This window comes from Paenibacillus sp. FSL H8-0332 (assembly GCF_037963835.1).
GTDB lineage: Bacteria > Bacillota > Bacilli > Paenibacillales > Paenibacillaceae > Paenibacillus_AQ > Paenibacillus_AQ rhizoplanae.
Map to the genome: position 1 here is coordinate 1,498,148 of NZ_CP150145.1, position 57,671 is coordinate 1,555,818.

41 protein-coding genes and 1 tRNA gene (2 of these 42 running past the window's edge) are annotated in these 57,671 nt (G+C 51.8%); 32 read left to right on the plus strand and 10 right to left on the minus strand.

Annotated features, from left to right (window positions below; genetic code table 11):
• From NST43_RS06535 to NST43_RS06550, 4 genes are all read left to right on the plus strand, one after another.
• Positions 1–2,406, plus strand: the 3' portion of a protein-coding gene (locus NST43_RS06535; RefSeq protein WP_339223230.1) for a hypothetical protein. The gene continues 492 nt to the left of window position 1, outside the view; 2,406 of the gene's 2,898 nt are visible here — the last part of the coding sequence; its start codon lies beyond the left edge, outside the window; the stop codon is at positions 2,404–2,406.
• A complete protein-coding gene (locus NST43_RS06540; RefSeq protein ID WP_339223231.1) occupies positions 2,403–3,098 on the plus strand; it encodes a DUF1961 family protein in 696 nt (231 codons plus the stop codon). The genes NST43_RS06535 and NST43_RS06540 overlap by 4 nt, the downstream gene beginning before the upstream one ends.
• 314 nt (positions 3,099–3,412) lie before the next feature.
• A complete protein-coding gene (locus NST43_RS06545; RefSeq protein ID WP_339225354.1) occupies positions 3,413–4,609 on the plus strand; it encodes an FG-GAP-like repeat-containing protein in 1,197 nt (398 codons plus the stop codon).
• Positions 4,609–6,993 (plus strand): glycoside hydrolase family 88 protein, encoded by a 2,385-nt coding sequence (locus NST43_RS06550; protein WP_339223233.1) that lies wholly within the window; start codon positions 4,609–4,611, stop codon positions 6,991–6,993. The genes NST43_RS06545 and NST43_RS06550 overlap by 1 nt, the downstream gene beginning before the upstream one ends.
• Positions 6,994–7,626: 633 nt before the next feature.
• Here the strand turns inward: NST43_RS06550 and NST43_RS06555 are convergent.
• Positions 7,627–7,806: a hypothetical protein gene (locus tag NST43_RS06555; RefSeq protein ID WP_209994152.1), complete on the minus strand. Its 180-nt coding sequence runs from the start codon at positions 7,804–7,806 to the stop codon at positions 7,627–7,629.
• A gap of 202 nt (positions 7,807–8,008) precedes the next feature.
• Between NST43_RS06555 and NST43_RS06560 the strand changes: the two genes are divergently transcribed.
• Together NST43_RS06560 and NST43_RS06565 are read left to right on the plus strand one after the other, a co-directional pair.
• Positions 8,009–9,394, plus strand: a complete 1,386-nt coding sequence (locus NST43_RS06560; protein WP_339223236.1) for an MATE family efflux transporter — start codon at positions 8,009–8,011, stop codon at positions 9,392–9,394.
• Between the two features lie 649 nt (positions 9,395–10,043).
• Entirely contained in the window at positions 10,044–14,024 is a 3,981-nt protein-coding gene (locus NST43_RS06565) for an endo-1,4-beta-xylanase (protein ID WP_339223237.1), read from the plus strand.
• 377 nt (positions 14,025–14,401) lie between these two features.
• On the opposite strand, the gene NST43_RS06570 is transcribed toward NST43_RS06565, so the two are convergent.
• On the minus strand, positions 14,402–14,968 hold the full coding sequence (locus NST43_RS06570; RefSeq protein WP_339223239.1) for a TetR/AcrR family transcriptional regulator: 567 nt from the start codon (positions 14,966–14,968) through the stop codon (positions 14,402–14,404).
• 143 nt (positions 14,969–15,111) lie between these two features.
• On the opposite strand from NST43_RS06570, the gene NST43_RS06575 reads away from it, so the two are divergent.
• A complete protein-coding gene (locus NST43_RS06575; RefSeq protein ID WP_339223241.1) occupies positions 15,112–16,530 on the plus strand; it encodes an MDR family MFS transporter in 1,419 nt (472 codons plus the stop codon).
• Positions 16,531–16,562: 32 nt separating this feature from the next.
• Positions 16,563–16,883 carry a hypothetical protein gene (locus tag NST43_RS06580; protein ID WP_209994156.1) on the plus strand — a complete coding sequence of 107 codons (321 nt, stop codon included), beginning with the start codon at positions 16,563–16,565 and terminating at the stop codon, positions 16,881–16,883.
• Between the two features lie 81 nt (positions 16,884–16,964).
• On the opposite strand, the gene NST43_RS06585 is transcribed toward NST43_RS06580, so the two are convergent.
• Positions 16,965–17,041, minus strand: a tRNA-Pro gene (locus NST43_RS06585).
• A 284-nt stretch (positions 17,042–17,325) separates the two neighbouring features.
• Between NST43_RS06585 and NST43_RS06590 the strand changes: the two genes are divergently transcribed.
• Entirely contained in the window at positions 17,326–19,773 is a 2,448-nt protein-coding gene (locus NST43_RS06590; protein WP_339223243.1) for a hypothetical protein, read from the plus strand.
• Between the two features lie 7 nt (positions 19,774–19,780).
• On the opposite strand, the gene NST43_RS06595 is transcribed toward NST43_RS06590, so the two are convergent.
• Positions 19,781–20,839: an ATP-grasp domain-containing protein gene (locus NST43_RS06595; protein WP_339223244.1), complete on the minus strand. Its 1,059-nt coding sequence runs from the start codon at positions 20,837–20,839 to the stop codon at positions 19,781–19,783.
• Positions 20,840–20,884: 45 nt separating this feature from the next.
• Positions 20,885–21,823 carry a tyrosine-type recombinase/integrase gene (locus NST43_RS06600; protein ID WP_339223245.1) on the minus strand — a complete coding sequence of 313 codons (939 nt, stop codon included), beginning with the start codon at positions 21,821–21,823 and terminating at the stop codon, positions 20,885–20,887.
• Between the two features lie 185 nt (positions 21,824–22,008).
• Between NST43_RS06600 and NST43_RS06605 the strand changes: the two genes are divergently transcribed.
• From NST43_RS06605 to NST43_RS06665, 13 genes are all read left to right on the plus strand, one after another.
• Positions 22,009–22,212 (plus strand): hypothetical protein, encoded by a 204-nt coding sequence (locus tag NST43_RS06605; RefSeq protein WP_339223246.1) that lies wholly within the window; start codon positions 22,009–22,011, stop codon positions 22,210–22,212.
• A 117-nt stretch (positions 22,213–22,329) separates the two neighbouring features.
• Positions 22,330–24,963: an alanine--tRNA ligase gene (gene alaS, locus NST43_RS06610; RefSeq protein WP_339225355.1), complete on the plus strand. Its 2,634-nt coding sequence runs from the start codon at positions 22,330–22,332 to the stop codon at positions 24,961–24,963.
• A gap of 337 nt (positions 24,964–25,300) precedes the next feature.
• Positions 25,301–25,576 carry an IreB family regulatory phosphoprotein gene (locus NST43_RS06615; RefSeq protein ID WP_339223248.1) on the plus strand — a complete coding sequence of 92 codons (276 nt, stop codon included), beginning with the start codon at positions 25,301–25,303 and terminating at the stop codon, positions 25,574–25,576.
• Positions 25,576–25,992, plus strand: a complete 417-nt coding sequence (gene ruvX / locus NST43_RS06620) for a Holliday junction resolvase RuvX (RefSeq protein WP_209994187.1) — start codon at positions 25,576–25,578, stop codon at positions 25,990–25,992. Before NST43_RS06615 ends, ruvX begins: the two co-directional genes overlap by 1 nt.
• Before the next feature lie 13 nt (positions 25,993–26,005).
• Complete coding sequence (locus tag NST43_RS06625; protein WP_036696606.1) at positions 26,006–26,314, plus strand: DUF1292 domain-containing protein; 309 nt, start codon at positions 26,006–26,008, stop codon at positions 26,312–26,314.
• Positions 26,307–26,612, plus strand: coding sequence for a DUF1292 domain-containing protein (locus NST43_RS06630; RefSeq protein ID WP_209994160.1), 306 nt, complete (start codon positions 26,307–26,309; stop codon positions 26,610–26,612). Before NST43_RS06625 ends, NST43_RS06630 begins: the two co-directional genes overlap by 8 nt.
• A 182-nt stretch (positions 26,613–26,794) precedes the next feature.
• Complete coding sequence (mltG, locus tag NST43_RS06635) at positions 26,795–27,841, plus strand: endolytic transglycosylase MltG (protein WP_339223250.1); 1,047 nt, start codon at positions 26,795–26,797, stop codon at positions 27,839–27,841.
• A gap of 47 nt (positions 27,842–27,888) precedes the next feature.
• Positions 27,889–28,821 carry a peptidase U32 family protein gene (locus NST43_RS06640; RefSeq protein WP_339223252.1) on the plus strand — a complete coding sequence of 311 codons (933 nt, stop codon included), beginning with the start codon at positions 27,889–27,891 and terminating at the stop codon, positions 28,819–28,821.
• Positions 28,822–29,075: 254 nt separating this feature from the next.
• Complete coding sequence (locus NST43_RS06645) at positions 29,076–30,398, plus strand: peptidase U32 family protein (protein ID WP_209994163.1); 1,323 nt, start codon at positions 29,076–29,078, stop codon at positions 30,396–30,398.
• Positions 30,399–30,737: 339 nt separating this feature from the next.
• Positions 30,738–32,855, plus strand: a complete 2,118-nt coding sequence (locus NST43_RS06650) for a methyl-accepting chemotaxis protein (protein WP_339223254.1) — start codon at positions 30,738–30,740, stop codon at positions 32,853–32,855.
• Positions 32,856–33,461: 606 nt separating this feature from the next.
• A complete protein-coding gene (locus NST43_RS06655) occupies positions 33,462–35,348 on the plus strand; it encodes a sensor histidine kinase (protein ID WP_339223256.1) in 1,887 nt (628 codons plus the stop codon).
• A 21-nt stretch (positions 35,349–35,369) separates the two neighbouring features.
• The gene (locus tag NST43_RS06660) at positions 35,370–36,659 is read left to right on the plus strand and encodes an extracellular solute-binding protein (RefSeq protein WP_339225356.1); all 1,290 of its coding nucleotides are present in this window, start codon (positions 35,370–35,372) and stop codon (positions 36,657–36,659) included.
• Between the two features lie 48 nt (positions 36,660–36,707).
• Entirely contained in the window at positions 36,708–37,769 is a 1,062-nt protein-coding gene (locus tag NST43_RS06665; protein ID WP_209994167.1) for a LacI family DNA-binding transcriptional regulator, read from the plus strand.
• A 241-nt stretch (positions 37,770–38,010) separates the two neighbouring features.
• Here NST43_RS06665 and NST43_RS06670 read toward each other — a convergent pair whose 3' ends face one another.
• Both NST43_RS06670 and NST43_RS06675 read right to left on the minus strand, forming a co-directional pair.
• Entirely contained in the window at positions 38,011–39,186 is a 1,176-nt protein-coding gene (locus tag NST43_RS06670) for a glycosidase (protein WP_339223258.1), read from the minus strand.
• Positions 39,183–40,415: an AGE family epimerase/isomerase gene (locus NST43_RS06675; RefSeq protein WP_339223259.1), complete on the minus strand. Its 1,233-nt coding sequence runs from the start codon at positions 40,413–40,415 to the stop codon at positions 39,183–39,185. The genes NST43_RS06670 and NST43_RS06675 overlap by 4 nt, the downstream gene beginning before the upstream one ends.
• A gap of 257 nt (positions 40,416–40,672) precedes the next feature.
• Here NST43_RS06675 and NST43_RS06680 point away from each other — a divergent pair, with 257 nt between their 5' ends.
• The 7 genes from NST43_RS06680 (at position 40,673) to NST43_RS06710 (ending at position 50,349) form a co-directional block, all read left to right on the plus strand.
• The gene (locus tag NST43_RS06680; protein WP_339223260.1) at positions 40,673–41,437 is read left to right on the plus strand and encodes a response regulator; all 765 of its coding nucleotides are present in this window, start codon (positions 40,673–40,675) and stop codon (positions 41,435–41,437) included.
• Positions 41,438–41,863: 426 nt separating this feature from the next.
• A complete protein-coding gene (locus NST43_RS06685) occupies positions 41,864–43,240 on the plus strand; it encodes an extracellular solute-binding protein (protein ID WP_339225357.1) in 1,377 nt (458 codons plus the stop codon).
• 106 nt (positions 43,241–43,346) lie between these two features.
• The gene (locus tag NST43_RS06690; protein WP_339223262.1) at positions 43,347–44,228 is read left to right on the plus strand and encodes a sugar ABC transporter permease; all 882 of its coding nucleotides are present in this window, start codon (positions 43,347–43,349) and stop codon (positions 44,226–44,228) included.
• Positions 44,229–44,232: 4 nt separating this feature from the next.
• Positions 44,233–45,066 carry a carbohydrate ABC transporter permease gene (locus NST43_RS06695; RefSeq protein ID WP_209994171.1) on the plus strand — a complete coding sequence of 278 codons (834 nt, stop codon included), beginning with the start codon at positions 44,233–44,235 and terminating at the stop codon, positions 45,064–45,066.
• A 67-nt stretch (positions 45,067–45,133) separates the two neighbouring features.
• Entirely contained in the window at positions 45,134–46,159 is a 1,026-nt protein-coding gene (locus NST43_RS06700; RefSeq protein ID WP_339223264.1) for a glycoside hydrolase family 130 protein, read from the plus strand.
• Positions 46,160–46,379: 220 nt separating this feature from the next.
• A complete protein-coding gene (locus NST43_RS06705) occupies positions 46,380–48,350 on the plus strand; it encodes a methyl-accepting chemotaxis protein (RefSeq protein WP_339223266.1) in 1,971 nt (656 codons plus the stop codon).
• 181 nt (positions 48,351–48,531) lie between these two features.
• Positions 48,532–50,349: a penicillin-binding transpeptidase domain-containing protein gene (locus NST43_RS06710; RefSeq protein ID WP_339223268.1), complete on the plus strand. Its 1,818-nt coding sequence runs from the start codon at positions 48,532–48,534 to the stop codon at positions 50,347–50,349.
• Here NST43_RS06710 and NST43_RS06715 read toward each other — a convergent pair.
• Entirely contained in the window at positions 50,298–51,539 is a 1,242-nt protein-coding gene (locus NST43_RS06715; protein WP_339223269.1) for an AI-2E family transporter, read from the minus strand. The two genes, NST43_RS06710 and NST43_RS06715, sit on opposite strands and share 52 nt — an antisense overlap.
• Positions 51,540–51,764: 225 nt before the next feature.
• Between NST43_RS06715 and NST43_RS06720 the strand changes: the two genes are divergently transcribed.
• On the plus strand, positions 51,765–53,135 hold the full coding sequence (locus tag NST43_RS06720; protein WP_339223271.1) for a polysaccharide deacetylase family protein: 1,371 nt from the start codon (positions 51,765–51,767) through the stop codon (positions 53,133–53,135).
• Between the two features lie 370 nt (positions 53,136–53,505).
• Here the strand turns inward: NST43_RS06720 and ilvD are convergent, their stop codons facing one another.
• Together ilvD and NST43_RS06730 are read right to left on the minus strand one after the other, a co-directional pair.
• On the minus strand, positions 53,506–55,191 hold the full coding sequence (ilvD, locus tag NST43_RS06725) for a dihydroxy-acid dehydratase (RefSeq protein ID WP_339223273.1): 1,686 nt from the start codon (positions 55,189–55,191) through the stop codon (positions 53,506–53,508).
• A 260-nt stretch (positions 55,192–55,451) separates the two neighbouring features.
• On the minus strand, positions 55,452–56,492 hold the full coding sequence (locus NST43_RS06730; protein ID WP_339223274.1) for a fucose 4-O-acetylase: 1,041 nt from the start codon (positions 56,490–56,492) through the stop codon (positions 55,452–55,454).
• Between the two features lie 211 nt (positions 56,493–56,703).
• On the opposite strand from NST43_RS06730, the gene NST43_RS06735 reads away from it, so the two are divergent.
• Together NST43_RS06735 and NST43_RS06740 are read left to right on the plus strand one after the other, a co-directional pair.
• Positions 56,704–57,453, plus strand: coding sequence for an alpha/beta hydrolase (locus NST43_RS06735; RefSeq protein WP_339223275.1), 750 nt, complete (start codon positions 56,704–56,706; stop codon positions 57,451–57,453).
• A 47-nt stretch (positions 57,454–57,500) separates the two neighbouring features.
• Positions 57,501–57,671, plus strand: partial view of an HAD family hydrolase gene (locus NST43_RS06740; RefSeq protein WP_339223276.1) — the beginning only. It continues 600 nt past the right edge of the window; 171 of the gene's 771 nt are visible here — the first part of the coding sequence; the start codon lies at positions 57,501–57,503; the stop codon falls past the right edge of the window.

The following is a 57,671-nucleotide window of genomic DNA, read 5'->3' on the forward strand; positions in this document are numbered from 1 at the left end:
GTGAGTGCAGATGCTGATGTGGGTGCAGATACTGATGTGGGTGCAGATACTGATGTGAGTGCAGATACTGATGTGAGTACAGATGCGAGTGCAGGTATGAGTACAGTTACGGATGCAGGTGCAGATTCAGAGGGTGGCGCTACAGACATAGCGCCACAGTCCTGCACGGCAGAGCTGCTTGTGTGCAGCGGAAGCGAGCTGGTCTGTCTCCGCGAGCAGCGGGACATCCTCAGCGGGGAGCTGACGCTGCGGCAGGAACGGTTCACCGGAGTAACGCTGAAGGCCAGTCTGGAGGAAGCTGGTCCGGTGCGTGCCGTGATCCGGCTGGACGGGCGGCATAGAAGTACAAGGGGAGCCCGGGAATGGCTTCCTTATACTTTAAGGCTCTATTTCTATGCCGGGCTTGCGTCCATCCGGCTGGTGCATACCTTCCATTATGACGGCAACCCGCAGCAGGATTTCATCAAGGGGCTGGGCCTGTTGTTCAAGGTGCCGCTTAGCGGTCCGCTGTATAACCGCCATGTCCGGCTGGCGGGCAGCGGGGGAATCTTCAGCGAATCCCCCAAGACACTCCAGACCCGCAGAACCCGGGGCAAATATGCCGATATGTTTGCCGGACAGCTTGAGGGGCAGAGCCAGCACTTTGATCCGGTGGAGGATGCCTATTTCACCAGCCTGCTCCAGGATTCTGCGGTCTGGGACAGCTTCCGGCTGGTGCAGGACTCCCCCGAACATTATGCCGTGCATAAGCGGACCGGACCAGAGTGCACCTGGATTAAGGGCGCTGAAGGCCGGAGAGCCGGAGGGCTGGGCTATATCGGCTGTGACGGCGGGGGGCTGGCTGCCGGAGTGAAGGATTTCTGGCGCAAGCACCCGTCCGGGCTGGAGATCAGCGGCACCTCCGGCGCGGAAGCGGCGTTAACCGTCTGGTTCTGGACGCCGGAGGCGCAGGCGATGGACCTGCGCCACTATGATACGAAGACGCATGTCGAGTCCTCCTATGAAGGCGCAGAGGAACTCCGGGCAACCCCTTACGGCATCGCCAATACGAACGAGTTGACCTTGTGGTGTACCTTGCGAACGCCGGATTCCGGGCAGCTTCGGCAGATGCAGCAGCAGGCAGATGAACCGCCGCTGCTGGTCTGTGAGCCCGAGTACTACCACCGCAGCCGGGCGTTTGGACTATGGAGTCTGCCGGACCGGAGCACGCCGGCCAAGACGTACCTGGAGGAGCGGCTGGACGGGATCATCAGCTTTTACCAGAAGGAGATTGAACAGCGGAAGTGGTATGGCCTGTGGGATTACGGCGATTTCATGCACAGCTATGATCCGGTCCGCCATGTCTGGAATTATGATCTGGGCGGCTGTGCCTGGCAGAATGCCGAGCTGGTGCCGAATATGTGGCTGTGGGTGAGCTTCCTGCGGACCGGACGCGCGGATATTTACCGGATGGCTGAAGCGATGACCCGGCATACCAGCGAGGTGGATGTGTATCATTTCGGGGAATATGCGGGTCTGGGCTCCCGGCATAATGTCGTGCATTGGGGCTGCGGCTGCAAGGAAGCACGGATTGCTATGGCGGGACTGCACCGCTATTTCTATTATCTCACCGGGGATGAGCGGACGGGCGACATCATGGACAGTGTGAAGGATGCGGATTATTCCACGGTGACGCTGGACCCGATGCGGGCTTATTTTCCGCAGGACGAATTCAAGACGCATGTGCGGGTGGGGCCGGACTGGGCCGCGTTCAGCTCGGGCTGGATGACCCGCTGGGAACGCTATGAGGATACAGCCTACCGCGACAAAATCATAACAGGCATCGACTGCATCAAAGCAGCCAACCTGCGGCTGATCTCCGGCCCAACCTATGGATACGATCCCGCAACAGGTATTCTCAGTCCCATGGGCGATGACAACTGGGGACGGCACTTGGCGATCTGCATGGGTGGGCCGCAGGTGTGGTTCGAGCTGGCGATGATGCTGGAGGACCCGGAGTGGGAGGACATGCTTGCTGAGTTCGGTGTCTTCTATAACTTGCCGGAGGAAGAGCAGCTGCTTAGATCCGGAGGTGCGATTACAGGCAAGCTGCGCTTCGAGCATCCGGTGCTGAGTGTGGCAATTGCCGCCTACGGCGCTTGGGTCAAGGTTGACCGGGCGACGGCGGAGCGCTGTTGGAGCATTCTGCTTGAGAACCCGTTCGGCATCGTCAATCTGCAAGCGGAGCAGAAGCAGGTGACTTATACGGAAGCACTGGATGAGGTGGATTGGATGAATACGAACGAAGCCTCGCAGTGGTCGCTGAATACGATCATTGCGCTGGAGCTGATTGCCGAGTCTCTGCCTGCACGGGAAGGTGTGTCGGGAGCGGGTGCTGGTAACGGAAAAGGAGAGGTGGATCAATGACTACGCAACAGGCTGATGCAGACATTCCTGATGGCTGGCGTGAGATCTACCGCAATACGCTGGAGGGTCCCGCTCAGGTGGAAGGCTTCCGCATGGAAGGCGATGGCGCAGTTACTTTTCCGCAGGGGCGGTTAAGGCTGGAGAGCACCCGGGGGGCTGAGGAAGGACAGAAGGCGAATGTGGTTTTCTGGTGCCCTGAGGTTTTTCCGGCGGAGCTTGCCATCTCCTGGAGGTACCGCCCGCTGCGCGAGCCGGGGCTGGCCATTCTGTTCTTCGCGGCTGCGGGTGCCGGGGGCAAGGATCTGTTCGACCCGTCCCTGCCGGTCCGCACGGGCGAATATGACCAGTACCACCATGGGGAGATGGATGCCTATCATATCTCGTATTTTCGCCGGATGTGGGAGGAGGAGCGGGCTTTTCACACCTGTAATCTGCGCAAAAGCTACGGCTTCCACCTTGTCGCCCAAGGGGCTGATCCGCTCCCGGATACCGCCGATATGACGGAGGCCTACCGGCTGCTGCTGGTGAAGCGGGGTGCTGCTGTGACTTTTGCCATCAATGGATTGCCGGTGCTGCATTGGGTGGATGATGGCTCGTTCTTCGGTCCGCTGCTCGGTGCAGGCAGACTTGGCTTCCGGCAAATGGCTCCGCTGATAGCGGAGTATAGCGACCTGGTCGTCTATGCTCCCTGAAGCTTGGACAGCTGGATGAATGGATGAACGTCTGGTCGGCCTGTTCAATCGGTAAGGGATCAAGGGCTTGCTGCCGCATCTGGACATTGAATATGCCCGCACAGTGTAGTCTACCGGCGGGTTCGCCCTCCCGGAGGACTGGCTGGAGGTTGGCGGTGCGGTAGTCGAGGTGCCCGGGGGACAGACTGTGGAGCTAGGCTGATACAGAACAGGGATAGAGTGAAGGAGGATGTATTGTGAATCATACGGATCATAGTCAAAAGCTGCACCGGCTGGCCGGGCTGGATATCTCTGCCGCCGGTCCAAGATGTAAAATGCTGCTCGGCGATCTGGACGGGGACGGCCGGACTGAACTGCTGCTGGTGCAGCCGGATAACCGCCAGGATGTCCGTTATATTCCGCATCAGGTGCAGTGCCTGACAGCTTATAATCTGGATGGCCGTCTGCTGTGGCAGACGGGGAAGCCGGACCCGGACGCAGGCAGCCAAGGCTCCGATTATCCGGCGCAGATTGCCGATATCGATGGTGACGGGGCGCTGGAGGTACTGTGTGTGATGAATGACCAGCTGCATATTCTGGAGGGGGCGACGGGCAAGGTCAAAGCGGTTCATCCGCTGCCGGCGAAGGAGGCACATGACTGTATCATTATTGCCAACCTGTCAGGCGGCGACTTCCCTTCCGACATCATTCTCAAAGACCGCTACCATCAGTTATGGGCACTGGACCGGGACTTCCGGCTGCTCTGGACCCACCAGGGCAATGTGGGGCATTATCCCTGGGTGTTCGATCTGGACGGTGACGGGCGCGATGAGATCATGGCCGGATATGATCTGCTCAGCGCGGAGGGCAAGCTGCTATGGAGCTGCAAGGATCTGGAGGATCACGCGGACTGCCTGTGGGTCGGCGATGTGAACGGAGACGGGGTACCGGAGCTGGTGATCGGCGGCAGTGTGACGGTGATGTATGACCGTACCGGGCGCGAGCTATGGCGATACGAAGGCTCCGTCGAGTCGCAGCATCTGGCGCTCGGGCGGTTCCGCCCGGACCTGCCCGGCCTGCAGATTGCGGGCCTTGACCGTCTGGTCCGCGAGGATGACGGCAAGGGTCTCCGGGGCAAGGATGCCATGTTCCTGCTGGACCAGTCCGGCCGGGAGCTGTGGAAGGAAGAACGTACCACTGACGGATGGCTGACCATTGTCGAAGCCGTCAGCCGGTTCTGGCCGGATGCACCGGACTATATTCTGGCGTACCGCCGGGGCGAAGCTGTGCTTCCCGCTCTCTATGACGGCTATATGAATATCGTTGCCGAGTTCGCTGAGCAGGGCTACGCTGTGCATGGAGATCTGCTGGGCAGCGGAACGGAGCAGGTTATTATTTATACGGATGAACTGGCCGCCGTCTATGCCGGTGAAGCACTGCCGCTGCAAGCAGTCCACCCCGGGCAGCAGCTGCCCCAGCCCAAACGGCTGTACAGCTCCACCCTGTACCCCGGTGGTGAGGTGGCGTTGTGATGGGGGGCTACTTTCATCCGCGCCATTCCATCGTCCGCACAGTTGGAGAGCATACGGAAACGATGCTTGCCATCATAGCGAACCGCTATATTGGTGCGAATCCGCCGCAGCCCCCGGTCTATCGCGTTCATCTGGAGAACAGCTTCCCGCGGCTGGCGGATTGCCGGTATGAGATGAACCTGAAAGAACGGCTGCCTGAGCTGCGGGACGGGGAATTTGTCTATGCCTGGGGGAAGCTGTGGAGCGATACGGACAGCGATATTCCGCTCGCTCTCAGCTGCTTCGGTCCGGTAACGGTCTATGTTAACGGCGTTGCCGTGTTCGCGTCCAATCTCAACGATGATGTGTTCCCGGACCGCAAGGCGTTCTTTCGTACCGGGCTGAAGGCAGGCTGGAATCACTTCCTGCTGGAATGTATCGCCGTCGGCACCGGCTGCGGCGGGATTTTTGGCACCGGGAGCGTGAAGGGGGCTCCGCTGCATTTTCTGGCCCCGACTGCGGAGCGGAGCGGCTGTGAGGGCTGGATCTACAGCGCGCCGCAGCAGAGCAGATGGGCGCTGCAGCCGGAGGGCGGCGGCGCTCCTGCGGGAGAGGCTGCGGCGCACCGCGCGGAGCCTTCGCAGCGCGTCCGCTGCGGCGAAGCCGTAGAGGCCGCCGAAGCTGCGCTGGCGGCCCGCTGTGCCTGGTATCCGGCGGCCGGATGGCCGGATGGCAAGGCACAGCGCGGGAACCTCGCGCGCGTGCTCGGCGCGGTGCCCGGCGCGAAGGCGCTGGCCTGGAGCAGGCTGGCGGTTACAGCGCCCGGCGGAACTGACGCCCGGCTGGTCCTCCGCAGCCGGGATGTAGCGGCACTCAAGGTCTATGTGGATGGCAGGCTTGCTGCCATCCAGGCCGAAGCGAGTGCCGGCCTTGAGTGTGTGCTGCCGCTGAGCTTCGGCAGCCATGACCTGCTGGTCGAGGCCGTGTGCGGCGGCCCCGGGTGGGGCTTCCGCCTGGAAGCGGCGGAGGCTGGGAACACATCAGAGGTCCAGGTGGAAGCGGAGTGTAGCGCGGCTCTTGCGGAAGCTTCACCCTGCTGCTCTCCGCAGGGAACCTTGAATAAGGGAGCTGGCGCCAGTGGAGTCCACGGCACACTAAAGCTGGTGAGTCCTTACCCGGTGGAAGGGCAGACCGGTCCATGGCTGTACCTGGGCCCGTTTCTGCAATCGGCGGTACCGCAGCCTATGGAGGCGGCTTCTATGAATGCTCCCTTCGGTGAAGGGGCGGAGGCATGCTTTTGGCGGGTGGACCGTCCTGGCGGCGCAGTCAGGCCCTATCTGGAGAGTGCGCTGTACGGCCGCTGGAATTATCCGCTCGGGGTAACCCTATATGGTCTGCTGCGTACCGGTCAGGCTCTGGGCGATTCTCATTATTCTGCTTATACCAGAGGACATATTGAGCAATGTACCCGGCTTCATACTTATTCGCTCTGGGACAGCAGCCGCTATGGTGCTCCGGGTATCAACCAGCAGCTGGCGCTCATAGACTCACTGGATGACTGCGGCTCATTCGGTGCGACGATGCTCGCCGCTCATGCCGAGCAGCCGCTGCATGGAGCGCCCGAAACAGCGGCGTATATCGCCCGGTATATTCAAGATACGCAGTCCCGCGATGAGGATGGGGCGCTCTACCGTACACGGGGCACCACCGATTTCATGCAGGGAACGATGTGGTGCGATGATCTATATATGAGCACTCCGTTCCTGAGCCGTTATTATCAGCTGACGGGAGATATCGATTATTTGGATGATGCAGTGTCGCAATTTCTCCATTATCGTGATCGCCTGTTCCAGCCGGAGCTTGGCATTATGCATCATGTATATGACTATAAATTCGGCAAGCCGAACGGTGTAGCCTGGGGCAGAGGCAACGGCTGGGTGCTGTTCTCGCTGACTGAGCTGCTGGAGGTAATGCCAGAGCAGCATCCGCAGCGGGAAGAACTGCTGGATTATTACCGGCTGCTGTGCGAAGGATATTTAAGGCTGCAGGACGCCGCAGGATTATGGCATCAGGTCCTGACCGATCCCGAATCTTATGCGGAGGCATCCTGTTCCTCGATGTTCGTGTATGCTTTTGCACGCGGTGTGCGTAGAGGTTGGTTGACAGAGCCGTATCCATATGCCGATGCAGCGTTACGCGGCTGGATGGCGCTGGCCGAATACTGCATCGATCATCAGGGCAACGTCTATGGCGTCTGCCGGGGATCGGGCTATTCCTTCAACAAACTATATTACATGGAACAGCTGACCTGGCAGCTCAATGATACTCACGGAATCGGAATAGTGCTGCTGGCCGGTATTGAAGCGCTTGAGCTTAGACGGAAGCTGGAGGCGCAGCGCATATAAGTTGTAGTGTAATAGAGGATGCTGAAAAAAGTAATTTATCAATCAGAGGCTGTTGCTACTTATGCAGAGTTATCTTCATCTGCTTGAGTGCGACAGCCTCTTCTTCATGCAGCCGTACAGCCGTAGAACCCGTGAATCGCGCGCACACAGCATACAGGATCGTTGATCGATAACGCTGCTGCATCGGCCGTCCGGGGCGTACAGACCAAGTGTGACAACATCCCTGATTACTGAAACGATAAGGACAGGCGACAAAAGCGCTAAAATTCAGAATCTGCCAAACGTAGGTGAAAGGAGCAATAGTGAGAAAAGTAAATTTGATTTTACTGGGTGCGAACGTAAGGAGGATGGGGGCCGTGTGTAGGGTGGTTGGCCGAAATGAAGGGGATAAATCCCTCTGAGCCGTCAGAAGGAGGAGCACAAATGCCCCTGAATTCGCCGTAGCCACGCAAAAACCCCGCAGGCGGAAATTCGCTTCCTGCGGTTTTTTTGCAAATATAAGAAATTATATGTTTCACACGATAACTTATCCTTCTATTTCTCGCTGAAACGGTACCGTCCTTTAAAAGGACGGCAAAGCCGTTTCCACTTGGCGGAGTGCCTCACGGGTATGTAGCACAGGCAGCTGTGCGGTTAATCCTTATCGATCAGCTCCAGCTTTTCAAGGATCTTAAGGGTGGTAACGGCGGACAATTGTACGGCTAATTGAATGCTGGCCTGGCTGTTTCCGCTTTGCTCCAGGGCAGCTTGGTTCTCGGATAACACATCTTCCGTCACCTGCTGGATCAGACTTTTGACGATCTCGTTATTCATAATAGGCTCCTCCTTCCGTAAGTAAATACTCTCATTCTATATTTCGGCAGGACCCAGGAATTTACTTAGGGAGCAGGGAATGTTATCCGGTAATCTGAACGAAATCCACACTTAACACAGACTTGGAGCGGAATCTGTAGTAAACTGGAAGGAATGTATTGTATGCCTGCAATTATTCTACAGAAAAGAATGTGATCAATGTATGCAGCTTCAAGCTCGTCAACCGGCCAAGAAATGGCTGGAAAAATATCTGTCCGGAGACAGCATGGATTACCGGCAAATTATCGCCCTGTTTCTGCCTATTCTCATTGACCAGGCCTTCATTATCGGGCTAAATCTGGTCAATACTGCGATGATCAGCTCGTCAGGGATGGCGGCGGTCAGCGCGGTGAATATGGTGGATTCCCTGAATATTTTTCTGATCAATGTATTTGTGGCGATTGCGACCGGGGGGACGGTGGTGGTTGCGCAGTATAAAGGAAGCGGGAATGACCGCATGGTCTCCCAGGCTACGGCCGGTTCGGTTACCTCGGTCTCGCTGCTTGCAGTGGGAATCGGTCTGCTGCTGATGTCCTTCCATACGCCAATTCTGAATTTGCTGTTCGGGACGGCCTCCGCCGATGTGCTGGACAATGCGCGGGTCTATATGATCGGCAGCAGCATCTCATATCTGGGGATTGCCGTGGTTCAGGCCGTATGCGGTGCACTGCGGGGCGTGGGCCGGACGCGGGCTTCGCTGATGCTGTCGCTGATTATGAACGTGCTGTACGTTATCCTCAACGTTGTCTTTATTAACCTGCTGGACATGGGTGTGCTGGGCATGACACTTGCGGTCAATATTGCGCGTTATGTGGGGATGGCCTGTGCTTTGATCTATCTGTTCAAGTTCGATTCGGTGCTGCGTGTGCAGCTCCGCGACCTGTTCCATGTTCCGCTTACGATGCTGCGCAAAATCATGTTCATCGGCGTACCCTTCGCCGCAGAGCAGATGTTCTTCAACGGCGGCAAGCTGCTGACGCAGATCTTCATTGTCAGTCTGGGCACATATGCCATCGCCACTAATGCGATTGCCGGATCACTGGCGATGGTCTTTCAAATTCCGGCCAGTGCACTGTCGCTGACGATTGTGACCGTGGTTGGCCAGTGTATCGGACGGGGGGATGTGGCGGATGCCCGAAAATTCATCAAATCCTTCCTGTGGATCGGTTCCGCCTCTTACGCCTTGGTGGCCTTGATCCTGATGCCGCTGTTCCATCCGCTGGTGTCGATTTTCTCCCCGCCGCCGGAGATTATCGATGATCTGTTCGTGGTGCTGCTGGTGAATGCGATTGCCCAGATTCCGCTCTGGGCCTTCAGCTTCATTCTGCCGTCTGCCCTGCGGGCAGCGGGAGATTCCCGTTTCACCTCAATTGCTTCAATGCTGACCATGTGGCTGTTCCGGGTGATTTTTGGTTATATTCTCGGGATTGTACTGGGCTACGGGGTGCTGGGGGTATGGCTGGCGATGAACTGCGAGTGGGCCGTCCGCGGAGCTGTGTTCCTGTGGCGTTTCAGGGGCAAGAAGTGGTATGCGCACAAGCTGATCTGATAGCTGCTGGTGATAAGGCTGTCCTCTGCTGGCGGATCACCCATATATGAAATAGTCTTGTTTAAGAGAAAACGATAACAGAGCAGCATTTCTCGCGTTACTGAGAAGTGCTGTTTTGCTTTTTTTGCATCTTCGTGCAGACTCCCTGCACGTGGTGTAATGAAGGCTGGCACGATACGATGCCGAGCTACGTCAGGCGGTCCAAGTGTTCTCCGGTAGGAGCGGCTTGTCCCGGTCAGCAATTGGATAAACGTAGCTTAATTCGTCAACTTCCCAGCAATCTGCTGAAGCAAGTGGAAAAACAGCATCTAACACGTCTGGTTTTCACTACTTAGGATGAAATGAGATGATTTAAGTGCTGTTTGTCCAACTGCTGATTAAGCACGGGGGATTCGCTCACCAGCAAGTGTTGAAAATCCAACTATTTCCTTCCTCTATAGCATCTGGCTTGTAGAGTGGGCGATAGGTGTTGCTTAAATTGTGACACTCCAGTGAAATGAACTATAAAAAGCACGGTACAACCTTTAGTTTCGGGTAAGACGCATTTTTGTCCTTGTGCTACGATTTGGGTGATGAAAGGAGAGGCTTTCGTTTGCCTTGGAAGCGCTTAACTTAATGAAACCCAAATTCATACAGAGGAGTGCAACGCATGAAGAGAATAATCAAGCAAGTCTCCCTGGTGCTGCTGGCAGCCCTTCTGCTTCTTCCGGCAGGCGGGTATCTTCCGGCTGCTCAGGCAGCCGAGGCACAGACCACGGTATATCACGAGACGTTTGCGAATGGTGCAGGCAAGACTAGCCAGTCTGGGGGAGCCAGCCTGAGCGCGGTGAAGGAGGTACCTTTTGCAGGGAATGCCGATGGTGCAGCATTATACGTAAACAACCGCAAGGATAACTGGGATGGGGTTGATTTCAAGTTCACCGATCTTGGCCTCCAGCATGGAAAAACGTACACCGTAACGGCCGTTGTCTACGTTGACGCGAAGATGACGCTCCCAGAGGGAGCAGAGGCAGCGCTGCAGACTGTGAACAGCTACGGAAATTATGCAGCAACACCCTATGTGGCAGGGCAATCGGTCACACTGACGAAGACATTTACTGTGGACACGAGTGCCACGGACGCTGACAAGCGGGACCACTCCTTGCGCATCAACTCCAACGGTCCTGGAGCCACAGTTCCCTTCTACCTTGGCGATCTTCTGATAACGACAGAGTCCACTCCGGGCGGTGGGGAAGAGCCTGTGCGTGAACCGGCTTTGCCGTTCAGTAAGGTTACTTTTGAAGATCAGCAAGAGGGCGGCTTCACCGGCAGAGCCGGAACCGAAACGCTGACCGTAACGAATGAAGCGAATCATACCGAGGGCGGTTCGTATTCCCTGAAGGTCGAGGGCAGAACCAACACCTGGCACGGGCCTTCCCTGCGTGTGGAGAAGTACGTGGACAAGGGCAGCGAATATACCCTGTCTGCCTGGGTGAAGCTGATCGAACCGGCGAGCGCGCAGCTCCAGCTGTCCACGCAGGTGGGCAATGATTCAGGAGCGAGTTATGTGGCGCTGTCTCCCAAGACGATCAGTACGGCTGACGGCTGGGTGAAATATGAGGGCAGCTACCGCTATAACAGCGTCGGCGGCGAACATCTGACCCTGTACATTGAAAGTTCCAATAATGCAATCGCTTCCTTTTACATCGATGATATTAATTTCGAGCATACCGGTACCGCGCCGGTGGATATTCAGAGAGATCTGATTCCGCTAAAAGCAGCCTATCAAAATGACTTCCTGATCGGCAACGCGTTATCCGCCGAGGATCTGGAAGGTGTGCGGCTGGACCTGCTGAACATGCATCACAATGTCGCTACCGCAGGCAATGCGATGAAGCCGGATGCGCTGCAGCCGACCAAGGGTAACTTCACCTTTACAGCGGCCGATGCGATGGTTAACAAGGTACTTGCCGAAGGCATGAAGATGCATGGGCATGTGCTGGTCTGGTATCAGCAGTCTCCCGCATGGATGAATCTGTCAACGGATGGGGCGGGCAAAAGCGTTCCCCTAGGGCGTGATGAAGCACTCGCTAACCTTAGAACACACATCAAGGGAGTCATGGAGCATTTCGGAGACCGTGTGATCTCCTGGGATGTAGTCAACGAGGCGATGAATGATAACCCGTCCAATCCCTCCGACTGGCAAGCGGCGCTGCGTAAAGCTCCGTGGTATGATGCCATCGGCCCGGACTATCTGGAGCAGGCGTTCCTGGCGGCCAGAGAAGTGCTGGACCAGCATCCGGAATGGGATATCAAGCTGTATTACAATGATTACAATGACGATAACCAGAACAAGGCCCAGGCCATCTACAGTATGGTCAAGGAACTGAATGACAAGTACGCGTTGACCCATCCCGGCAAGCTGCTGATTGATGGTGTGGGGATGCAGGCGCACTACAATATCAATACGAATCCAGATAACGTCAAGCTGTCGCTGGAGAAGTTCATCTCCCTTGGCGTAGAGGTCAGTATTACCGAGCTGGATATTCAGGCCGGCAGCCTGAATACGCAGACAGAGAAGGAACGGATTGCTCAAGGCTATCTGTATGCGAGGCTGATGGATCTCTACAAGGCCCATGCCGACCATATCGCGCGGGTAACCTTCTGGGGCATGGATGACCGCACAAGCTGGAGAGCGGAGTCAAGCCCGCTGCTGTTCGACAGGGATTTGCAGGCCAAACCGGCTTACTACGCGGTTATTGATCCGGTCAAGTTCATGTCCGAGCATGAGCCGAATACGGCGGAAGCCAACGTGTCAGAGGCGGTCTACGGCACGCCGGTTATTGACGGAGCAGCGGATGGAATCTGGGCCTCTGCGCCCGGGATGGCTGTGAACCGCTACCAGATGGCCTGGCAGGGCGCAAGCGGAACCACGCGTACCCTGTGGGATGACCAGAATCTGTATGTGCTGGTCCAAGTGAATGACGCTCAACTGGACAAGAGTAATGCTAACGCATGGGAGCAGGATTCTGTCGAGATTTTCCTGGATGAGAATTTCGGCCGCACGACCTTCTATGAGAGCGATGACGGACAATATAGGGTCAATTACGACAATGAAGCCTCCTTCAGTCCGGCAGCCATTGGTGCGGGCTTCGAGTCGGCAACCAAGATAACCGGAACTAACTATACACTTGAAATGAAGATTCCGTTCAAAAAAATCACGCCAGCCGGCGGCACCAAGGTCGGCTTCGACACTCAGATTAACGATGCCAAGAGCGGCGTCCGGCAAAGTGTGTCCGCCTGGAATGATACCACCGGCAACGGCTATCAGGACACCTCCGTCTTCGGCGTGCTGACGCTTAAGGCCAAAGACGGCGCTGAACCGCCGACGAAGCCGACCCCAACGCCGGAACCAACAGCCACACCGGCACCAGTATCCGGCGGCACCAGCTACAGCAGTAGCACGCCTGCGCCTAAGCCTGCGCAGATGGACAGCAAGGATGGTGTGGTGACGCTTAGACCTGTCGTGAAGGCCGAAGGCACAGAGGCGAAGGCCGTAGTTACGGCTGAGCTGTGGCAGCAAGCCTTGAAGCAGGCGGCCCCGGCAGCAGACGGGCGGAAGCAGATCATCATCGATCTGGCGAACCAGACCGGCGTGGCCTCCTATGAAGCCCAGCTGCCGCTTCAAGGCCTGAAGACGCAGGAGAAGTACCTGCTTGTTCTCAAGAACGGCCTTGCTACGCTGTCCATTCCAAGTGAGCAGCTCGCAGGGATTACAGCAACTGCTGAATATGTCAGCATCCGGGTCAAGCAATCCACAGCCGAAGGCCTGGATGCCGCTGCTCTCCAGCAGACCGGCAGCCGTCCGGTGGTGGAGCTGAGTCTGCTTGCAGGCGGGCAGAAGGTAGCCTTGCCAGGTAGCAGTGCGATGACCGTCTCTATTCCTTACAAAGCATCAGCGGAAGAACTCGGCAGCCTGGAGTCCCTTCTGGTCCGTTCGCTCACCGGCAACGGCGCGTGGTCTGCTGTGGTGAACAGCCGTTATGATGCAGTGAAGGAAGCGCTGGTGTTCCGTACTACAGAGTTCGGCATATTTGCCGCAGCCTTCGCTCCGCCGGCCTTCACAGATCTCGGTAGCCTGTCATGGGCGAAGCAGGCAGCTGCTGCCATGGCTGCGCGCGATATCCTTCCGGGCGGTAACAGCTTCATGCCTGCCGCTCCTATGAACAGAGCAGACTTCACAGCCTCGCTGGTGAAGGTGCTGGAGCTTAAGGCTGCTGCTGAAGCAGTTGCAGGCTTCAGCGATGTCCAGAATAACGCGGCATACAGCAAGGAGCTTGCGGCCGCGAAGCAGCTTGGTATCGTCACAGGCTATGCGGACAATACCTTCAAGCCAACGGGCGTCATCACCCGCCAGGAGATGATGGTGCTTGCGGCGCGCGCCCTGAAGGCGGCCGGAATCTCGGCTGAAGGCAGCGGATCGATAGCATCTTACACCGATGCCGGTCAAATCTCCGCCTATGCCAAGGACAGCGTATCCGCCCTGCTGAAATACGGCGTAGTGAACGGTAAGAACAATAAGCTTGCTCCGGGAGATACCCTTTCCCGTGCAGAAGCAGCGGTGATTCTGTACCGGATCTGGAAGCTGTAAAGTTACTTCTAATACTTCTAATAAGATAGAGAAACAGCCAGCCGCCGGGCAGATTGCCGGTGGCTGGCTGTTTGTGGTTGCAGCCGGATTATCGTGCTGCTCCTCCAACTCCAACTTATAATTCCGATTCAAAATCCTGCTTAAACTACAACATTCCTCTCACATTAAATCAACCATTACTCGTATTGTTGTACAAAAAGCAGGAATATCCTGTCTTGAAGCTGCTTAAAGAAGATAAACCTGCAATTCCTGCAACAATCTCCCGGGAATCCCCATATCCTAGATGCCGAGTTGCAATACATGCAACATTAGCCCCACAGCAAAGAAATTAAGGGCGAATGACTTAAGCCGTAAAGCTGATGGACGGGAATGAAGAATTAACGCTTCAACACCAGCGGAAGGTACACCTCGTCCACAATATTGGCAATGGTCTCCTCCGACATAGGTGCGTTATACAGCATCAGCTCATGGCGGGCCAGATCGGACGGCAAAGTGAGCATTCGGGGGGTCACAGCTTCGGCAGACACTTCTCCACGCTCAACAGCCCGCTCTAGCAAAATCGACATGGTCCTGTTTTGACGCCCATGGGGGAAAATATAAGAGGCAAGCGGCATATCGCCCATTTCCGCTACAAGCCCGTAGAATGCATTCAACATTGCTTGAATATTATTCTGGTTCATGGCCCGCAGCACCCCGCATACATCATCCCTCAAATTCCCGTGATTAGGCACTTCCTCCAGCGGCAGGGGCACACGATCCCGGATGGCAGCAAGCACAAGCTCAGCGCGGTTGGCCCACCGTCGATAGAGTACGGCTTTGCTTGTTCCCGCCCGCTCGGCCACACTGTCCATCGTAAGATTGGAATACCCCTGCTCTGTCAACTCTTTCCGTACGGCTTGCAGTATAGCAGCTTCCAGCTCTTGACCTCTCCGTCTGTTCTTCAATTTATCCTGTTCTTGAGAAGTGGGCATATCTATCTCAACCTCCAATGGAGAATTTCGTTGCGTTTCCTATTTGGATAGTATATCATAGGCTCGAATAAGAAACTTAAAGTTTCTTAATTATTATCCAAAGGGAGATGAGCAATTTGCAAAAGCAAGCTAAACCAGCACTTGAACCGGCTGAACAGCAGGCAGCAGCGAAGAATTTGATGTGGATTCTTATGCTTGGGATTCTGGCCCCGCTATTCGATACGACGATAACCAATGTGGCGATTGATACGCTGGTCCGGGAATTTAACACCTCGGTGTCTACGATTCAGTGGGTGATGACCGGATATCTGCTGTCGCTTGCGATGGTCATACCGATAAGCGGCTGGGCAGTGGAGCGGTTTGGGGGAAGGAGGATGTGGCTGTTTTCGCTGGAGATGTTTTTGCTCGGCTCTGTACTGTGCAGCATGGCGTGGAATGTGGAGAGCCTGATTCTTTTCCGTACCCTTCAGGGGATCGGCGGGGGCTTGCTGATGCCCATCATGCAGACCTTGGCCGTACGTGCCTACGGAAGTCAGAATATGGGTCGAAAAATGGCGACCATAGCTCTGCCTGCGCTGCTTGGGCCCATTCTGGGACCGGTGCTGGGAGGAATAATCGTCAATCATCTGAGCTGGAGATGGATCTTCTTTGTCAATATTCCGCTTTGCGTGGCTGCCATTATTGTGGCGTGGAAGGGACTTCCCAAGGATGTGCGCAATGCTCGCACGCTGCGGCTGGATGTGCCTGGACTGTTATTACTGTCTCCGGCTATCGTGCTTACCCTGTACGGTCTTGGAGAAGTCAGTTCCCATCACGGCTTCGGTCATGCTGCGGTCCTTGCTCCGGTTATATCAGGTGTGGCGCTTTTAGCAGGGTTCGTGGTGTATGCACTCCGCAAAGGAAGCGAAGCATTGATCGATGTCACGCTGTTCCGGGTACGCTCCTTAACTGTATCCTCTACACTGCTGTTTCTATCCGGTTTGACCACCTACGGGGCAATGCTGCTGCTGCCGTTATATCTCCAGCAAGTCCGCGGTGAATCTGTGCTTATCTCCGGACTGCTGCTTGTTCCCCAAGGCATCGGCATGCTGCTGACCAGATCGCTGGCCGGCAAATTGACGGATCAGATCGGATCGAGACCCGTGGTTCTCGTCGGCACGGTCCTTACCATCCTTGGCACTTGGCCGCTGACGCAGCTTGGCGGAGATACGAGTTACTATTTTTTGAGTGCGGTTCTTATCGTGAGGGGGGCTGGATTAGGGGCTGTTTTTCTGCCGGTTATGGCTTCTGCCTATATCGGTCTGTCCTCGAAGCAAATCCCGCACGCCAGCAGCACCACCCGTATTATGCAGCAGATTGGCGGCGCCTTCGGCGTATCGGTTATCGCAATTATTTTACAAAATGAGTTGAATTCCGTCCTGACTCCTGACCCGGCCGCAGTGGCCGTTGCCTTCGATCATACGTTTATGTGGACGATTGCCTTCTCGATCCTGGCGTTAATTCCGGGGGCGTTCCTGCCTAGAATACGAAGATAGCGCGGCTAGCAGGATCATTGCTTTTTGTGGTATTGGGGATCTGGCTGCTAAAAATATCCGGGGAGGTTACGACGGATCTTGCCATCCTTCTGCGGACGCTGGGAATTTCCTGCACCGTGCTGTTTGGCCTGGCGGCCATTGTCTATCTTATCATGCTGCTGCGCCGCATCTTCCTCGCTGATCCCAAAGCCTACCTGTCCCGACAACGTGGACTAAAGCGGTGGCTGATGGCGATCAACCTCCGTCTCGCCGGCACACCTGTGAATATTACGGGCCAGTCCATACATTTGCCGCTGGAGCGTATCTATGAGGAGATGGAGCTGAGAAGACGGCTGTGGGTGGGGCGGAGGTAATCGTCTGATTAGAATAGGGGGATGAAACGCCAAAAAATCGCGGTCCCAAAGCCGCGAATCTTAATTAGATCATGTTAGATATGGTCGAGACGACAGGATTCGAACCTGCGGCCTCTTACTCCCGAAGCAAGCGCTCTACCAAGCTGAGCTACGTCTCGACGCTATGAATAACTAAATTATACGCCTGTGTGTAAGCGCTGTAAATACTATTTCCTTGTAAGAATGCCAGAATGATCGGCAGAAACCGTGCGTGTAGGTCAAATACACGATATGAATGGAGAATGCTGACTAATTATGTCGTTCGTGAAAGATCTGTGAAAGAAATGGTAGATTAAAGGAGAATTATGAAGAAAGTCGAATATCCTATTAATGAAACAAAAAGTGGATGGATTATAAAAAAACACATCCTAATAACTCAGAATTATTTGGAGGTTTAATCTAAGTGACCTTATCCAGTAAGCAGTTGGAGATTAAGAAGGAAATTATAAATGGAATGGAAAATCCTAAAATAAGTATAGTTCATTTACATGGACCCTTAGGTGGCGGGAAAACTGAGATAATAAAAAGTTACTTAAAAGAAATACGCGATAAGTATGAGAACTGGGCTGCTTTCTACATTGAAGGAAAGCGAGGACTAAATGATCCTTACTCAACAATTACATTAGCGGAAGAAGTCAACCATCCTTATTTTGAACATAATAATATTGGTTTTAATTTTGGGTTTAAAATTTTTGACTTTATAAATATAGGAATATCAAATTCCTTTAAAAAGAAGGAGATATTCGACTCAAAAATCAATTTTTTTGCAAAGAAAATAGCGCATTTAGCTGAAGAAAATATATTAATAATTGCAGATAGCTATCACTTTTGGGACAAATCATCTCAATCATTTCTCGAAGCGTTAAGATATTCCCAAAAAATTCTTAAAAATAAAAAGGTAAAGATAGTTGTAGTAACAGACGATGAGGAAAAACAAAGCAGTTACTTAAATTCAAAAATGATGTTTACGGAAGGTTTAAATATTTATTTAGAATTGCCTAAATCAGATGAAATAGGTGATCTACTTAAAAAATTAGGGTACAAGTTATCATTATCTGGACATGATCTTGAAACTATTATGTCTCTAAGTGGTGCAAATATTGATTTTATTAAAATTGTTGTTGAAGGGCTCTATTTAAATAAATCAACTAATCTTTCCTCAGATCAAGCAAATTTGGACTTGAAAATTTTACTTGAGTATAGATTAGATCTGTTAGGTGATAAAAAGTTAGATTATTCTGATATATTAAAAGCTTCTTCAATTATCACTGGAGATTTTGGCATAAATGAAATTGGATTTTTATGTAAAGGTAAAAGTAATATAGACGAAATATTAACCAATTGTTGTGAAAATTTATTCTTAAAAAAAGGTAAACAGTATGTTTTTTCAAACAGTTTTATTCAGAATTTTTTTTATATGAAGCTACACGGAACACATTCAAGATTCCATTTGCAATATTACAATTTTTTAAAAGAAAACAAACCTGAGGACTACTTAACACGTGCTGTTCACTTGTCATTAGGTGATGTTGAAGGCATACATGTTCAGGAAATAGTAGGACTTTTTATATTAGCTTATTGTCGGAATATTTTTGTAGCATCTCAACCTGGAGAGTGTGATTATATTAAAAAAACACTTGAAAAGACGATAAAGAATAGTGATAACTATAATATGCAAGTCTATCTGAGTACCTTCAATAATATGATAGAGGCTTGTCAAGCCTATTTGGAGGAAGACTATTCTAATGCTTATGAAAAACTAAAAGTCATTTCTGATACTGGTTCTTTATTACTTAAGTCAGAAGTTGCTCGTATGGAGCTTCTTGTATCACTTATGCTGGATATGAACACTGAACGTATCAAATCCCATGTTTATAGATTGGAGTTTTTACTTAATGAACTTGAACTGAATGAAAAAGAAGAATGGGCAATTTGTTCATTTGCCCTGTTTTCAACATATTCAAACAAATTGGGCCATTTCGATAAAACAGAACAAACGGCTTTAAAGTTGCTTGCTTTTATAAGTAATAATCAGAATAATAAGTTTTTTGAATATTTAGGTAAAACAATTCAAAGAAAAGCTTTTTTGTATAAATCTCCGGCAATGTCTAAAGTTGCAATGGAAGATGCTGTTAATTATTTCGAACAGTCATCGGACTATCTTCAATATTATTTTTCACTTTGTAATTATGCTGGAATATTAATGGTTTTAGGTAAATTTGATATGGCTATAGCTCATTTAGATGGATGCCTAAGTTTAATAAACGATCACAAATACATCAATTACCCTTCCAAAGAAAAGGTATATAACAACCTTTATTTAACTGAATTTTTATCACAGATGAGAAGAGAAGATTTTGAAATTAAAAACCCTATTGTAGATGAAACGATAGCCAAATTAAAAACTCAAATATCTAACAAACCATCTGAGAAGGATGCTATAATAATGCTCAATCTCGCTAATATTTTTCTGTTGAAGCAAGATTTCAAGAATTGCTATAAAGTAGTAGACGATTTAAAGAAAAATATACTTATAGCAAATGAGGATGCTTTTTATGAATATTACATTAAAAATATATATTTAGTTGTTGAAATACTAAATAAAAATTGGGAAACTTCAAAGCAGTATTTGGTTGATTTAAAACAAAGTGTTCCAGAATTCCATAAAAAAATAAAACAACAAATTACAAACCGAATTTTCGCTTTAGAAAACCTGATTAATAAGAAATTAGATCTTGACCCAGTTGCCCTTGATCAATGGATTTATGAGCAATCATCTCCTAAAGAGGCGGCTTGTAATTTTTATTGTAGATTATTTCTATTTTCCGATTTACAATTCTCGTCACTTTAGAACATTCCTACACATCTGTTGCTAAAGCAATAATTGAACTATAAATATGCTTTGTTTCGAAACCCAATTTTGCAAATGCAAAAGAAAATGAACTGTGGTTAGTTGTATAAGGAGAGGCAGCAATATCCATTAAGTAAGGAATACCATTGTTATTAATTCGAAAATCGATTCTCCCATAATTTCTGAGTCCAACAAGATTAGAAATAATTTTGGCGGATTCTTTAGTTTTTTCTATTATAGATTTTGGCAACTCTTCGTTTAAAGAGTAAAAATCATAAGAATCATTATAAGAATGATCAAAAGTTATTATTGCTTCATTTAATAATCTTTTATCATTTATTGAAATGCCAACTGGTTCAAAAGCAAACGGTGTACTTGAAATTAATAGTGGAACTTCACATTCATACCCTTCAATAAATTCTTGAATTAATAAACTTTTGTTACTTGAATAGGATAAATCGTGAAGTTCGAGAGCTTTTTTTGAGTTGAACTCAATTATGGATTCAGAGCCTAAACCGATACTTGCGGACTCATATAGTGGTTTAATGATAATTTTCTTTCCATCTGGTGGTCTTTTATCTAGCCATCCCGTAGGCGACAATACCCAACTATCTGGTACTAAAATATTGTGGCTTTCTAAGAATTTAGTATATGTATATTTAGCTCTGCTAAGAGAAATAACAAACGCATCAGCTCCGGTATAGGGAATGTGTAATAGGTCGCAAAAAGATGGGATTAACGATTTTTTGCCAACATATTCACCATTTCTTGCCAGATTATAAACTAATCTTTTGTTTTTGTAGTATGCCTCTCTAAGCACAGTCATGATAAATTCAGGTTCATTAAAAAATGTTTCGACAAAAAAACCAGTTCTTTTAATACCTTCAAATACCTCATCGTATTCTTCATCCGAAAAAAATTCATTACTTAAAGAATAATTGACCGGCTGACCATTTATTTCTCTAGTTTGTGAACGTGTATTGGTAATTAGTGCTACATTGTACTTTTTACTTATTTGTTTTGAATTTAACCACAACTCATGGATAAGGGATATTAAATCACTCATATTTTAAAACCTCCAAATAATTCTGAGTTATTAGGAGGTTCTTATCTATAATTTAAGATTATTTCTTGCATTGAATTTGTTAAGGACCTCCTTCTTTCGCTCTACTGAAACTTCTGTGTAGATTTGGGTAGTGCTGACATTAGTATGGCCCAGAATTTCTTGGACAGAACGAAGATCAGCCCCATTGTTTAGTAAATGTGTAGCAAAGCTATGTCGTAAGTAGTGAGGAGTGGATTTTTTACTGATATTTGCAAGATCTCTGTACTTGGCATAGATATCCTCTATAGAATAAATAGAAAGTCGATCTCCATATTTATTGATGAAAAGTGCGTCTGATTTTGGGTTTAGCTCTTCCCGAAGACTGAGCCAAGAATTAATCTTTTTTACTACCTCTGCGCTTGAAATATATAGAAGACGTTCCTTACGCCCTTTCCCAAAAATCAGAATCGTATTCTCCTCTAAATCAATATCTTCTAAGTTAATTGAAACAAGTTCTCCTATCCTGATTCCGATCACATATAACAACTCAATAATTGCATTATTCCTTATACAGATTATTTTTCTAAAGGGGGTATGTAATTCTTTCATGTGCTCTTGAGGGGAGTTTAGAAGACGCTCAATCTCAGTCACAGATAGTGTTTTGGGGATTCGTTTAGCTGTTTTAAAATGCTTCCCAAAGGTTGCAACAGGTGATACTGATATTTTCTCAGTTTGAACAAGATAATTGAAAAAGGCTTTAATCGTTATATATTTTCTTTTAATTGTTGAATCACTCAATATATTATTTAGGTTCAGTTCTTCTAAATATGTAATTAAATCTTGTTTTGTAATTTGTTCATAAGAATGAATGTTGTACCAAGCATGTAATCCATTTAAATCAGATAAATAAGCTTTAATCGATTTTAAAGATAAATTACGTTCAACACTTAAATAAAATTCATACTCTTTAAGGTATTCTGTAAAATCAGCAATAGTTAGTTCCATGTTGCCTCCTATTATTTCTGTGATTGCTTGAAGTCATAAATTTTAAATTTATCATTAATCAGCTTACTTTATTTTGACTTAAATAGCTTAGTGTTTTTATGTTCAGTGAATTTCTCGGTACAAGATTGACAGATATCCACCCGCTGGCTATACTTGAAATGTTAAAAAGCAAATCGGACAAAGCGTTGATGAAAACAAGTACGCCGGAGAATGGCTTCACCAGAGAACAGGTTCCTTTGCGGATTTTCGCATCGGGTGTGAGAACCTGGGAGACAGGCCGGCTGAAAGCTGATTTCGGAGTGCGGGGACAATCCCGCCGGGGGCACCCGTTAACAGCCGCACAAGGCGATCGTCTGCAATTGTCCGTGATTCACGGATCAAGGCGATAACCAGGGTGGTACCGCGATAATCATCGTCCCTGAATTTCATTCAGGGGCGTTTTTTGTTTTTGATTTTCGTATCCGGCCAGCGTGCCGCATTTAATGAAGAGACGGGAGCTGTACATGATGAAAGCAAGTGAAATCCGTTCCAAATGGCTGCAGTTTTTTGAAAGTAAAGGTCACCGTATTGAGCCGAGCGCCTCGCTCGTGCCGCACAATGACCCTTCGCTGCTGTGGATTAATGCAGGCATGGCGCCGCTGAAGGCATACTTCGACGGCCGGGAGATTCCTGAGAATCCCCGCCTGACCAATTCGCAGAAATGTATCCGCACCAATGATATTGAGAACGTGGGCAAGACGCGCCGTCACCATACGTTCTTTGAGATGCTGGGGAACTTCTCCATCGGCGATTACTTCAAGGAGGAGGCCATTACCTGGGCTTGGGAATTCCTTACCGGCAAGGAGTGGATCGGCTTCGATGGCGACCGGATCTCCGTTACCGTGTATGCTGAGGACGAAGAAGCGTTCAAGCTGTGGAATGAGAAGGTCGGCCTGCCCGCAGAACGCATCATCAAGCTGGGCGACGAGAACTTCTGGGATATCGGCGAAGGCCCGTGCGGCCCGTGCTCAGAGATTTTCTATGACCGCGGTGAAGCGTACGGCAGTGATATGAGTGATCCGGAGATGTATCCGGGCGGCGAGAATGAGCGCTGGCTGGAGGTCTGGAACCTCGTATTCTCGCAGTTCAACCATAATAAGGACGGCAGCTATACACCGCTTCCCAACAAGAATATTGATACCGGCGCTGGCCTGGAGCGCTTCGCTTCCATTCTCCAGGATGTGGATTCCAACTTCGATACCGATCTGTTCCAGCCGATTATTCAGAAGACCGCCGGGCTTGCCGGTGTAACCTACAAGGATAATGTTGAACAGGATATCGCGCTAAAAGTCATTGCCGACCATGTGCGTACCGTTACGTTCGCTGTGGGTGACGGAGTGCTTCCTTCCAATGAAGGACGCGGCTATATTATCCGCCGTCTGCTTCGCCGCGCCGTGCGCTACGGCAAGACGCTGGGACTGGACCGTCCGTTCCTGCATGAGCTGACCGAGACCGTTGGAGAGATTATGGGAGTATATTATCCTTCCGTGGTCGAGAACCGTGAATATATCGCCAAAATCATCCGTCTGGAAGAGGAACGCTTCCACGAAACGCTGTCCGATGGTCTGGCGATCCTCGGGGAGATCAGCGCCAAAGCCAAAGCGGACGGCCTGAGCACCATTGCCGGTGCGGATGCGTTCAAGCTCTATGACACGTATGGCTTCCCGTTTGACCTGACCGAGGACTTCGCGTCCGAGCAGGGGCTTGCAGTAGACCGCGCCGGCTTCGATGCCGCGATGCAGGAGCAGCGTGACCGGGCCAGAGCTGCCCGTCAGGACAGTGCCAGCATGAAAATTCAAGGCGGCGCACTCGCCGAGCTGACGGTTAAAAGTGAATTTGTTGGATATAATGACACGGTAGCAGAGTCCAAAGTAATGGCTATTGTCATTGACGGCGCACTTGTTGATGTCGTCAGTGAAGGCGCGCAGTGCCAGGTCATTCTTGAAATGACTCCGTTCTATGCAGAGAGCGGCGGCCAAGTCAGCGATACCGGCGTTCTGACCGGCGGATCGGTGACCGCTAAGGTGAATGGCCTCTTCAAAGCACCGCACGGCCAGCATGTTCACCTCGTTACGGTTGAAGCAGGCGAGCTGAAAGTGGGCGATACCGTCCGTGCTGAAGTGAACCGGGCAGAGCGTGAGGATATCGTGAAGAACCACACCGCAACCCACTTGCTGCACAAAGCACTGAAGGAAGTGCTGGGCAGCCATGTCAATCAGGCAGGCTCTTTAGTAGAAGGCTCACGCCTGCGGTTTGACTTCTCGCATTTTGGAGCCATCACACCAGAGGAGCTCAGCGATATCGAGCAGCGTGTGAACGCTCAGATCTGGCGCGGCCTTCCTGTAGTGATCGAGAATAAGCCGATTGATGAAGCCAAAGCCATGGGGGCAATGGCCCTCTTCGGAGAGAAATACGGCAATGTCGTCCGTGTCGTTCAAGTCGGCGACTACAGCCTGGAGCTGTGCGGCGGATGCCATGTGTCTAATACATCGCAGATCGGAATCTTCAAGCTGCTCAGCGAGAGCGGCATCGGTTCCGGGGTGCGCCGGATTGAAGCTGTGACTGGCCGTTACGCTTATCAGTTCACGGAGAGCCAGCTGGACCTGCTGAAGCAATCGGCAGCCCTGTTGAAATCGTCGCTGACCGATGTGCCGAAGCGGATCGAAGCTCTGCATGCGCAGGTCCGCGAGCTGGGCCGCGAGAATGAATCGCTCCAGTCCAAGCTGAGCGCCACCTTCGCAGCAGAGCTGACCAGCAGTGTAATCACAGTAGGCGGAGGAACACAGCTTCTTGCGGTCTCCGTCCAGGCCGGCAATATTGATGCTTTGCGCTCGACAGCGGACGAACTGAAGTCCAAGCTCCCGGAGGCCATACTGGTGCTCGGTGCTGCAATGGATGACAAGGTGAACTTCGTGGTCGCCGTACCTCAGGAACTGGTGAAGAAAGGCTTCCACGCCGGCAAGCTGGTGAAGGAGATCGCTGCAGTCTGCGGCGGCGGCGGCGGCGGACGTCCGGATATGGCACAGGCTGGTGGCAAGGATGCTTCCAAGCTGGGTGAGGCCCTGAAAAAGGCTGAGGAGCTGGTAGCCGCACAGGCTTAAGCGGTATTCAGAAATTCCCGTCTGTAAGAAACTGTGGATTTCTATCAAGGGTTGGGAAGCAGCGGTGCTGAGGGCAATCACTCAGTGCCGCTGCTTTATTCACACAATGTATATTTTTGGAGGTTATTCATTATTGACCTGGGGCATGCAATAGCTTAAAACCCAAAAAAACATCTATTTTTGTAGACAAAATGCCAAAAAAAGCGCTTTAACCATGGCAGGATTTCCTCGTTAGGGCATGAATATGTTATGATGAGGGCAGCAAGTAAGCTGTACAGCAGCAACTTTGCGAAGCCGCCCGAAACGGGGTGATTTTGCAGAAGGAAGGTGTCACCACATGGACTCCATGGACAAAACGGTCAAATTCAATGTGAAGGGCGACGAAAAGGAAGCCTCTCCCCAGGAAATACTACTCGCCGTGTACGACGCGCTGGTGGAGAAAGAATATCATCCGATCAATCAGATCGTAGGATATCTTCTGTCAGGAGATCCGGCTTACATTCCACGCCACAACAATGCGAGAAGTTTGGTCCGGAGGAAAGAGCGTGATGAGCTGATCGAAGAACTGGTCCGTTTCTATCTGGCCAATCACCGGGCGGACCAGCCGAAATGATGAAGAAGCTGGGACTGGATTACGGCGACCGCAGAATCGGTGTTGCCACAAGCGATATTTTCGGATGGACAGCACAATCTCTGGAGACTATTGAGCGGCGCGGAAACGACAATGAATTCGATCGTATCCGTGAACTGGTCAAGGAGTACGAAATCGGCGAGATTGTTGTCGGACTGCCGAAGAACATGAACGGCTCCGTAGGACCCCGTGGTGAAATTTGCATCGAATTCGCAGATAAGCTGCGGGAGCAACTCGATTTACCCGTACACCTTTGGGATGAGCGTCTGACGACGGTATCTGCTGAGCGGGTGCTGATTGAAGGGGATGTCAGTCGTAAGAAACGCAAGGGGCTGGTGGACAAAATGGCCGCAGCGCTGATTTTGCAAAATTATTTGGATGCTAACAGTAAAAGGTGAGGGGTGTGCGGATATGACAAACGAACAGATCGGCCAAGAAGAGGAACCGGAAATTATCTATATTCCCGATGAGGAAGGTAATGAAGAGGAATTCGAGGTCATCATGAAGTTTGAAGTGGACGGATCGGATGCCAAGTATATGATGGTGGTTCCGCTTGATTCCGAGGATGAGGAGACAGATGAGGTCTACGCGTTCCGTTACGAGGAAGACGGCGACGATCTGCAGCTCTTCATGATTGAGAATGATGAGGAATGGGCCATCGTAGAGGAGACCTTCAATACTTTGGTTGACGAGCTGGATGGAGGAGCAGAGAATGACTGATTTTTCCGCTGATCAGGCGGTATGGACTTCTAAGCTCAAGGAAGTATATGGAGAAACAGTAGAACTGGAGGATGAGCAGGGCAAGTCTTCCGTTTACGATATTATTGCAGAATTTGCTGTGGGTGATCGTGCTTATGCCGTTCTGGGCGGATCGGGAAGAGCTGCGGAGCAGGAAATTCTGCGCATCGTAGTTTCTCCGGACGGACTTCCGGAGCTGGAGAGCATTATGGACGATGAAGAGTGGGAGAATATTTCCGAGCTGTATGATGAGCTTACTTTTCCTGCTGATGCCGAGTAAGCGACTGTAGCAACTTCATGTAGAGCAGATACGGAAGAGGGCGGATTTTTTCCGCGCTCTTTTTGCTTATGAGGAACGAAATGATCTTTCAGTCTGCATGAAAAAAGCTTATGCTATAAAAATAGGTTGAATTTTGGACAATACAATTTTATACTTTATAGTCGGAAAGTGAGGCGTAACATTTGAAAGCCGTGATCCGCACTGTGCTTATCTTAATCCTGGTCCTGGCAGCTGCCGCCGGAGGAGGAGCATGGTACATTTGGAATGGAATGCAGCCGGTAAAGCCCGCAGGACCGGCCGTAACGGTTACGATAGAGAAGGGTATGGGAAGCTCGCAAATAGCCGACCTGCTTCAGCAAGAGGGCATTATCAAGCATAGTCTGTTCTTCAAAGGGTATCTGAAATGGGTCCAGGAAGGCTCCAGCTTCAAGGCCGGCACATATCAAGTAAGTTCCGGTGACTCCTACGACACGCTGATCAGCCGGTTGAATGCCGGAGATGTTGTGAAGGAAGCGACGGTTACATTTACCATCCCTGAAGGGTATACAGCGGTCCAAGTGGCGGAGAAGCTGGCCGCTGCATGGAATCAGAAGCCGGAGGTCTTCCTTGCGCTGATCGATTCAGGTAAGGGTCTGGAAGCTGTAAGTAAGCTGGAGATTCCGGACAATCCGCTGCTGCGCCACCGGTTGGAGGGGTATCTTTTCCCGGAGACCTATGAACTGGCTAAGGACAGCACCCCGCAGGAAGTCATCGGGGCGATGCTTGAGCAGCTGGTGAAGAAGCTGGATACGATTCCTGAGTGGAAGGCCAAGCTTGCGAACCGCGGGCTATCCCTGCATGAGCTGCTGACCGTAGCTTCACTGGTGGAGCGTGAGGTGGTAGTAGACAAGGAACGTCCGCTGGTGGCCGGTATTATCTATAACAGACTGGATAAGGGGCAGAAGCTGGAGATCGACGCTACCGTCCAGTACCTGCTGGACAAGCAGAAAGAGCGGCTGTATGAGAAGGATCTGAAGGTAGACAGCCCTTATAATACGTATAAGCAGGCGGGCTTGCCGCCTGGACCGATCAGCAGCCCCGGACTTGCGTCGATTGAAGCAGCTATGAAGCCGGAGATCTCGGATTATTTCTTCTATGTCACTAAGAAGGACGGCTCGCAGGGACATTTATTTGCCAGAACCTACAAGGAACATTTAGCCAATATTCAAAAAAGCAAACAAAATCCGTAAGAACCCGCTACAATAGTAAGGATGAGCAATGCACAGGAGGTAACACGATGAATAACACACCGGAGCTGCTGGTAACAGCGGCTTCTCTGGAAGAAGCGGCAGCGCTGCTGGATGCAGGAGCGAGTGCGCTGCTGATCGGCGATGACCGCTTTGGTATGCGTCTCGCCGGACATTTTACACTTGAAGATACGTCCGCAGTAGTGAAGCTGGCACATGCCCGGGGCGGTAAGGTATATGTAAGCATTAATGGACTGATTCCCAATACTATGCTGGAGGAGCTTCCGGCTTATGTGAAGGCCATCGGCGGGCTGGGTGTGGATGGGGTAGAGTTCGGTGATCCCGCCGTCCTGGCGGCCGTCAAAGCCGAAGCGCCGGGAATGAAGCTGCACTGGAATGCGGAAATGACCTCAACCAACTATGCAACAGCCAATTATTGGGGCCGCAAGGGAGCTTCGCGGGTCGTTCTGGCGCGTGAGCTGAATATGGATGAGATGACCGAGATGGTCCCTCATCTGGAAGTGGAAGCCCAGGTCCAGGTACACGGCATGACGAATATCTATCATTCCAAGCGCAAGCTGGTAGGCAGTTATATGTCCCACCAGGGCCGTCCAAGCGATGGCGGAAGCCTGGGCAAGGAGCGCGGGCTGTTCCTGATTGAAGCGGAGCGTCCGAATGAGAAGTTCCCGATCTATGAAGACGAGAATGGCACGCATATTATGAGCTCGGATGATATTTGCATTCTGGAGGATCTCCATTTCTTGTTAAAAGCCGGCGTACACAGCCTGAAAATCGAAGGTCTGCTGAAGCCGGTGGCTTATAATGTGGCTGTCGTTAAGGCTTACCGTCATGCCATGGACGTCTATGCCGCTGATCCCGCTGAATATGCATTCGAGGAGTCTTGGCTGGAGGAGGTCCGTGCCTTGCAGGACCCTGAGCGTGAACTGTCGTTCGGCTTCTTCTATAAAGAACAGGTATATTAATATATAAAAGGTATTGTCTCAGCTCTTGTAAGGTTTATCCCATCATCATTGGGTTCAGCGGCGGAGGGGAATTTGGAACTGCAGGAGCGATAGCGTCCGCCTTTAGGTTTGGATTTCAACTGCGAACCGCAGCTTAAAATGAAGAAATCCAAACCTAACAGCGGCCGAAAGTCCAAATTCACCGCAGCAGCGTGTACCACCCGATGTATGCTTTGAAATCTTGCAGAAGATGAGACACAGAAAGGAGAACAGGAATGGGAACCATGACCAAGCCTCAATTCAAAGGCAAACGTTACCGTCTGGACAAACCGGAGCTCCTGGCTCCGGCAGGAAACTTAGAGAAATTGAAATTCGCCGTGCATTATGGTGCGGATGCAGTATATATCGGAGGACAAAAATACGGCCTGCGCTCAGGCGCAGATAACTTTACCTTTGAGGAAATGCGCGAGGGTGTTGAATTTGCCAAGAAATACGGTGCCAAAGTATTCGTAGCCACCAATATCTATGCTCACAATGAAGATATCGCGGGGATTGAAGAATACCTGCGTAATTTATATGAGGCCGGAATTGCAGCGATTATCGTAGCCGATCCGGTGATTGTCGATACTGCCCTGCGCCTGGTGCCAGGTCTTGAGGTGCACTTAAGCACCCAGCAGTCCACGCTTAACTGGCAGGCAGTATCCTATTGGAAGGAGGAAGGTCTGCCGCGCGTAGTATTGGGCCGGGAGACCAGCCTGGAGGAAATCGCCGAAATCAAGCAGCATGTGGATATTGAGATCGAGAGCTTCATTCACGGTGCTATGTGCTCCTCTTACTCGGGACGCTGCGTGTTATCCAACCACTTCACCGACCGTGACTCCAACCGCGGGGGCTGCTGCCAATCCTGCCGCTGGAAGTATGATCTGTTCGAAGATGCCCGTCCCGAAGGGAACTGGGTATCCGAAGAGGAGCAGGCTGAGGGGCCTCAGGCCTTGCAGCCCGGAATCACCCAGCTGCCGCTGCATCAGCCCGAGGACAACCCGTTCACTATGGGATCGAAAGACCTATGCATGCTGGAGAGTATTCCTGACCTGATTGAAGCCGGAATTGACAGCTTCAAGATTGAGGGCCGGATGAAATCGATTCACTATGTGGCTACTGTAGTGAATGCCTACCGCAAAGCCATTGATGCTTACATGGCCGACCCGGAGGGGTATGTGCTGAAGCCCGAATGGCTGGAGGAGTTGCAGAAGGCGGCTAACCGTCCGCTGAATACGGGATTTTTCTACGACACACCGGACCATGAAGATCACATTTATGAGCCGGAGGAGAAAGCTGCTCCGTACGACTTTGCCGGTCTGGTGCTGGAGTATGATGCGGAGAGCGGGATGGCGCTCGTTCAGCAGCGCAATAACTTCAAGCCGGGACAGGAAGTCGAATTCTTCGGACCGGACGATACCTTCTTCAAGCAGACCGTAGGCGAGCTGTGGGATGAGGCGGGCAATCCGCTGGAGGTTGCCCGCCATCCGCTGCAGCGGGTGCGGATGAAGGTCGATCAGCCGGTTGCTTATTTTGATATGATGCGCAAGCGAAAATAATGGCTTTACAAACCAAGAGATGTCTGTTTACACAAGGGCATTTCTTTTTTTGTGCCAAAATGCTTATGCAATTCGACAAAAATATATTAGTATTGAAGCGATTTGCAAATAATGCTAAGAAAAATGAGACTTTGTGCCGATATATAGGGCAGGTAACGCTTACATATATCTTCCAATCTAGGCGATAGGCAGGTGATGGTTATGGGAGCTCCCAATCCGGACGAGAAGACAAATAAACCGAAGGAGAGTAGGATAAAAGTGGCGAAAAACAGTAAAAAGCCAAAGAGTACACAAAAGGCTAAGGCCCAGAACACAGAAGCTTCACAGACAACAAGCAACATGGTAGACAAGAGAAATTACAAAAAGGTATTAAGCGGTTCGCTAAGCCAAATGAAGAGGGTGAACCCGACCAAATCTGTTGGGGTGAAGCTGTTCCTGATCTTCTTATCTTCCATCGTGGTGGTGGTCCTGTTCTTAGGACTTCTGTCTTACAACAAAGCGAAGAATACAATTAAAGAGAATGTGTCCGAAGCCAACCGGCAGACGATTATTCAGACCTCGGAGAAGCTGGATATTACCTTGAAGCAGTATGAGAGTCTCGCACTTCAGTTATATTTTGATACACAGATGCAGGCGAATCTGACAGAGCTGTCTTCGGCGAAGAGCAGCTACGATAAGTTCGTGGCTACCGATGCGATCAGCAAGAAGCTGTCCAGCCAGACTACAACGGATGCCAATATAGTCGCCATCTCACTCATTCCGGAGGACCCGGAGATGGGGATTGTCTCTAGCGGAAGCACCGGCCTGGCCGGCGATGATGTGAGAGCACAGGAATGGTACAAGACCGTGGTCAAGAATTCAAGCTCATATGAGCCTCATTATACGACAGAAGCCAAATCCGCACAGAACTACTGGTTCCCTACGGCCATTGAAGGCAGTGGCGGCAAGAATCTGGCTATGGTCAGAACGCTCAAGAATCTGGGCTCCAACGCCTCTTATGTAGTTATGCTGGAGCTTAAGAGCACTCTCCTGGAAGAAGCTTTCAAGAGTGTGCGGCTTGGGGATGGCTCACGGATTCAACTGGTAGCCCCGGATGGAACCGTAGTGGCTTCGTCACAGCCTGAGGAGGACGGCAAAGCCTCCGAGCTTAGTTTCATCAAGGATAGCAAGGAGAGCAATAAGAGCAAGGAAGCCAAGGATGAGAAGGGCGAGCATATCCTTGCTGTTTACAACCCGATGCAGAAGGCAGACTGGAAGCTTGCCGGTGTAGTTCCTACCGGAGAACTGGTTCAAGCTGCCACGCCGATTCTGTTTACTACCTTCCTTGCTGCTGGAGCGGCAGCCCTGCTGGCCATGGTGGTTGGCTTCTGGATGGTCCAGATGATTGCCAAGCCGCTGGCACGCTTGAAGGACCTGATGCTGGAAGGAGCCGAAGGCAACCTGAGTGTTCGTACCCAGTATGTCTCGAAGGATGAGATCGGCCAGTTGTCGGCCTCATTCAATATGATGATGGGTAAGATTACTGAGCTAGTAGCCCAAACTACAGATACAGCCCGCGAAGTCCTTGAGACTGCTGGTGAGCTGGGGGATGCTTCGCGCAAGACGGCGATCTCCGCCAAGGAAATCGCTGCGGCCACAGAGGAGATTGCCGGCGGTGCCGGAAGTCTGGCCCAGGAAGCCGAGCGCGGCAATGAGCTGACTGATCTGATTGCTACGCAGATGCAGAGTGTTATTGCAGCCAACTCCGAGATGGATCAGGCAGCCCGTGGAGTCGGGGAAGCCAGCGGACAGGGTGCTGTACAGCTGGAAGAGCTGCTGGATCAGACCGGACGTACAGGGGAAATGACTTCTGCCCTGGTGGATAGAGTCAACAACCTCAAGGAAACGGTATATTCCGTAATCAAGGTGCTGGATGTGATGAAGAATATTACCCAGCAGACGAACATTTTGTCTCTGAATGCAACGATTGAAGCAGCGAGAGCAGGCGAAGCTGGCCGTGGCTTCATGGTAGTCGCAGGGGAGGTCCGGCAGCTTGCAGACCAATCCAAGCAGTCCATCGCTCTGGTCGCTGGAATCACAGACAAGATTGTAGCTGAGATGGATGAGACGGTTGCTGTTCTGTCTGAAGTGGCTCCGCTGTTCAAGGAGCAGATGGTATCCGTGAAGAGTACCAGTGAGATCTTCGTGTCTGTGAAGGGGCAGATGGAAGACTTCATTATGAGTCTGGAGTCTGTAACAGGGGCCATCGACAGTCTGAATCATTCGCAGGGCGTGCTGTCCGATGCTATGGGGAATGTGAGTGCGGTAGCGCAGCAATCCTCGGCAACCTCGGAAGAGGTAGCATCGCTCAGCAGTGAGCAGCAGAATGTCAGTGACCATCTCGTAGCCTTGTCGAACAAGCTGCAAGGGGCCTCCACCCAGCTGGAGAGCAAGCTGTCGCTGTTTACGATCAAATAATGTTATTTGAAACTGTTCAGTATTAAGTATTCAAGGGTGTCACGCAAGCCGCATTCGGCTGCGTGACGCCCTTTTTAGTTGATGTTTAGGAATGCTGCGCCTAGGGATAGGCCCATACTTCACAGCCAGTAACATTTATAAAGCAATCCTGCAAAAAGTGCAACAATGCTGATCCGTAGAAGCGGTCTATGCTGAAATCCTGCACGAATTGCAACAAATCCTACGCTAACGTGCTCTAAACGCCGAAATTTGTGCAAATAATGCGACAATATAGCTTATCCAGCACCATTTTTTAAGGAATCCTGCCAAAAGTGCAATAATACTGTTCCTTACAAGCGGCCGGTGAGAGAAGGCACCAGCATCCCTCACCCGCAGGGTGATTTTATCCAGTAGTTGGTTGATGAGGAGGGGCTGGCCATACACCAGTCCTTTACTCTAGTCAGCAGTCACCGGATTTCTACCGCTATTTATATAGAAACTTATTTTCTTTTGACAGGACATCCTTCCTTGTGCATCGTTTAGCGAATACGTATAATGGTTTTGTTAGAGTTTTGTTATTGTTGTTTGCTGGATTAGTTATGGAATTTGAACCAGGGAGAAGGCCGAATGAGAGCAGCACGCAATAACAACTGGTGGTCTTATATCGAGGATATGTCCATGGAGCGCAAGCTGTTCCTGGTATTTCTGGTCATTATTACGCTCCCGCTGTCTTTCATCAGTGTGATCAGCTTCAAGAGCTATTCGGAATCTATCCAGGCGAACACGATCGCCTATTCCGAGAAGCTGATTGATCAAATGATGGATTCCATCGATGATTACATAGAAGATATGAAACGAATATCTTCAATGCCCGCCTACGTCAATGAGATCAAGCAGAACCTGATCCGCTCGAACCGCTATTATGAGCAAAAGCAGATGATGGAAGGCAAGCAGGATACGGCTCAGGTGGCTCCCGGCGATTTGGATCTCCTGCTGTCCATTCAGCGGGGCATCGAAGAGAATATTTCATTTATTAACAATATTAAGCGGGGAACCCATTCGGTCTATATTTTTGATGCCTACGGGAATGGTTATTATTCTGCCAAGGATGGGGGCGTCCGGCTGGATCTGCAGCAGAGCTACAGGTTCTGGAGCGAGCAGGTAAAGGGCTCCGGCGGAGAAGCGACCCTTCTGGGAACGCAGGCGTATACAAGCAATTTGCAGAGCACCCGTTATGCCTTTACGGTGGTGCGTCCCATTCTGGACGTGCTATGGAAGCCAGTCGGCCTGATCGCAGTGGAGGCTAACTTCAGTAATCTGGAGAATCAGGTGGCGGAGCTGGATAAGGTGACCCGGGGGAAATCGATCCTTGTGGATCAGTCGGGCAAAGTCATCTATGACAGTGAGCAGAAGCTGCTCACTGCGGATATTTCCAGGTCCTCCTTATTCCGTGCTGCGGAAGGGAGCTCCGGGAGCTTTTATGACACCGTATCCGGCAAGGACCGGCTTAATATCTATTCAAGCTCCACCAAGACGAACTGGAAGGTGATTATTTCCATACCCGTGGACGAATTGACCCGTGGAGTGAAGCTGACCCGCAATGCGACTATAGGCGCCACTCTAATCATCATTGTGCTGGCCCTGATCATCTCGCTCATTCTGTCGTTTGCCCTGACCAAGCCGCTGACCCAAATGATCCAGCTGATGAAAAAAGTGCAGGGCGGCGATCTCGATGTGACCTTCCGCATTAAACGCCGTGACGAGATTGGTCTCCTGGGGCATCAATTCAACCGTATGCTGGCCCGCATTCGTCAACTGATCCAGGATATTTACCAGATTGAGGAACAGAAGAAGGAGGCGGAGCTGCAGGCGCTTCAGAGCCAGATCAATCCGCATTTTATCTACAATACGCTTGAAACTATCCGGATGACGGCAGAGATTAATGATGATGTGGAAGCCGCTGACATGATCTCTATCCTGGGGAAGCTGCTCCGCTACAGCACCAGTGACTTGAGCGGCTGGGCAACGATGAAGCAGGAGCTGCTGTATGTGCGCAACTATGTGGAGCTGCTGGGCAGCCGGTATCCTGGCAGATTTGAGCTGACGATTGATGTTCCCGATACGCTTGACAACTATTCCATGATTAAGCTGGTTTTTCAGCCGATTATTGAGAATGCTGCGTATCACGGGCTGGATGATACCAAGACCCGGATGCATCTGAGCATCAAGTGTGAGTATACAGAGCAGAGGCTTCTGTTCCATATCCGTGATGACGGCTGCGGAATGGATCAGGTTACGCTCGATAAGCTGAGGGAGAGACTTCGGCATGAAGCCCCTCAGAAAAAGAGCATTAATGGAGGGATTGGCATGGCAAATGTGCACCAGCGCCTTCAGCTTCATTACGGTCCGGCTTATGGGATTGAGGTGTTCAGCAAGCCTGGCGAGGGTACGGATGTAATCTTGTCATTGCCGCTGCCGGGAGTTACTCCCGTAATTGAAGGGGAGACCCCTTGAGGAGGAATGGGCTTGAAACGGATGATTGTACGCTTTCCGGTGTATTCTATGCTGCTGCTCTTTCTGCTATCAACCGGCTGTGACAGCCGGAACAGCAGGGGGCTGGCCCCGGCAGCCTCTGCCGGAGATGATGCGTCTTCTGAGCTGTCCGGTACGGTCGTGATGCTGACGAACCGGATTGACCTGATTGAGAATGGAACATTTAAGGGCTATGCGGATGAATTCAGGAAGCGGTATCCTGAAGCTCATGTAGAATTTGAGGGGCTGTCCAGCTATGCCACGGATATCCTGGTCCGCTTGTCCACCAAGGATACTGGGGATGTTCTGTTGCTTCCGGTCAATCTGCCTGCGAAGGAGCTGGGGCTTTTCTTCGAGCCGCTGAGTGAGGAATTGGCGGCGCAGGAGCGGTTCACGACCTTTGCAACCTTTGACGGCAAGCGATACGGGCTGTCTACAGGCAACACCACGAGTGGAATCGTATACAACAAGAAGGCTTTTGAGCGGGCGGGAATTGAACAGGTTCCGCAGACGCTTGACGAATTCTACGCAGCCTGTGTCAAGCTGAAGCAGGCGGGCATCATCCCGCTGTATATGAATTACGGGGCCGTCTGGCCGCTGCGGGAATGGGGCAATAATCTGGTTAATTATATGACGGGGAACCCCGATTATTTGAATGATATGGTTCATGAGGACAGCCCCTGGCAGATCGGTAACGAATGGGGGCGGGCTCTGGGGATTGCCAGAACGATGATGGCCAAGGGTTATGTCGAGGAGCAGTTATTCTCCAACAGCTGGGAGATCTCCAAATCCAGACTGGCCAGAGGAGAAGCAGGTATGTATCTGCAGGGGAACTGGACCATCCGGCAGATTATGGATGCAGGCGCTTCACCGGAGGATATAGGCTTCTTCCCTTTTCCATATGACAACGGTACGGCCCATTATGCGGCACTTAATCCCGACTGGTTCATGGGGGTCAGCAGATACAGCCGCAATAAAGAGCTTGCGATGGCTTGGCTTCAGTATTTCATCACAGAAACTTCGTATGCCAAAGATTGGGGGTTTCTTCCGGCTAAGGGTTCGGACGAACCCGCTTTACAGCAATATAGTGAGTTCCTCTCCTATCATCCGAAGCTGATTGAGGCTACGGTGCAGACGGATGCGTTCATTGATCTGGCGAACCGGACGAAGCTGAGCTTCTGGTCGGGCGATTATATTCAGGATGTGCTCGCCGCACCGGATCTGCAGAAGTCCTTTGACCAGTTGAATGCGAAATGGAAGGAAGCACGTATGAGTCAGCAGTCTGCACCGTAACCACCGGACTCTGCACACTAAGCAAGATCAAATTCTGGAGGTATTGTTGTGGCCAAAAAAGTAACGATGCAAAAAATAGCCGATCATCTCGGGGTCTCCAAGTTCGTCGTATCCAAATCGCTCTCTGGCAAGGAGGGGGTCAATGAGACCACCCGGGAACGGGTGATTCAAGCCGCCTCTCAGCTGGGATATTTCACTCAAAAAAACGCCTATGTGCAAAGTCCGAAGCGCCGTTCCCTGACGGGAGAACAAGACCGCAATAAGCAATCCGTGCTGGTGCTGATGCCCAATATCCGTTCTCAGACCCAAGATTCACTATATTGGGGCAAAATCGTTGATGGCATTGCGATGGCGCTGGATCAGGAGGGGCTGGGCATGGTGATCATTTCAGAGCACCGGGCTGATAATTTCGTTAATGTCCTCAATCCGGACGGCCTGCTCGGTCTGATCGGAGTAGGGCAGATCTCCACCTCACTGCTGCTCGAAGTGCACCGGATCGGGCTCCCGCTGGTCATGATCGACCATGAGGATGCGTTAATTCCGTGTGATACTGTATTTGCGAATAACATCGATTCTATGGCACGGCTCTGCAACCACCTGATTGGTAGCGGACATACGTTATTTCACTTTGTCGGCAATATCCGTTACTCCCGCAGCTTCGGTGACCGCTGGATCGGGTTCCGCAGCGCACTGGAGGAGAGTCATCTGAAGACCCCGGCTATCGATGATGAGCTGCTGCTGGAAGGGATGTATGATGAAGCGCTCCGTGAAGAATTCAGGCTCTGGGTCGCCGCACGAAAAGAATCGGATACTCTGCCAACTGCACTCGTGTGTGCGAACGATTTCACGGCCCTGGCGATTAGTGAAGTGTTGCAGGAAGCAGGGCTAGACATTCCTGCTGATATTTCTGTGACAGGCTTTGACAATATTGAGGATTCCCTGCGGGGGGTAACTCCGCTTACAACCGTGCATGTTCCTAAGGAGGCTATGGGCCGGGCAGCTGTAGAGAAGCTGCTGAACCGAATTCAGAATCCCGCTGTACCGCTGGAGAAAATTCTGATCTCCGCAGATATCGTCCACCGGGATTCTGTAGGCAAACCCCGGGCTTGAAGCAACAAAATAACCCCAAAAAGTGGAGCTTTAGCTTAAATATAAGAATTTATATGTTGCACACGATAACTTATCCTTCTATTTCTCGCTAAAACGGTACCGTCCTCTAAAAGGACGGCAAAGCCGTTTCCACTTGCGATGATGACTCAGGCACTTTGCGGGGACCCCATAGCATATAAATTCTTTCAAAAAGAAACGGTACTGTCCTATGAAAGGACGGTACCGTTTCTGCTTGTTTGCGTTATTTCAATTGTAAATTCCGGTCGATCATAGCGATACGCTGCTGTACGCAAGCATAGGAACGAAGCGGATCTTCAGGAGTATTCATGACATAATCGAGCAGTTGGTCTACGGTGGTGGCAGCTACATGGATACGGGTATCGGAGGAAGCGTAGTAGATGAATACCTCTCCGTTGTCACGGGCGATTACACCGTTGCAGAAGACAACATTGGATACATCACCGACGCGCTCTTCGCCGTCTGGAGCAATGAAATGTCCCCCTGGGGCATGAGTCACACGGTTAGGTTCCGCAAGGTCAGACAAGAAGGCATACAGCACATAGCGCAGGCCGGCAGCTGTATTGCGGACGCCATGAGCGATGTGCAGCCAGCCGAGCGGTGTTTTGATCGGGGCCGGCCCTTGACCGTTCTTCACTTCTTTGATGGTATGGTAGTAGCGCTGGTCGATGATCGTCTCACGGGTGATAACAGCGTTCTCAATCTGCTCCGATAAGCCCCAGCCGATGCCGCCGCCGGAACCGGCGGCGATGAACCCGTCCTGCGGGCGCGTGTAGAAGGCATACTTGCCGTCAACGAATTCTGGATGCAGGACCACGTTGCGCTGTTGGGCGGAGCCGGTCTTAAGATCGGCGAGACGCTCCCAGGTCTTGAGATCCTTGGTACGGGCAATGCCGCACTGCGCAACGGCGCTGGACAAATCGCCAGGGGCAGCCTCCGGGTCCTTGCGTTCGGTGCAGAACAGGCCGTAGATCCAGCCATCCTCATGCTGTACCAGGCGCATGTCATAGACGTTGATATCCAGGTCTGCGGTCTCAGGAAGCACTACGGGGTGATCCCAGAAGCGGAAGCCGTCCACACCGCTGCTGCTCTCGGCAACGGCGAAGAAGGATTTGCGGTCATTGCCCTCCACCCGGGCAACGATGTAGAATTTGCCGTTCAGTTCAATAGCTCCGGGATTGAATACGCCGTTCACTCCGATTCTCTCTGCGAAATACGGGTTGCTCTCCTCATTGAAGTCGTAACGCCAGATCAGGGGGGCGTGCTCCGCAGTGAGCAGGGGATACTTGTAGCGGTCATAAATGCCGTTGCCGTAAGGCAGCTTCTCATTGGTGCGGCCAATCAGGGCTTCATAACGTTCAGTCAATGCCTGCTTGCGTTGTTCAAAAATGGTACTCATTGTATAGTCTCCTTTATATCTGAGGTTTCGCCAAGCCGTCTAATCATCTCGAAGCAGGCCCGGCTGTTGTGATAGGGGCATTTCCAGGCGCTGACCTTCGGTGCATGGGCCAGCGGCTGCAGGGATTCATCCACCCCCCAGTGCCATTCGCCCAGCTTAGGATCAATAATATATTTCTCTGTGAAACTCCATGAGCTCTCAGCGGCTTCCAGGAAACGCAAATCTCCAGTTAACTGATATGCATTGTAGAATCCGACCATGGCTTCAGCCTGCGGCCACCAGTCTCTGGACTCGTGGGCTTTGTCAATGAAGCCGCTTAGATCTGCCTCATTCCAGATTCCGCCGTCCGGCGCTACCCCCTCAGTCAGTGCAGCTTCGGCCATCGACAGGGTTGCCTTGCGCACGCGTTCAAGCAGGGCCTCGTCTCCAAGTACTTCCGCAGCTTCATAGAGCAGCCAGCTTCCCTCAATGTCATGGCCGAAGGAGATATGCTCTGACTTCACCTGCCACTCTTCATCCATGAACAAATGGAAGTGCTTGCCGTCCGAATCCAGGATATGCTCCAGCATGGTTTCGATTAGCTCAGCGAGCTTGCTTCTGAGTGTCTCTGACTTCCATACCCGGTACAAGCCGATGTACCCTTCCAGTACATGCAGATGTGTATTCATGGATTTTTTCTCATTCATATCCTTCGCGCTGAGACTTAGGGAATCGGTCATCTCCCACTCCCGCGATAAGGCTTCAATATACCCTTTGTGAAGAGGGTCATAACCGTATTTCTCAATCAAATGGAACAATTGGGTTGCTTGGCGCAGGACGTCGTCCCGGCCGGTGGCATGATGGTACTCAGCCAAGGCATAGATGACAAAAGCGAGTCCATAGATTTGTTTCTTGGGCTGGGATGCAGATCCGTGTTCATCTACCATCCAGAAGAAGCCGCCGAATTCGGAATCTGTGAAATTCTGAATGAGGTAATCATAGGCGCGGTCGGCCATAGCCAGATAATCTGCAGTTCCGTACACTCTGTAAGCACTTGCAAATGTCCAGAGAATCCGTGCATTCAGTACAAGGCTTTTGTCTGCACCGGGCAACACCTGCAGCTGATTATCCATTTCACCGATAAAGCCGCCATGAGTATCATCCAGGGCATGCTTCATCCAGAAGCCCAGAATATTGTGTTTCAGCTCTGCTTCCAGCCGGGTGCGCCATACTTCGGTTGCATTATTCATATTTTTTCTGTTCACTCCTTAATAGTGCTTGCTGGTGTTGGAGTTATTTTTTATAATTGTTATTATTATATTAGTATATAATGATAACGATATATAACCATGTTATAACCCTTTTCGGCCGGGAATTCAAGCGGGAATTGGATGAAGTCAATTGAAGACTATAAAAGTGGATAGGGGCACATTTTCTAATGGTTATGTAGGGTCTATAATTGTATTGATAGCGCTATCATCATAGATGAAACGACGGGGGCGATAGGGTGGTAATCCGGATCATGATTGCGGATGATGAGGAAGTGATCCGCCGCGGGCTGGAGAAGATCGCTTCCAGAATGGATGTGGAGGTCAGGGTAATCGGCTCGTACAGCAACGGGCTTGAGGCCTGGAACCATCTGCAGGAGCTAAGCCTGAAGGAGATCGATCTTCTTATTACAGATATCAAGATGCCGAGAATGGATGGATTCCAGCTGATTGAAGAGGCGAGAGGACATCTTAAGCAGCTGCCTATAGCAGTGCTGAGCGGCTTCAGTGAATTCGACTACGCCCGTAAGGCCATGCGCTTCGGTGTACTTGATTATCTGCTGAAGCCCATTGATAAGGCACAATTATATGATCTGCTCAAAAGTGTAGAAGCGACCCGGCAGACGCCTGCGGCTGCTCCCTCCGATGAAGTGCCGCATCAGCCTTCCGAAGGTGGGGAGCATTATGTAGTAGAGCAGATGAAGAGCATTCTTGAGCAGGATTACGGTCTTAATTTCGAGCTTGAGCGGCTGGCTGAGGCCGTGGGAATGAATGCGAGTTATATCAGCAGGCTGTTCAAGCATAAGACAGGGCAGACCATTACCGACTACTTGATCGGCATCCGTATTGCGGAGGCCAAGAAGATGCTTCTCCATCATCCGGACCTGAAGAATTATGAGATTGCTGACAAAGTCGGCTACAGCGATCCGGTGTATTTCAATAAGCTGTTCAAGAAGATGTGCGGCATGACTCCCAAGGAATATAAAAGCCGGTACAGATCATAAGCTTGCGTCGCACTTTACAGGAAAAGAGCCCATTGGCACTACCATTTCACTTCTTCAGGGAGTGATAGGGTAGTGTTTTTTATTAATTAGGAAATAAGATTTTCGTCCGATGTGGATAGGATGTGCGGTCATGTTGGCCGAATGTAATCGAAAAACCGACTACATTTGGCGATGTGCAGACGTTTTGTTTTTGCTTCCAATATATTTTATATAACAAAAATAACAAATTGAAGACCAGAAAAAGCAATTTAAACCATCGTTTAAAGCCGAATCAAGGTCTATAATGGCAATGTAAGCGATAACAACATGTGAATTAAGTTTATTTTTAGGATGGTTAGGGTTCTGTTTGTTGGGGGAATCATTCTGTTGTTATTTTTTTGTTATTATACTATTCCGTTCCAAATGAAGAGAGGGGTCAGAAATATGATGAAAAAAACTAAAGCAGTTACCGGGTTGACAGCGCTGACACTGATGGCCGGATTGTTCTCCGGCTGTGCATCTAACAACAATAATGCCACTAATTCCGCAGCAACAAATACAGGCGGGAACACAGGCACCGCAGCGGGGGCAACAGCCGCTCCAGGGGGAGATGCCGCCAAGGATATCAAGGGTGATATTACGGTTATTACACAGCGGACGGATATTGTAGATACCGTGTTCAAAGACTACGCCGCCAAATTCAATGAGAAATATCCAGATGTCAAAGTGAATTTCGAAGCCTTATCCACCTATGAGGATCAGATCAAAATCCGCATGAGCACCAGTGATTACGGAGATGTTCTGCTCCTGCCTACCAGCGTAGCGATCAAAGACCTGCCAGATTTCTTCGAGCCGCTGGGTAAAAAGTCTGACCTGGAGCAGCAATATACAGGCCTCGAAGAGCGGACGGTAGACGGGATTTCATACGGCATTCCGATTACGGTTAATTTCTCCGGCGTGATCTATAACAAGCAGGTCTTCAAGGATGCCGGAGTGAGCGAGATTCCAAGAACCTTTGATCAGTTCTCCGCCGCACTGAAGAGCATCAAGGAGAAGACGGATGCCGTTCCTCTCTACACGAACTATGCTGCGGGCTGGACGCTGACCCAGTGGGAAGCGGATCTGGCTACCGTTGCCGGAGACCGTGAATATGTCAACATCGGCCAGGTAGCCTCCGACGATAACTTTGTTCCAGGCCAGCCGCACTATGAGCTCTACAAGGTAATGTACGATGCAGCCAAAGACGGTCTGATTGAAGAAGACCCTACTACAACCGACTGGGAATCCTCCAAGGCAGATCTGGCGAACGGCAAAATTGGTACGATGATGCTTGGCTCCTGGGCCATCGGTCAGATCAAAGGACTGGCAGCGAACCCGGATGATGTAGGCTTCATGCCATTCCCGACCAATGCTGACAAGATCCTGGTTCCGTTGTCTGACGACTATAATCTGGGGGTTAGCATTCACAGCAAAAATAAAGAAGCCGCCAGAGCATGGGTGGACTGGTTCATTAATGAATCCGGTTATCCGACTACTGAAGGCGGAGGCATGAGCCCGGTAAAGGGAGCCGAGCTGCCTGAAATCCTCAAGCAATTTGCAGGTACAGACATCACCTTCGACACGCTTGCTCCAGCCAAAGCGGGTGAAGAGGGCTGGGTGGATGCCATTGATAAAGAGGCTGAAATCGGCTTGTGGCAGCCTGACTTCAAGAAGGTAATCATCGAAGCAGCGATTGGCAACCGGAAGCAATCCTATGATGACATTATGAAAGAACTAAATGATAAATGGAAAGCAGCCAGAGCCAAAATTGTGACTGCCAAGTAGATTAAAGATCAAAAGAAAGGGAGATGCCGGTAACGGCATAATCCCCTTCACTTTTGCAGGGATAGAAGCGGAATGATGAGCAGTAAGTTTTCAGGAGGTGTGGAGAGTGCCTAAATTGTCTAACATGAGCTATAAAAATCAACGGATTCTGATCATCTTTTTATTTTCGCTAGTACCCGTAGTTCTGCTGCTGACGTTCTCCTATTTACCTGTCTTTAAAATGTTTCAGTACAGCTTCACCAGCTGGAACGGGCTAAGCAAAAATATGGAGTATATCGGCTTTGATAACTACAAGACGATCTTTACCAAGCCGGAGTACTTCGCCGTGTTCAAGGTCAGCTTGTATTACTTTTTTGCCACCTTTATCCAGATGGGGCTGGCGCTTTATTTTGCCACGATTCTGAGCTTCAATGTCCGGCTGAAGAACTGGTTCAAGGGGATTCTGTTCTTTCCGACCTTGCTGAACGGTGTGGCGATCGGGTTCATCTTCCTGTTCTTCTTCAAGCCGGAAGGCACCCTTAATACCATTCTTGATCTGCTCGGCCTCGGGGCGCTGCAACAAAAATGGCTGCTGAATCCGCAGCTGATTAACATCTCTCTCGCTTTTGCCTCGGTATGGCGTTACATGGGGATGAACTTTATTATCTTCCTTGGTGCGATCTCCTCAATCGGCAGTGATATCTATGAAGCCTCGGAGATAGACGGGGCTAACCGCTGGCATCAGTTCCGGCATATCATCATTCCAAGCATCAAGCGTATCCTCCAGCTCAATCTGATTCTCGCGGTGAGCGGGGCCATCGGGGTGTTTGAGATTCCGTATGTCATGACCGGCGGCTCCAACGGCAGCGGCACTTTTGTCATCCAGACCGTCGATGTGGCCTTCAAATACAGCAAGCTGGGGCTGGCTTCGGCAATGGCTGTGGTCCTGCTTGGTATTGTGGTGCTGGTCACTATCCTGCAGCGCATTCTGATCAAGGAGGAGAAATAGAGCGATGCATACCTTCAAATACAACCTGGCCGCTGTGTTTAAATATATCTCCCTGGTGCTGGGCGCGCTTATGGCATTGATGCCGATTGTGGTGGTCTTCTTTGCTTCCCTGAAAACCAATGCCGAGTATGCCTCAACCGGTCCGCTGACCCTGCCGGAGAACTGGCTGAATTTCGCCAACTATACTAAAGCCTTCGTAGACGGGAACATGCTGCTCGGCTTCATGAACACGATCATTATCGTCCTTATTTCCATTGCGGGCGCTACGCTTACCGGCTCGATGATGGCTTATATTCTGGCCCGGTTCAAATTCAGAGGCAGCAAGGCGCTGATGGGGGCTTTTCTGCTGGCTACGCTGATTCCCGGAGTAACGACGCAAGTAGCAACTTTTCAGATCATCAATGCCCTGGACTTGTTCAATACCCGCTGGGCGCCGATTCTGATGTATCTGGGGACCGATATTATCGCTGTCTATATCTTCATGCAGTTCCTGGACTCGATCTCTGAGTCACTTGACGAATCGGCAATGCTGGATGGGGCCTCCTACTGGACGATCTACTGGAGAATTATTCTTCCGCTGCTGAGTCCGGCCATTGTGACGGTGATCATCGTGAAGGGCGTTAATATCTACAATGATTTCTACACCCCGTTCCTGTATATGCCCAAAAGCAGCCTGCAGGTCGTGTCCACTGCACTGTTCAAATTCAAAGGGCCTTACGGCTCCCAGTGGGAGGTCATCTGTGCCGCGATTATGATCGCGATCATTCCGACGCTGATCGCATTCGTAGCACTGCAGAAATACATCTATAACGGCTTCGCCCAAGGGTCGGTCAAATAAAGCGGCAAGCCGGGGAGCAATACACCATCGCAGCGGCTGCTGCAACTATTATTGGAGGGATTCTATTATGAGAGAAGTAAAGCTGACTGGCAGCCAGAGTCTGCCGAATATGCCTTGGCAGGACAGACCTGCCGGGAATGACCATCCGGTCTGGAGACATAGCGATAACCCGGTGATCAAGCGTAATCCGGCCAAAGGGGTCGCCCGCATCTTCAACAGCGCGGTGATCGCTTACGAGGGCAGCTTTCTGGGAGTCTTCCGCGTGGAGGATCACACGACCCGCCCCCATCTGCGGATGGGCCGCAGCGCGGACGGCCTGGATTGGGTCATTGATGAGCAGCCGATCCAATTCATAGACGAGGCAGGCCAACCGTATATGCCACGTTACGCGTATGATCCCCGTCTGGTGAAGGTGGAGGATACGTATTATATTATCTGGTGTACGGATTTCTACGGGGCGGCGATCGGCGTTGCCAAGACACAGGATTTCAAGAGCTTCGTCAGCCTGGAGAATCCGTTCCTGCCGTTCAACCGCAACGGAGTGCTGTTTCCCCGAAAAATAGGCGGCAATTTCGTCATGCTCTCCCGGCCAAGCGACAGCGGGCATACTCCGTTCGGCGATGTCTTCCTGAGCGAGAGCCCTGACTTCGTCTACTGGGGAAAGCACCGCCATGTCATGACCAAGGGTGGACAAGGCTGGTGGCAGAGCACCAAGATCGGCGGCGGACCTGCGCCCATTGAGACCTCGGAAGGCTGGCTGATGTTCTACCATGGGGTTACAGGGACCTGTAACGGCCTTGTCTATAGCATGGGGGCTGTTATTTTGGATACGGATGAGCCTTCGAGAGTGAAATACCGCTCCCGGAACTTCGTGCTGACACCAGAGGAATGGTATGAAGAAAGAGGTTTTGTCAACAATGTACTCTTCCCTTGTGCTGCGCTGAGTGACACCGATACCGGACGGATTGCCATCTATTACGGGGCTGCGGACACCTATGTTGGTGTTGCCTACACCACCGTTGATGAAATCGTTAACTACGTCATTGAGACTCATGAAGAGGTTGGCGATGATGCCGGTCCTGGTAAGATCTAAGCCTGTCCGCCACCCGACGCAATTTGCTGCATACAACAAAATCACAGCCACAGAAGAGCTGATGGTATATCATGAATAGGATCATGAATATCAAGAATACATAGAATCTGGCGGTGGTTTTTTGAGCAGTTCAACAGTTCGCAGTACCTCTATTCTTTCTCGGCTGCATCCCTCCAAGTCGCTGGGGATGCGGCTCTTTCTGGTTTTTTTCATCGCGACCATGGGAATTGTGCTGTCTCTGGGGTATATTTCCTACTCTGTGGCGAGACAAACGATTGAGAACAATGCATTGTCCGCTAATCAGCAGACCGTGGAGCAGACGGCAGAGAAGCTGGATGTGATCCTGCTGCGCTATGAAGATAATCTGGGTCAGCTGTTCTACAATGAGGATATTCAGCAAGCGGTCGCACTGGAAGGCCCAGCTGCCGCAGATCCTGCGAAGCGCACAGAACTGTCCAAGATAATTAACGGGGAGCTCGATCAATGGCTCACGGCTGTACCCGGGGTGCAGGCAGTGTATCTGGTTCCGCTGAATGAAGTCTTGCCCGCAGCCGGAGCTGGTGAAGTGGACAATGATTTCCTGGCGGCGATCCATGATGCAGCATGGTACAAGCAGTTGCAGGAGAAGCCGCAGAGCCAGTGGATTACCGAAGCGCTGAAGCAGGGAGAGGCCGCAGGAGTGGTGCGTTTCGCTAAGTCTGTAGCGGCGGAAGCGGGTCACTCCGGTTATCTGGCGGTCTGCGATATTAAGACTACAGAGCTTGACAGCCAGCTGCAAATGGTTGATCTGGGCCAGGGTTCCTATATCCAGCTGCTGACGGTCACAGATGAGCTGATCGCCTCTTCCCAGCAAGAGGAGACGGACACCTATCTGCGTCTGGGCGGCACTCTGTTCAAGGGCTTAAGCGATACATCCGGCTCTCTGCCGACCAAGGACGAGCAGGGCAAATCCATTCTTGCGGTCTACGGCACACTGCATACTTCCGGCTGGAGGCTGCTCGGAGTGGTACCCTCCGGCAATCTGACCAAGGATGCGGGACGGATTCTTAACACGACCTACATAGCGGTGGCCGCCGCTGCCGCCGTTGCCGTGCTGATTGGACTCTGGATGGTACGGATGGTCTCGCGTCCGCTGTCTCGGCTGCGGGATCTGATGGTCAAGGGGGCAGCCGGGGATCTGCGCGTACGCACCGATGTAGTCACCCGTGATGAGATCGGCCAGCTGTCCGGCTCCTTCAACCTGATGATGGAGCAGATTACAGAGCTGGTCGTCCACACCAAGGAGACCGCGCGTGAGGTTACGGAAGCGGCGGAAGCCCTTGGCAATGCCTCCCGCGACACGGCGGTGGCAGCGAAGGATATTGCCGCAGCCACGGAAGAGATTGCCGGCGGTGCAGGCAGTCTGTCACTGGAGGCGGACCGGGGTAACGAGATGACGGCTCAGATCTCGGAGAAGATGGAATCCGTTATTGCAGTAGCCCATGAGATTGGCGGAACTGCTCATAGCGTGGAGCAAGCCAGTGCAGAAGGGGTAGTCAAGCTGCAGGAGCTGCTAAGCAGAACACAAGAGACTGGCGACAGGACAGGCAAGCTGGTCCTTAAGGTGAATGAACTTAAGGATACCGCCTCATCGGTCATTCAGGTGCTGGAGGTCATGCAGAGCATTACCCAGCAGACCAATATCCTGTCGCTGAACGCTACTATTGAAGCGGCGCGGGCAGGGGAGGCGGGCAAGGGCTTCACGGTTGTCGCCGATGAAATCCGCCAGCTGGCGGAGCAGTCCAAGCGTTCCATTGCCGTGGTGGGCGAGATTACGGACCGGATCATGCGGGATATGCATGAGACGGTAGACGCCTTGTCCGAGGTTGCGCCGCTGTTCGGGGAGCAGATGGACTATGTTCAGAACACCAGTGAAATCTTCATTAGTGTACAGGGCCAGATGCATCAGCTGATTACCAGGCTGGATTCGGTATCTTCTTCGATTGACGGCCTGAACCACTCGCAGCAAGTCTTGTCAGAGACTATAGGCAATGTCAGCTCGTTCGCCGAAGAATCCTCGGCCGCCTCTGAAGAGGTAGCTTCCCTGACCGGAGAGCAGGAGAATGTAAGCGAATATCTGGTTACCCTCTCCAGTAAGCTGGAGAATGCCTCCTCCAGACTGCGGGAGCGATTATCCAAGTTCAACGTGTGAGCTGTTCATCAGCGCCGCCTTTCCCTGGAGGGAAGGCGGTTATTTTATATATTTTGGGGCCCCCGCAAAGTATCTGAGTCATCATCGAAGCTAATGCCCCACTTTGTGGGGTTATTTTGCTTTGTGAGGTGGGTATAATATTAGCCATGGTTCTGCAGCCCACTTGATGGAGGAATAGCAATTGCACAAGCTGGTTCATAAACGTATATTTTGGGGATGCCTGATCCTGTGTATGCTGCTGGCAGGCCTGATGATCAGGCTGGCCTGGGTACAGCTGCTGTTGAAGGACAGCGTAGTAAGTGGTACCCGCTACACGGTGGCTCAGATGGCCGAGCTGCAAAGTGAGCGGGAGACCGTGCTGGATAGTGGAAGAGGGCGGCTGTATGCGAAGAACGGCGAGGCGCTGGCCGGAGAGACGGTCTGGACCGCTGCGCTGTTCCCGCCGGAGGAGGAGCTTCACCGGCATCATGGTGCCGGTGAATATAACGATGACCAGCAGCTTCACCGGCTGGCGGAGATTCTTGGCGTCAGCTACAGTCAGCTGCAAGCAAGACGGCTGGGGCTGAAGGAGCCGCTGCTCTGGCCTTCCGGCCAAGGCACCGGTCCGCTGGCCCTGACTCTGCCGCAGGCCAGAGAAGTAGAGGCGCTTGCGATCGAGGGCGTCAGGGCGCTGCCTTTTGCCCGCAGATATAACGGGTCTGCCTCCGGCCGCCAGTGGCTCGGTTATCTGTCTGAAGCTTCGGGTGCTGCTATCACCCAATCCCCCACAGGGCTGAGAATTCCAAGAACCGGCACAGACGGGCTGGAGAAGACGCTGGAGCCGCTGCTGCAGGGCGTGGGGCACACGGAAGCTGTCGCCCAGGTTGATGCACGCGGCAAACGGGTTCCGGGTAGCCCGATCACCGTCAAAGCGCCGGGCAACCCCTATTATCCGCTGTCTCTATATACCACAATTGACCTGAAGCTTCAGGAGAGCATTGAGAAGCTGGCGGCGGAAGCAGGGGTGAAGGAAGGGGCGATTGTGGTCATGGACAGCCGGAGCGGTGATATCGCAGCGATGGTCTCCTTGCCGTTCTACAATCCGCAGCAGGTCTCACCGCAAGGCGGAGAATGGAACAACCGTGCTCTTCAAGCGGCCGCCCCGGGCTCCATCTTCAAAATTGTTACGGCCGCTGCCGCACTTGAAGCCGGGCTGACCACACCGGAGGAGCCCTTCTTCTGTGCAGGAGCATATGGGAAATACGGATTGTCATGTCCCCACGGCAAAGGACACGGCGCCCTTACGCTTACGCAAGGGTTCGCCGTGTCCTGTAATACTGTATTTGCTACGCTGGCTGAGCGGCTGAGCGGTGTGAAGCTCCAAGCTACTGCGCTTGCTTTGGGACTGGGCCGGAGCATCGGGTGGCAGGCGGAGAATACGCTCGGATTGCCATTGCTCCGGCCGCTGGCCGGGGAGCAGCCTGGAACCATCTTCACCACGCTACTGCCGGATGACGGAGGGGCGAGAGTTCAGACGGCGATCGGCCAGCGCGATGTGCGGATCACTCCGCTGCAGGCGGCGAATCTGGTCGTCACGCTGCTGCATGGCGGCGAGGTGAGAGCGCCGCGGATACTGGAGCGGGTTGCTTTTGCCAATGGACAGACGCTTAAGCAGCTTCCGGGACATCTGGCGCCAGCCCCGGAGGGCCGGATCGCTCCGGCCACTGCCCGTGTGCTGCTGGGCATGATGCGCAGCGTAGTCACAGAGGGCACAGGCCGGATGCTGAAGTCTTCCGCTTGGCCGCTCGCCGGCAAATCAGGCACGGCCCAGACGCTGGTGCATGGCACGCCGCGCAACAATCAATGGTTCATCGGCTATGGTCCGGTTGACCAGCCGAAATATGCGGTGTCTGTGGCGGTAGAGAACGTGGCTCCAGACAGTCCGCAGGCCGCCACCCGTCTGTTCGGTCAGGTGTTCGAGCTGTTGTCGGGGCTGGAAGGCGGATCAACCGGGGCCTGAGGGCCTGGACCGGCAGGCTCCGCATTAGACTCGGCATTCCCGATCGGACTGCTGCTTACGGGAGCGCCTGCCGTAGAGGTTCCCGAGGCCGCGAAGGGCGAGACGACGAACTCCTCCTGCGGCAGATAGATCCACTGCTGGAGATATCCCTGCTGGAGGAGCTCCTTGAGCAGAATCAGCAGAATCGGCGACAGAATGAGTCCTGCTATGCCGAACAGGGAGGAGGACAGAATCACGAAGGAGAGCATCAGGAAGGCGGAGGAGACACCGATTGAATTCCCTGTGATTTTGGGCTCCAGCAGCTGTCTAACTACCATTACTACAGCCAGCAGAACGATGAGCCCGATAGCCAGTGACGTATTGCCGACAATGAACAGATAGATGATCCAAGGGATCAGCACCGCAGGTACCCCGAGCAGCGGCAGCAGATCGACCACGGCGCAGACCAGCGCTATGGTGAGCACATTGCCCGTCTGGAGAATCAGCAGACCCGCCAGAATAATGACGAAGGTGATGCTGATCAGGATCATCTGTGCTTTGATATAAGAACCGATAGCCTTGAATACATTGCCCTGCAGGAACGCATAGGCCGTCTTGAACGTCTTCGGCAGCTTCTCGTGGGCAATTCTGCGCCAGTCCTTAATCTCCATGCTGAGGAAAAAGGCGAGAATGATCGCAACCCCGAAATTAGCCATAAAGGAAGAGAAAGAGCCAAGCACTCCGACCATATATTTGAAGAAGGCAACCATCCACTTCGAGAGAATATTGGTGGCATCCGTGAAATAACCGTTCAGCTTATCCGTCATATCGGATGGAAGCGAATCGATTTTGTGCTGAAGATAGGTCGTAGTCTCTGCGAAATGCTGCTGGACTACGTATGTATATTTGGGCAGATTATTCTGGAGGTGAATCGCCTGGGTCGTAATTAGAAGTCCGGCACCGAACAGCACGCCCAGCAGGATGACCAGGAAGAGGACCACGGAGATCGCGGAGGCGAAGGGCTTGGCCATTCCCTTGCGGTTCAGGAAGCGGGCCAGCGGCTCAATCAGCAGAAATACAAAAAAGGACAGGAACACCGGCGCAGCCAGCTGGTACAATTTGCTGAAGCCGAGCATCACTAAATATACGGTTAGAACAAGCAGTCCAATGTCGAAAAAGGTGCGCCAATATTTTTTGTACAGCGGCAGCATAGATTTAAACGACCCCTTTTATGAAGATGAATTTGTAACCGGCACTTCAACTCATTGTACACGATTTTAATAAAAAACGTCTATTTCTTTGGCAGCTGTGTTAAAATAGGAGGTAATGTTTTTTTTAAGCTGTCGCTTCTACTTACTCTACTTGGCCGTATCACTTCTATCTCTTAACAGACGTAAGGCGAGCCAAAGTCAACTCTGGAAAAGCGGTGATTGTACATGCAGACTTTGCTGCTCTGGCTATTTTATATCTCTACCTTTTATGCTTTTATTCCCGGTATGATCAGCCGTTTATTTGGTTATCGTGTCTTCCGCAAAGGAATTGGGCGTACGGATTACGGCCTGACCTTCGATGACGGGCCAGACCCGCATTATACACCGCTGCTGTTGGATTTGCTTAAGCGCTATAATGCGAAGGCGACATTCTTTGTCGTTGGCTCGCACGCGGAGCAGTATCCTGAGATTATCAAGCGGATGCATGATGAAGGGCATTTGATCGGGATTCATAATTATGTGCACAAGACGAACTGGCTGATGCGTCCCGCCACGGTGAGGAAGCAGATTGACCGGACGGGCGAGATTATCTTCTCCATTACCGGCGAACGCAGCACCTATTACCGGCCCCCTTGGGGAATCGTGAACCTGTTCGACTTCTCCAAGCGCCGTCAGGTGCAGATCGTGCTGTGGTCGGCGATGTTCGGCGACTGGAAGGAGAAGCTGGGAGCGGAAAAGCTGACCGAGAAGCTCATTGCGAAGCTCGGTCCAGGTGAGGTGCTGCTGCTGCATGACTGCGGTACGACGATGGGTGCCGATCCGAATGCACCGGAGCATATGCTGATTGCGCTGGAGCGGATGCTCGCCGAAGCCGAGCAGCGCGGACTGCGCAGCGTCCGGATTGACGAGATGATCAAGGCGGTGCAGCGCTCCCCGATCACGCATCTATCCTTCGGCAAGCGGCTGCTTGTCGGATTGTGGCTGGCGTGGGAGAAGCTCTTCCAGCTAATGTTCCAGCTCAAGACGATCACGCCTGCCGATCCGTTCCTTCATTACCGTCTGCGTAAGTATCAGGGCAATACGGTGCTGATGGACAACGGCGAGACCTTGAGCAAAGACGACAAGGTCATTGAGCTGCACATCGACAACAGGCAATTGTTCGAGCTTGGGGTTCATTCCCGTTCTCCGGCACAGCTGGCGATCCGCATGATCCGCCGGATGGAGAAGGACCTGCCGCTGCTTGCAGTGCATATTGCTGGTGATATCGAGCTGGCCGAAGCCAAGGCGCTCTACGGCGTGAGCATGATTAACCGCGGGCCGGAGAAATTCGGCTTCATGGTGGTGGATCTGCCCAGTGGCCTGTTCGCCCGCTCGACCAAATTCTATCTCAGTGTTCTGCTGAGCGTCATCCACCCCTCAGGCGGGGCGAGGCTCAAGGTGCGCAGTGAGGTGCTGGTGCCCAAGATGATGCTGATGCCCGTGTCGCAGCTGCTGAATCAGATGAACCAGCGGCGGCCACAGAAGCATGTGGAGCGGGTACACGAAGAGGAACTGACGCTTGAAGCTGAATTGCCTGGAGCAACGGTGGTTCATTGAAGACGAAGCATAAGCAGTTTACTGCACTTATATTTTTACAGATCTCCGCTGGCCTATATGGGCTGGCGGTTTTTTAGTTTGGACACGGGAAAATCCCACCTGTTCCTGCACATTATGCAACATTCTCCTCCCTAAAGAGGCACCAACTCGCAATTGTTGCACAAAAGGCAGTATTCCTCTACCGATTCACTTCTTAGCGCGATCATTGCTGTAATTCATACAACATTCCCTCCAAATCTCCGTTCCACTTGAGCCTAAGGTTGTAATTCCTGCAACAAAAAAACAGCAGCCCCGGCCGCATTCGCGGCTGGAACTGCTGTTATCCTCATTACGCATCTCTCAAGCTCAGGCTAAGGCCTACGGCTAACGATTAGATCTTCAGCACGCCGCCCTTGCTTGCATTGGTAACCAGCTTGGAGTAACGGGCCAGATAACCGGTCTTCACCTTCGGCTCGAATTCTTTCCAGCCCTGGCGGCGGACCGCAAGCACTTCCTCGTCAACCAGCAGCTCGATCTTGCGGTTATTGAGATCCAGCTCGATGATATCGCCATCCTCAACAAAAGCGATCGGGCCGCCCTCAGCCGCTTCCGGCGAGATGTGACCGATGCTGATCCCGCGGGACGCACCGGAGAACCGTCCGTCCGTGATCAGGCCGACCTTAGCGCCCAGGCCCATACCGACGATCTGCGAAGTCGGAGCCAGCATTTCTGGCATGCCCGGTCCGCCCTTCGGACCTTCATAACGGATAACGACTACATGGCCTTCTTTGACCTTGCCGTTCGCGATGCCTTCCAGTGCCTGCTCCTGGGAGTCGAAGCAGATGGCAGGTCCCTTGTGATAACCGCCAACGGAAGCATCCACGGCACCAACCTTGATGATGGAGCCTTCAGGAGCCAGATTGCCGTAGAGTACAGCCAATCCGCCTACTGGGGAATAAGGGTTGTCAATGGTATGAATCACTGACGTATCCTGGATCTCATGGCCGGTGACATTCTCAGCCAGCGTCTTGCCGGTAACGGTCATGCAGTGGCCGAAGATGGCGCCCGGCTTCTTCAGTAATTCGTTCAGCACGGCGCTTACGCCGCCCGCCCGGTCCACATCTTCGATGAAGATATCGGAGGCCGGAGCCAGCTTGGCCAGGTAAGGAACGCGGTTGGCTACTTCGTTGATGCGTTCCAGCGGATAATCGATTTCGGCTTCCTGAGCCAGTGCCAGGGTATGCAGTACGGTATTGGTCGAACCGCCCATAGCCATATCGAGTGCGAAGGCATTGTCCAGCGATTCCTGGGTTACGATATCACGCGGCTTCAGGTCCAGCTTGATCAGCTCCATGAGCTGGGTTGCTGATTTGCGGACGAAGTCTCTGCGTTCTTCGGCTACCGCTAAGATGGTGCCGTTGCCCGGAAGCGCAAGGCCCATAGCTTCGGCTAGACAGTTCATGGAGTTCGCGGTGAACATACCGGAGCAAGATCCGCAGGTAGGACAGCCGAATTGTTCAAGTTCGAGCAGTTCTGCATCGTTGATCTTGCCGACCTGATGGGCGCCAACGCCTTCAAATACCGAAGTGAGGGAGAGCTTCTTGCCTTTGCTGTCTACGCCGGCCTTCATCGGCCCGCCGCTGACGAAGATGGTCGGGATGTTGACGCGCAGCGCGCCCATCATCATGCCCGGGGTGATTTTATCACAGTTGGGAATGCACACCATACCGTCGAACCAGTGCGCGGATACTACCGTTTCCAGAGAGTCGGCAATGATCTCGCGGCTTGGCAGCGAATAACGCATACCGATATGACCCATGGCAATACCGTCATCTACGCCGATCGTATTGAATTCAAACGGAACCCCGCCGGCTTCACGGATGGCTTCCTTCACGATCTTGCCGAATTCCTGAAGATGCACATGACCCGGTACAATATCGATATAGGAATTGCAGACCGCGATGAACGGTTTGCCGAAATCCTCTTCTTTAACGCCTGCTGCCCGCAGAAGGCTGCGGTGAGGAGCGCGGTCGAAGCCTTTTTTGATCATATCTGATCGCATTTTCTTGTTTGCCATGATGACTTTTCCCCCTAACAGTATTGGTGAAGCGAATATAGTGCCGCATTAACGCATTGCAATCCCGGAATATACGTACCCTGCGGTGATTGGTTAAGAACGTTAATAGAGAGTCTATCACAAAAAAGCTCTTTTTTCTACCGGACAATGTGAAGTTTGTCGTGGAGTAACGCATGTAAAGTCTGGGCTAATATACAGAAAGAAGCCTATTCCGTAAGGGATAGACTTCAGCCAATTGATATAGTCCGAGCAATTCTATTCTATAGAGACCGTCTGATGGCGGCGCGCCGCAGGGAGATCATCCAATTTACGGACGGCTCCACGAGCGGGTTCAGCAGACGTTTGACCGCAGGCTGGGCGAGCAGCACCGTACATCCTACTGCACCGGCGAGCAGCAGCGCTGCTCCGGCAGGATTGCCGATATACCCATACAGGCCGGAAATCACCGCCGTGCGGACGACAAACCCATGCAGCAGAAAAACATAGAGGGTCCGGCGTCCCAGACCGGTCATGTGGCTTAATCCGTAAGGCACCAGGCCCAGAAATGCCAGGGAAGCGATGAATTGCAGGCCATAGACCGCCAAGCGGAACAGACCCGCGTACCATTCATGAGCGCCAAGCTGCATATAGGTCATACTCCCGTATAGCCAGCCCAGGGGAAGATCAGCGCCAAGCAGGCCGATAGCAGGGAGCAGCAGGAGCGAAGCGGCGGCAGCAATGCTTTTGACATACTGCTGATACAGCTTCACGAAAGCCCCGAAGGAGAAATGGTACCCGATCACAAAAAAGGGCAGATACACAAAGGTGCGGCTGATGCTGAACCAGATCCCGTCCAGTTGCAGATAACCTACGGCCACCCCTGCGGTAACGGCGAAGGCCAGTTGGGCGCTGCGGGTCCAGCGGCTCATGCCCAGCATCAGCAGGCGCCAGCAGATGTGGCTGGCCAGGAACCATAGCAGCAGATAAGGAGCGAAGAAGGAATGCTGTATATTATTCACATGAAACAGGGAGGCGTCCAGTGCGGAGTATAGGCTCTGAAAAATAACATATTGCAGGGCAATCTGCAGCAGGACTTTGCGTCCTGGCGCTCCATGTAAGCTTGAACGGGCAAAGTATCCGGTCACCAGCACAAACAGCGGCATATGAAAACTGAAGATCCACTGGTAAAGAGTGTGAAGTCCGCTCATTTCTTGAATCAGGGGTTCGATCGCATTGGCCGCAAAGACAGTTACAATAAGCATGAAGCGCAGATTGAGAAAAAAAGTCTCTCCGCGCGTGTCAAGCGAGCTTTCCCGGGTCATGACGTAACCTCCAATGAAATTAGGTTTGCGGGGGTTTAATACTTTAATTTTAAAATACATGATTTCCGGACAATAAATTGTGAAATACATCACAATAGTAAGCGCTATCATTGGAAATGGATAGGGCCAGATGTGGCGAAGTCTTGAAGGTTGTTTGAATTCGCCGATTCCCTTATAATTTTCAGTATGCAGGAATCGGGAGTGAACACTAATGAAAAAGAATATAATCAGACGCCGTGTGCTTATTGGAGTGGTATTGATTCTGCTGGTGGCGGGGGTGTTTATATGGAGGTATCTGACCCCGTATAAGCCTGAGGCCAGGGCTGAAACCGCTCTGATCTCTGCCGGGGGTGTCACTGTCGAGCAGAATGACAACTGGATTTCCTTCGACCCCTCAGTGGTGCTCGGCACCGCCGTAATCTTCTATCCGGGCGCATTGGTCAAGGCGGAAGCATATGCGCCGCTGGCCCGTAAAGTTGCCGCTGCCGGTCACCCGTTCTACATTGCCAGAATGCCGCTTAATCTGGCTGTAATCAAAGGGGATGCCGCCGAAGAGATTATCCGTGTGCATCCGAAGCAGTCCTTCGTCCTGGGCGGACATTCGCTCGGCGGCGTAATGGCTTCACGCTTCGCTGCGGATCATGCCGGCCAGTTGGAAGGCGTTTTTTTTCTGGCCTCGTATCCCGATGAGAAAGGCAGCCTGAAGGACACCACGCTGTCTGTCTTGTCTGTGCTTGGCACGCAGGATGAAGTCGTAGACCAGAAGAGCTATAACCAAGGGCGTTCCTATTTGCCGGGCAATACCGTATATGTGTCGGTTGAAGGCGGTAACCATGCCCAATTCGGCAGCTATGGCGTGCAAAAGGGTGACGGGACCGCTACGATTAGCGAAGAAGAACAGCAGACACGGACCGTCCGGGCGATGCTGGACTGGCTGGGGAATCTGCGCCAGAGCAAATGAACATCCAATACCTGAAGTAATATAACTTATGCGGAAGGAGTGCTTGAATGCCTGTGTTGCACATCAATGAACTCACTGTTCCCGTAAGCGGCATCCTGTTCGATAAGGACGGCACGCTGCTGGATCTCCTGGCCACCTGGGGCAGCTGGGCTGAACTGGTGCTTGAGGGGCTGGGCAGCCAGCTGACTCTGATTGGCAGCAGACCCGTAACGGGAGCG

Excerpts from the sequence above, each read along its gene's own strand:
- NST43_RS06555 (WP_209994152.1), bottom strand. The coding sequence starts at position 7,806 with ATGAATAACGAGATCGTCAAAAGTCTGATCCAGCAGGTGACGGAAGAT.
- NST43_RS06650 (WP_339223254.1), top strand. The coding sequence starts at position 30,738 with ATGGTAGACAAGAGAAATTACAAAAAGGTATTAAGCGGTTCGCTAAGC.
- NST43_RS06670 (WP_339223258.1), bottom strand. The coding sequence starts at position 39,186 with ATGAGTACCATTTTTGAACAACGCAAGCAGGCATTGACTGAACGTTAT.
- NST43_RS06695 (WP_209994171.1), top strand. The coding sequence starts at position 44,233 with ATGCATACCTTCAAATACAACCTGGCCGCTGTGTTTAAATATATCTCC.
- NST43_RS06545 (WP_339225354.1), top strand. The coding sequence starts at position 3,413 with ATGCTGCTCGGCGATCTGGACGGGGACGGCCGGACTGAACTGCTGCTG.
- NST43_RS06565 (WP_339223237.1), top strand. The coding sequence starts at position 10,044 with ATGAAGAGAATAATCAAGCAAGTCTCCCTGGTGCTGCTGGCAGCCCTT.
- NST43_RS06600 (WP_339223245.1), bottom strand. The coding sequence starts at position 21,823 with ATGGAACTAACTATTGCTGATTTTACAGAATACCTTAAAGAGTATGAA.
- NST43_RS06645 (WP_209994163.1), top strand. The coding sequence starts at position 29,076 with ATGGGAACCATGACCAAGCCTCAATTCAAAGGCAAACGTTACCGTCTG.
- NST43_RS06685 (WP_339225357.1), top strand. The coding sequence starts at position 41,864 with ATGAAAAAAACTAAAGCAGTTACCGGGTTGACAGCGCTGACACTGATG.
- NST43_RS06640 (WP_339223252.1), top strand. The coding sequence starts at position 27,889 with ATGAATAACACACCGGAGCTGCTGGTAACAGCGGCTTCTCTGGAAGAA.
- NST43_RS06700 (WP_339223264.1), top strand. The coding sequence starts at position 45,134 with ATGAGAGAAGTAAAGCTGACTGGCAGCCAGAGTCTGCCGAATATGCCT.
- ruvX (WP_209994187.1), top strand. The coding sequence starts at position 25,576 with ATGAAGAAGCTGGGACTGGATTACGGCGACCGCAGAATCGGTGTTGCC.
- NST43_RS06660 (WP_339225356.1), top strand. The coding sequence starts at position 35,370 with ATGATTGTACGCTTTCCGGTGTATTCTATGCTGCTGCTCTTTCTGCTA.
- NST43_RS06560 (WP_339223236.1), top strand. The coding sequence starts at position 8,009 with ATGCAGCTTCAAGCTCGTCAACCGGCCAAGAAATGGCTGGAAAAATAT.
- NST43_RS06595 (WP_339223244.1), bottom strand. The coding sequence starts at position 20,839 with ATGAGTGATTTAATATCCCTTATCCATGAGTTGTGGTTAAATTCAAAA.
- NST43_RS06705 (WP_339223266.1), top strand. The coding sequence starts at position 46,380 with ATGGGAATTGTGCTGTCTCTGGGGTATATTTCCTACTCTGTGGCGAGA.
- NST43_RS06720 (WP_339223271.1), top strand. The coding sequence starts at position 51,765 with ATGCAGACTTTGCTGCTCTGGCTATTTTATATCTCTACCTTTTATGCT.
- NST43_RS06655 (WP_339223256.1), top strand. The coding sequence starts at position 33,462 with ATGAGAGCAGCACGCAATAACAACTGGTGGTCTTATATCGAGGATATG.
- NST43_RS06540 (WP_339223231.1), top strand. The coding sequence starts at position 2,403 with ATGACTACGCAACAGGCTGATGCAGACATTCCTGATGGCTGGCGTGAG.
- NST43_RS06730 (WP_339223274.1), bottom strand. The coding sequence starts at position 56,492 with ATGACCCGGGAAAGCTCGCTTGACACGCGCGGAGAGACTTTTTTTCTC.
- NST43_RS06735 (WP_339223275.1), top strand. The coding sequence starts at position 56,704 with ATGAAAAAGAATATAATCAGACGCCGTGTGCTTATTGGAGTGGTATTG.
- NST43_RS06625 (WP_036696606.1), top strand. The coding sequence starts at position 26,006 with ATGACAAACGAACAGATCGGCCAAGAAGAGGAACCGGAAATTATCTAT.
- NST43_RS06550 (WP_339223233.1), top strand. The coding sequence starts at position 4,609 with ATGGGGGGCTACTTTCATCCGCGCCATTCCATCGTCCGCACAGTTGGA.
- alaS (WP_339225355.1), top strand. The coding sequence starts at position 22,330 with ATGAAAGCAAGTGAAATCCGTTCCAAATGGCTGCAGTTTTTTGAAAGT.
- NST43_RS06615 (WP_339223248.1), top strand. The coding sequence starts at position 25,301 with ATGGACTCCATGGACAAAACGGTCAAATTCAATGTGAAGGGCGACGAA.
- ilvD (WP_339223273.1), bottom strand. The coding sequence starts at position 55,191 with ATGGCAAACAAGAAAATGCGATCAGATATGATCAAAAAAGGCTTCGAC.
- NST43_RS06675 (WP_339223259.1), bottom strand. The coding sequence starts at position 40,415 with ATGAATAATGCAACCGAAGTATGGCGCACCCGGCTGGAAGCAGAGCTG.
- NST43_RS06630 (WP_209994160.1), top strand. The coding sequence starts at position 26,307 with ATGACTGATTTTTCCGCTGATCAGGCGGTATGGACTTCTAAGCTCAAG.
- NST43_RS06715 (WP_339223269.1), bottom strand. The coding sequence starts at position 51,539 with ATGCTGCCGCTGTACAAAAAATATTGGCGCACCTTTTTCGACATTGGA.